The organism is Planococcus donghaensis MPA1U2, from assembly GCF_000189395.1.
Taxonomy (GTDB): Bacteria; Bacillota; Bacilli; order Bacillales_A; family Planococcaceae; genus Planococcus; species Planococcus donghaensis_B.
The window spans coordinates 1-57,671 of sequence record NZ_AEPB01000019.1 but is presented as its reverse complement, the minus strand read 5'-3'; the positions used below and the strand labels follow the sequence as shown (position 1 = coordinate 57,671).

General features: G+C 38.9%; 53 protein-coding genes, 1 tRNA gene and 1 other annotated feature. Of the genes, 14 read left to right on the top strand and 40 right to left on the bottom strand.

Annotated elements, in window-relative coordinates; translation table 11 throughout:
* Window positions 1-204: 204 nt before the first annotated feature.
* The 8 genes from GPDM_RS05560 to GPDM_RS05525 all read right to left on the bottom strand — a co-directional run bounded on the left by GPDM_RS05560 (window position 205) and on the right by GPDM_RS05525 (window position 12,082).
* Window positions 205-1,335 (bottom strand): anti-sigma-I factor RsgI family protein, encoded by a 1,131-nt coding sequence (locus GPDM_RS05560; protein WP_192806491.1) that lies wholly within the window; start codon window positions 1,333-1,335, stop codon window positions 205-207.
* A 167-nt stretch (window positions 1,336-1,502) separates the two neighbouring features.
* Window positions 1,503-2,321 carry an RNA polymerase sigma-I factor gene (gene sigI / locus GPDM_RS05555; RefSeq protein WP_008429800.1) on the bottom strand — a complete coding sequence of 273 codons (819 nt, stop codon included), beginning with the start codon at window positions 2,319-2,321 and terminating at the stop codon, window positions 1,503-1,505.
* A 141-nt stretch (window positions 2,322-2,462) separates the two neighbouring features.
* Entirely contained in the window at window positions 2,463-3,260 is a 798-nt protein-coding gene (locus GPDM_RS05550; RefSeq protein WP_008429799.1) for a TerC family protein, read from the bottom strand.
* A gap of 221 nt (window positions 3,261-3,481) precedes the next feature.
* Window positions 3,482-4,561: an SDR family oxidoreductase gene (locus GPDM_RS05545; RefSeq protein ID WP_008429798.1), complete on the bottom strand. Its 1,080-nt coding sequence runs from the start codon at window positions 4,559-4,561 to the stop codon at window positions 3,482-3,484.
* Between the two features lie 76 nt (window positions 4,562-4,637).
* Window positions 4,638-7,697, bottom strand: a complete 3,060-nt coding sequence (locus tag GPDM_RS05540) for an efflux RND transporter permease subunit (RefSeq protein WP_008429797.1) — start codon at window positions 7,695-7,697, stop codon at window positions 4,638-4,640.
* Between the two features lie 178 nt (window positions 7,698-7,875).
* Window positions 7,876-9,444: a peptide chain release factor 3 gene (locus GPDM_RS05535; protein ID WP_008429796.1), complete on the bottom strand. Its 1,569-nt coding sequence runs from the start codon at window positions 9,442-9,444 to the stop codon at window positions 7,876-7,878.
* Window positions 9,445-9,547: 103 nt separating this feature from the next.
* Window positions 9,548-11,008: a UDP-N-acetylmuramoyl-L-alanyl-D-glutamate--2,6-diaminopimelate ligase gene (locus tag GPDM_RS05530; protein WP_008429795.1), complete on the bottom strand. Its 1,461-nt coding sequence runs from the start codon at window positions 11,006-11,008 to the stop codon at window positions 9,548-9,550.
* A gap of 18 nt (window positions 11,009-11,026) precedes the next feature.
* Window positions 11,027-12,082, bottom strand: coding sequence for a M42 family metallopeptidase (locus GPDM_RS05525; RefSeq protein ID WP_192806490.1), 1,056 nt, complete (start codon window positions 12,080-12,082; stop codon window positions 11,027-11,029).
* A 197-nt stretch (window positions 12,083-12,279) separates the two neighbouring features.
* On the opposite strand from GPDM_RS05525, the gene GPDM_RS05520 reads away from it, so the two are divergent.
* A complete protein-coding gene (locus GPDM_RS05520) occupies window positions 12,280-13,848 on the top strand; it encodes a two-component system sensor histidine kinase NtrB (protein ID WP_008429793.1) in 1,569 nt (522 codons plus the stop codon).
* A 108-nt stretch (window positions 13,849-13,956) separates the two neighbouring features.
* On the opposite strand, the gene GPDM_RS05515 is transcribed toward GPDM_RS05520, so the two are convergent.
* Window positions 13,957-15,345, bottom strand: coding sequence for an aldehyde dehydrogenase (locus tag GPDM_RS05515; protein WP_008429792.1), 1,389 nt, complete (start codon window positions 15,343-15,345; stop codon window positions 13,957-13,959).
* A gap of 79 nt (window positions 15,346-15,424) precedes the next feature.
* Entirely contained in the window at window positions 15,425-16,351 is a 927-nt protein-coding gene (locus GPDM_RS05510; protein ID WP_008429791.1) for a Gfo/Idh/MocA family protein, read from the bottom strand.
* A 115-nt stretch (window positions 16,352-16,466) separates the two neighbouring features.
* Here GPDM_RS05510 and GPDM_RS16735 point away from each other — a divergent pair, with 115 nt between their 5' ends.
* From GPDM_RS16735 to GPDM_RS05500, 3 genes are all read left to right on the top strand, one after another.
* Window positions 16,467-16,610, top strand: a complete 144-nt coding sequence (locus GPDM_RS16735) for a hypothetical protein (protein WP_008429789.1) — start codon at window positions 16,467-16,469, stop codon at window positions 16,608-16,610.
* A gap of 147 nt (window positions 16,611-16,757) precedes the next feature.
* Window positions 16,758-17,486, top strand: a complete 729-nt coding sequence (locus tag GPDM_RS05505) for a thermonuclease family protein (RefSeq protein WP_008429787.1) — start codon at window positions 16,758-16,760, stop codon at window positions 17,484-17,486.
* 74 nt (window positions 17,487-17,560) lie between these two features.
* Window positions 17,561-17,632: transfer RNA gene (locus tag GPDM_RS05500), tRNA-Val, on the top strand.
* A gap of 235 nt (window positions 17,633-17,867) precedes the next feature.
* Here the strand turns inward: GPDM_RS05500 and GPDM_RS05495 are convergent.
* The 7 genes from GPDM_RS05495 to GPDM_RS05465 all read right to left on the bottom strand — a co-directional run bounded on the left by GPDM_RS05495 (window position 17,868) and on the right by GPDM_RS05465 (window position 24,929).
* Window positions 17,868-18,299, bottom strand: a complete 432-nt coding sequence (locus GPDM_RS05495; RefSeq protein WP_008429786.1) for a hypothetical protein — start codon at window positions 18,297-18,299, stop codon at window positions 17,868-17,870.
* A 301-nt stretch (window positions 18,300-18,600) separates the two neighbouring features.
* Window positions 18,601-18,963 (bottom strand): YolD-like family protein, encoded by a 363-nt coding sequence (locus tag GPDM_RS05490; protein WP_008429784.1) that lies wholly within the window; start codon window positions 18,961-18,963, stop codon window positions 18,601-18,603.
* A gap of 14 nt (window positions 18,964-18,977) precedes the next feature.
* A complete protein-coding gene (locus GPDM_RS05485; RefSeq protein WP_008429782.1) occupies window positions 18,978-20,237 on the bottom strand; it encodes a Y-family DNA polymerase in 1,260 nt (419 codons plus the stop codon).
* Between the two features lie 380 nt (window positions 20,238-20,617).
* Window positions 20,618-22,651, bottom strand: a complete 2,034-nt coding sequence (locus GPDM_RS05480) for a TRAP transporter permease (protein ID WP_008429781.1) — start codon at window positions 22,649-22,651, stop codon at window positions 20,618-20,620.
* Window positions 22,641-23,165 (bottom strand): DUF1850 domain-containing protein, encoded by a 525-nt coding sequence (locus tag GPDM_RS05475; RefSeq protein WP_008429778.1) that lies wholly within the window; start codon window positions 23,163-23,165, stop codon window positions 22,641-22,643. Before GPDM_RS05475 ends, GPDM_RS05480 begins: the two co-directional genes overlap by 11 nt.
* 78 nt (window positions 23,166-23,243) lie before the next feature.
* The gene (locus GPDM_RS05470; protein ID WP_008429776.1) at window positions 23,244-24,218 is read right to left on the bottom strand and encodes a TAXI family TRAP transporter solute-binding subunit; all 975 of its coding nucleotides are present in this window, start codon (window positions 24,216-24,218) and stop codon (window positions 23,244-23,246) included.
* Between the two features lie 126 nt (window positions 24,219-24,344).
* Complete coding sequence (locus tag GPDM_RS05465; RefSeq protein WP_008429774.1) at window positions 24,345-24,929, bottom strand: phosphatidylglycerophosphatase A family protein; 585 nt, start codon at window positions 24,927-24,929, stop codon at window positions 24,345-24,347.
* Between the two features lie 103 nt (window positions 24,930-25,032).
* Here GPDM_RS05465 and GPDM_RS05460 point away from each other — a divergent pair, with 103 nt between their 5' ends.
* From GPDM_RS05460 to GPDM_RS05450, 3 genes are all read left to right on the top strand, one after another.
* Entirely contained in the window at window positions 25,033-25,755 is a 723-nt protein-coding gene (locus GPDM_RS05460; protein WP_008429772.1) for an alpha/beta hydrolase, read from the top strand.
* A gap of 61 nt (window positions 25,756-25,816) precedes the next feature.
* Entirely contained in the window at window positions 25,817-26,335 is a 519-nt protein-coding gene (locus GPDM_RS05455; protein WP_008429769.1) for a YjcG family protein, read from the top strand.
* Complete coding sequence (locus GPDM_RS05450; RefSeq protein WP_008429768.1) at window positions 26,336-26,773, top strand: GNAT family N-acetyltransferase; 438 nt, start codon at window positions 26,336-26,338, stop codon at window positions 26,771-26,773. It abuts the gene before it with no gap.
* A 49-nt stretch (window positions 26,774-26,822) separates the two neighbouring features.
* Here GPDM_RS05450 and fabI read toward each other — a convergent pair whose 3' ends face one another.
* Entirely contained in the window at window positions 26,823-27,593 is a 771-nt protein-coding gene (fabI, locus tag GPDM_RS05445; RefSeq protein WP_008429766.1) for an enoyl-ACP reductase FabI, read from the bottom strand.
* Window positions 27,594-27,672: 79 nt separating this feature from the next.
* Window positions 27,673-29,043 (bottom strand): magnesium transporter, encoded by a 1,371-nt coding sequence (gene mgtE / locus GPDM_RS05440; protein ID WP_008429764.1) that lies wholly within the window; start codon window positions 29,041-29,043, stop codon window positions 27,673-27,675.
* 101 nt (window positions 29,044-29,144) lie between these two features.
* Here mgtE and prpE point away from each other — a divergent pair, with 101 nt between their 5' ends.
* Entirely contained in the window at window positions 29,145-29,882 is a 738-nt protein-coding gene (gene prpE / locus GPDM_RS05435; RefSeq protein ID WP_008429762.1) for a bis(5'-nucleosyl)-tetraphosphatase PrpE, read from the top strand.
* On the opposite strand, the gene GPDM_RS05430 is transcribed toward prpE, so the two are convergent.
* From GPDM_RS05430 to GPDM_RS05415, 4 genes are read right to left on the bottom strand one after another with little or no spacing between them, the layout of a single operon-like run.
* Complete coding sequence (locus GPDM_RS05430) at window positions 29,879-30,754, bottom strand: RluA family pseudouridine synthase (protein WP_008429760.1); 876 nt, start codon at window positions 30,752-30,754, stop codon at window positions 29,879-29,881. The two genes, prpE and GPDM_RS05430, sit on opposite strands and share 4 nt — an antisense overlap.
* A 5-nt stretch (window positions 30,755-30,759) precedes the next feature.
* Complete coding sequence (locus tag GPDM_RS05425) at window positions 30,760-31,566, bottom strand: NAD kinase (protein WP_008429758.1); 807 nt, start codon at window positions 31,564-31,566, stop codon at window positions 30,760-30,762.
* Window positions 31,563-32,240 (bottom strand): GTP diphosphokinase, encoded by a 678-nt coding sequence (gene yjbM / locus GPDM_RS05420; RefSeq protein ID WP_008429756.1) that lies wholly within the window; start codon window positions 32,238-32,240, stop codon window positions 31,563-31,565. Before yjbM ends, GPDM_RS05425 begins: the two co-directional genes overlap by 4 nt.
* Before the next feature lie 21 nt (window positions 32,241-32,261).
* Window positions 32,262-32,651: a UPF0738 family protein gene (locus tag GPDM_RS05415; RefSeq protein ID WP_008429754.1), complete on the bottom strand. Its 390-nt coding sequence runs from the start codon at window positions 32,649-32,651 to the stop codon at window positions 32,262-32,264.
* A 111-nt stretch (window positions 32,652-32,762) separates the two neighbouring features.
* Between GPDM_RS05415 and GPDM_RS05410 the strand changes: the two genes are divergently transcribed.
* The 3 genes from GPDM_RS05410 to GPDM_RS05400 all read left to right on the top strand — a co-directional run bounded on the left by GPDM_RS05410 (window position 32,763) and on the right by GPDM_RS05400 (window position 34,646).
* Window positions 32,763-33,353, top strand: a complete 591-nt coding sequence (locus tag GPDM_RS05410) for a CYTH domain-containing protein (RefSeq protein ID WP_008429752.1) — start codon at window positions 32,763-32,765, stop codon at window positions 33,351-33,353.
* A gap of 100 nt (window positions 33,354-33,453) precedes the next feature.
* Window positions 33,454-33,852 carry a globin domain-containing protein gene (locus GPDM_RS05405; protein WP_008429750.1) on the top strand — a complete coding sequence of 133 codons (399 nt, stop codon included), beginning with the start codon at window positions 33,454-33,456 and terminating at the stop codon, window positions 33,850-33,852.
* Window positions 33,849-34,646, top strand: a complete 798-nt coding sequence (locus GPDM_RS05400; protein ID WP_008429748.1) for a ClpXP adapter SpxH family protein — start codon at window positions 33,849-33,851, stop codon at window positions 34,644-34,646. Before GPDM_RS05405 ends, GPDM_RS05400 begins: the two co-directional genes overlap by 4 nt.
* Window positions 34,647-35,127: 481 nt before the next feature.
* On the opposite strand, the gene pepF is transcribed toward GPDM_RS05400, so the two are convergent.
* The 10 genes from pepF to GPDM_RS05350 all read right to left on the bottom strand — a co-directional run bounded on the left by pepF (window position 35,128) and on the right by GPDM_RS05350 (window position 47,079).
* Complete coding sequence (pepF, locus tag GPDM_RS05395) at window positions 35,128-36,936, bottom strand: oligoendopeptidase F (protein WP_008429745.1); 1,809 nt, start codon at window positions 36,934-36,936, stop codon at window positions 35,128-35,130.
* 45 nt (window positions 36,937-36,981) lie between these two features.
* Window positions 36,982-38,193 carry a competence protein CoiA gene (locus GPDM_RS05390; protein ID WP_237704139.1) on the bottom strand — a complete coding sequence of 404 codons (1,212 nt, stop codon included), beginning with the start codon at window positions 38,191-38,193 and terminating at the stop codon, window positions 36,982-36,984.
* Entirely contained in the window at window positions 38,159-38,815 is a 657-nt protein-coding gene (gene mecA / locus GPDM_RS05385; RefSeq protein ID WP_008429741.1) for an adaptor protein MecA, read from the bottom strand. The genes GPDM_RS05390 and mecA overlap by 35 nt, the downstream gene beginning before the upstream one ends.
* Before the next feature lie 243 nt (window positions 38,816-39,058).
* Window positions 39,059-39,454: a transcriptional regulator SpxA gene (gene spxA / locus GPDM_RS05380; protein WP_008429739.1), complete on the bottom strand. Its 396-nt coding sequence runs from the start codon at window positions 39,452-39,454 to the stop codon at window positions 39,059-39,061.
* Between the two features lie 373 nt (window positions 39,455-39,827).
* On the bottom strand, window positions 39,828-41,036 hold the full coding sequence (locus tag GPDM_RS05375; protein WP_008429738.1) for a putative glycoside hydrolase: 1,209 nt from the start codon (window positions 41,034-41,036) through the stop codon (window positions 39,828-39,830).
* Between the two features lie 190 nt (window positions 41,037-41,226).
* Window positions 41,227-42,165 (bottom strand): ABC transporter ATP-binding protein, encoded by a 939-nt coding sequence (locus tag GPDM_RS05370; protein WP_008429736.1) that lies wholly within the window; start codon window positions 42,163-42,165, stop codon window positions 41,227-41,229.
* Window positions 42,165-43,220, bottom strand: coding sequence for an ABC transporter ATP-binding protein (locus GPDM_RS05365; protein WP_008429734.1), 1,056 nt, complete (start codon window positions 43,218-43,220; stop codon window positions 42,165-42,167). Before GPDM_RS05365 ends, GPDM_RS05370 begins: the two co-directional genes overlap by 1 nt.
* Before the next feature lie 14 nt (window positions 43,221-43,234).
* On the bottom strand, window positions 43,235-44,263 hold the full coding sequence (gene opp3C, locus GPDM_RS05360) for an oligopeptide ABC transporter permease (protein WP_008429732.1): 1,029 nt from the start codon (window positions 44,261-44,263) through the stop codon (window positions 43,235-43,237).
* The gene (opp3b, locus tag GPDM_RS05355) at window positions 44,263-45,198 is read right to left on the bottom strand and encodes an oligopeptide ABC transporter permease (RefSeq protein ID WP_008429730.1); all 936 of its coding nucleotides are present in this window, start codon (window positions 45,196-45,198) and stop codon (window positions 44,263-44,265) included. Before opp3b ends, opp3C begins: the two co-directional genes overlap by 1 nt.
* Window positions 45,199-45,387: 189 nt before the next feature.
* Window positions 45,388-47,079, bottom strand: coding sequence for a peptide ABC transporter substrate-binding protein (locus GPDM_RS05350; RefSeq protein ID WP_008429728.1), 1,692 nt, complete (start codon window positions 47,077-47,079; stop codon window positions 45,388-45,390).
* A gap of 251 nt (window positions 47,080-47,330) precedes the next feature.
* Here GPDM_RS05350 and GPDM_RS05345 point away from each other — a divergent pair, with 251 nt between their 5' ends.
* Window positions 47,331-47,663, top strand: a complete 333-nt coding sequence (locus GPDM_RS05345) for a DUF3899 domain-containing protein (RefSeq protein WP_039862940.1) — start codon at window positions 47,331-47,333, stop codon at window positions 47,661-47,663.
* Between the two features lie 43 nt (window positions 47,664-47,706).
* Window positions 47,707-47,919, top strand: a binding site (T-box leader).
* A gap of 44 nt (window positions 47,920-47,963) precedes the next feature.
* Window positions 47,964-48,956 carry a tryptophan--tRNA ligase gene (trpS, locus tag GPDM_RS05340; RefSeq protein WP_008429725.1) on the top strand — a complete coding sequence of 331 codons (993 nt, stop codon included), beginning with the start codon at window positions 47,964-47,966 and terminating at the stop codon, window positions 48,954-48,956.
* A 44-nt stretch (window positions 48,957-49,000) separates the two neighbouring features.
* Here trpS and opp4A read toward each other — a convergent pair whose 3' ends face one another.
* From opp4A to GPDM_RS05305, 7 genes are all read right to left on the bottom strand, one after another.
* Window positions 49,001-50,815: an oligopeptide ABC transporter substrate-binding protein gene (gene opp4A, locus GPDM_RS05335; protein ID WP_008429723.1), complete on the bottom strand. Its 1,815-nt coding sequence runs from the start codon at window positions 50,813-50,815 to the stop codon at window positions 49,001-49,003.
* A 108-nt stretch (window positions 50,816-50,923) separates the two neighbouring features.
* Window positions 50,924-51,835, bottom strand: a complete 912-nt coding sequence (locus tag GPDM_RS05330) for an ABC transporter permease (protein ID WP_008429721.1) — start codon at window positions 51,833-51,835, stop codon at window positions 50,924-50,926.
* Window positions 51,836-51,860: 25 nt separating this feature from the next.
* Window positions 51,861-52,823, bottom strand: coding sequence for an oligopeptide ABC transporter permease (opp4B, locus tag GPDM_RS05325; RefSeq protein WP_008429720.1), 963 nt, complete (start codon window positions 52,821-52,823; stop codon window positions 51,861-51,863).
* 5 nt (window positions 52,824-52,828) lie between these two features.
* Window positions 52,829-53,764, bottom strand: a complete 936-nt coding sequence (locus GPDM_RS05320) for an ABC transporter ATP-binding protein (RefSeq protein WP_008429719.1) — start codon at window positions 53,762-53,764, stop codon at window positions 52,829-52,831.
* Window positions 53,751-54,767 carry an ABC transporter ATP-binding protein gene (locus GPDM_RS05315; RefSeq protein ID WP_008429717.1) on the bottom strand — a complete coding sequence of 339 codons (1,017 nt, stop codon included), beginning with the start codon at window positions 54,765-54,767 and terminating at the stop codon, window positions 53,751-53,753. The genes GPDM_RS05320 and GPDM_RS05315 overlap by 14 nt, the downstream gene beginning before the upstream one ends.
* A 306-nt stretch (window positions 54,768-55,073) precedes the next feature.
* Window positions 55,074-56,309 (bottom strand): beta-ketoacyl-ACP synthase II, encoded by a 1,236-nt coding sequence (gene fabF, locus GPDM_RS05310; RefSeq protein WP_008429715.1) that lies wholly within the window; start codon window positions 56,307-56,309, stop codon window positions 55,074-55,076.
* Between the two features lie 27 nt (window positions 56,310-56,336).
* Complete coding sequence (locus GPDM_RS05305; RefSeq protein WP_008429713.1) at window positions 56,337-57,269, bottom strand: beta-ketoacyl-ACP synthase III; 933 nt, start codon at window positions 57,267-57,269, stop codon at window positions 56,337-56,339.
* A 187-nt stretch (window positions 57,270-57,456) separates the two neighbouring features.
* Here GPDM_RS05305 and GPDM_RS05300 point away from each other — a divergent pair, with 187 nt between their 5' ends.
* On the top strand, window positions 57,457-57,642 hold the full coding sequence (locus GPDM_RS05300) for a YjzD family protein (protein ID WP_008429711.1): 186 nt from the start codon (window positions 57,457-57,459) through the stop codon (window positions 57,640-57,642).
* Window positions 57,643-57,671 lie beyond the last annotated feature (29 nt).

Below are 57,671 nucleotides of genomic sequence, written 5' to 3'. Positions count from 1 at the left end.
TCCCTTCAACGTTATACTCTCTCCTCATTCTATGAAAAGAATTGACAAAAAGAAAGAGAAATCGAAAATCTATTTATCATAGATTTTCGTTTTCTCTTTTTTATGCTTTATTAGAGACTTTTTATTGATAGATCTTAGCGTAAAATCCGCACTTTTTTTACTCTTTCGGTATTATCGAAACATTGTCGTTTACGCTATTTGTACCTACTTTTCTTCGCTTTTACTTTTTTGATTTTTTTCATCCTTTTTATCTTTAGTGTGCTTTTCTTCTTTGTTAGTTGATGGAATTTCTACAACAGAGTCATTTTTCAGCTTTTCTTTTTTTTCACCTTTGCTGTTTTTCTCTGTCTTAATCTCTATCTTTTTCTCTGTCTTAATCTCTATCTTTTTCTCTGTCTTAATCTCTATCTTTTTCTCTGTCTTTTTCTCTGTCTTTTTCTCTGTCTTTTTCTCTGTCTTTTTCTCTGTCTGCTTTTCTTTTTCCTCTATCTTTTCTTCTTGTTTCTCAGTTTCTTTTTCTTGTTTCTCTACTTTTATTTCTTCTTTCTTAAGGAGCTTGTCTTTTGGTTTCTCCTTTGTTGGTTCTACTTTTTTCTGTGGTGTTACTGACGGTGTATTTTCTGAATTGGTTGAGGACTCTTTTTTGTCATTCTTCTGTTTTGGTGTTTTTTGTTGCTGTTTTTCTTTTGGTAATTTATCCTCTTTCTTCTCTTTGGGAAGATTGGATGTTTCTTTAAGTTTTTGGGTCTTTTCTTTTGTTTTTTTCACGCTGTTCTTTTCTTTTGTAGTATTTTGTTCTTTCACTTGCAGTGCAGGAACTGGCAACTTTTCTTGCTCTAATAATTGTTCTTTAGGTTTCACCTGATTTTTTACTGTCACCGCTTTTTCAATCATTTGGCCAACAGGCACTTGCTCTTTTTTCGCATCCCGCCATTGTTCTTTTGTAGCTTGTTTCATTTGAATGGCCACTTGATCATTTTCAACTTCTAGAGAAAGCGCCAATATAACTTCTTTAATGGATGGGTCAACTATACTCTCTTCTTCTCCAACTGCGGTTATTGTGACATCTCTCGTTTGGTCCGTTACTGCCAACTCAAGCACGCGTTCTAAAACAGTAAGTAAGGAGTCATTCTTAAAGTCGCCTAACTGATGAATCAATTCATGACCATCGCTATTTAGTTCGCGCACCGATACCACTTTATAATCCTCGTCTATCCCAAGCTCAATCCCTGGATTAATTTGCACTTGAACATAGCCGTATGCTTCTTCAGTAGGGAATATTAATGCAGACATAAACAAAACAATTGCAGCAATAGCAGCTGTTACAGGAGCCATTGTTGGCAACATGCGAATAGCTGGCTTTTTTTCAACTGGATAAAACAGAGCTTCTTCTCCTTTTAAAGGATTTCCTACAGGAGCCCCTTTTACAAATTGACCATTCTTCATTAAAAATATAGAGCGATCTTTTTTTGATTTTATGCAAATTCCGGACTGTTTGCGCATCAGTTTAACCGCCCTTTCAAATAGTCTTTCAAGAAATACAAATCACTCATCTGCAATAAAGCCATTGCAATTATATACTTTCGATTGCGTTCAATTGTTTTACGAGACACCTTTACGAGCTTTTCAATATCTTTAATCGGCAATTTTTTCTTGTCGAGTAAATATTGTTTATACTCATCTGTTTCCGCTACTAACTGGGCGATTTGAATCGCAGTAATCCTTGCATCTACATGAGCAGGAGAAACTTTGACTAATATTTGGAACGACAAATCAAATTCCTGCAACATCTCTTCAAAACGCGTTATTTCTTCGCTTCTTTTTTGGTTTTCCTGTTCGCTACTATAAGCCATTTTTGCGGCATGGTCTGCGATGCCATTATGCTCTTCTGTTTCAGATGCCGGCATAAAATCATGGCTAAATTCATCGCGTCTGCTTTCTTTTCGAATAAAATCGATAATTCGTCTACGAATAACCATGTGAGCAAATGTTAAAAAAGATGCATTGTTCTGTTGGTCAAATTTATGGATAGCTTCATTAAATGCAGATAAGGCAACACTATATTCATCGTCATGATCATCGATAAATCGTTTGCATACTTGTGATGCTGTTTTTTTCATAAAAGGTGAGTAATGAAAAAGTAAATCGTGCAGCGCTTGCTCATCACCAGCTTGTACCTGTAACACCATTGTTTCAGCATCAGGTTTTTCAATTCGTCCAAATTTCCAGCCTAATGAAGCTAAAAGCACACCATTCACCCCTTTTTTAAAGTCACCACCTATTAGATTGTAACTTTGCACGGCAACATTTAAAAGAGGCATGTTTTTCTTTACCTACCATTATTCGCTTTTAATATAGTTCTTTTGTCCGTATCAGCTTATTTTATTTTTTCCCATAGAAAAAGGTGCATTGAATTGGATTCAATGCACCTTTTGTTCGATTCTACTTTTTCAAGTAGATCCTTATTTTGCCTCGTGTTCTTTCGCTTGTTCTTTGTTTTGCTTTACTCCTAAAATTCCACCTACAACAATAATTCCAAGCAATACAGACCAGAAGACCAGTGTCCACGGCGTAGAGTGCGGGAAGTCATGAGGCAAGATGCCAACATTTTCGTGAGATAAAGTCATAACCAATAACTTCACCCCGACCCATCCAACAATCACAAATGCTGCGGTTTCAAGTTGCGGGTATTTTTCAAGCAATTGTACAAATTTATGTGCTGCAAATCGCATGATGATAACACCGATTAAACCACCAGCTAACATAACCATAAACTGACCTGAGTTAATCCCACCGATATCATTCATACCAAACACATCTAAATGCGGCAATGTAACTGCTAAAGCTACAGCTGCTAACATTGAGTCGATCGCAAAAGCAATATCTGCTAATTCAACTTTCAAAACAGTCATCCAGAAGCCAGAACCTTTTTTCTTCGGCTTTTCGTCCATGCCTTCTAAACTTTCATCTGTGTCGCCTTTACGTTGATCATATATACTTTTAATCGAAATAAACAAGAGATATGCTGCACCAAGCGCTTGAATCTGCCAAATGTTAACGAGTAGCGTAATCATAAACAACGCTGCAAAACGGAAAACAAAAGCTCCTACTAATCCGTAAAATAACGCTTTTTTCTGTTGTGCTTTTGGTAAATGTTTAACCATTACCGCCATTACTACTGCATTATCTGCAGCCAGTAACCCTTCAAGTCCTACTAAAACGAGTAAGACCCAAGCATATTCCAATAATACTGCTTCCATTCTGCTTTCTCCTCCTGTTTTTTGCCAACAAAAAAGACCCTTGCCTAAATAAAGGCAAAGGTCTCGCTAAGCAAATTTCGTTTGCTATCACAACCGATGGCTACTAACCATGTATTGACGACTGTGAAATAGGTTTCCCTATAGCTACTCCCCCTTGACTGAAAGTCAAAGTGTATTGAGTTGTAATGTTAGTATAGCATCTTTTCAATTCATGTCATAGTTTAACGTATGGGGATTTGAAAGTTTTTGTCATTTTTATGTACATTGTAAAACTCCACCATCGCAGGCATTGTCTCTAAAAAATCGGCACACTGAATATTGCTGTTTTCTAGAAGGCGCTCTGCATTTTCTGTATCGAAATCTGCCGTCCACGTCAAATAATCCAAGGTTTCGATTTCCACACCCAATGCTTTTCTGATCGCACCAACTGATAAAGAAATTTGCGCTAAACGATGAGGCAGACGTCCTTTTGGCTGTTTCCCGGTCATTAACTGAACCATATTTCGATACACCTCTTCTATAGGGTGAGGATTGGGATCTGTTAAATGCACAGTTTGGCCAACTGCTGCATCTAATTTACTGAGGTACATCGCAGCCTCTAAAATATAATCAATCGGCACTACATTAATATAAGATGTCGACCGTCCAACAAACGGAATAAACGGCAAAATTTTAACCCGATCAATTAAATTCAGGAAAAAATAAGGTCCGTCAAATTTGATGGTTTTACCTGTAACTGAATGTCCCCGAACTATGCCTGGCCGGATAATGGTGATTGGCAGTGACTTTTTTAGTTCATCTACAAGCAGTTCTGCTTCAAACTTGGTTTCTTCATAGAAGTTTTTGAAAGCAACTGGTCGCTCTAATTCATTTTCGTAAATAATGCCTTCTCTATTACCTGCTACATAGGCCGTACTAAAATAAACATACCGCTTTACATTTTGTAAGTTTGAAACAAAATCATTAACGTGACGGGTTCCTTCCACATTTACTTTCCATGCGAGATCTCTTGGAACCGCCAAATCATAAATGGCTGCTAAATGCCAAATGGTCACTGTTTTTTCTTTAAGATATTCTTGGTCTGTGGTACTTATGGCTAATCCTGCCTGAGTAATATCGCCTTCGATCAACTTAATCGCACGACAATTGGTTTCTTTTTCGATCCGTCTAGCTTCTTTTTCTGCTTTTTCACGTTCGGATGGCAAAATAATGGCGGAAATCATTTCGTGTTGATGAGCATGTTTGAATATTAGCTGACTGGCAATAAACCCAGGAAATCCGGTAAACACGATTTCTTCCATAACTTCATCCCCTTTTTATTCATCATACTAAATTTTCTGGCAATATACAGCAAAAGAAAAAAGTAAACCCGAAGGCTTACTTTTTATTCATTCTTCTTGTTTGCCGATCCAATAAACTATAAACAATTGGAACCACATAAAGTGACAACAAAGTTGCACTAATCAGTCCACCAATTACTGTAATTCCCATTGGCTGATTGATTTCAGTGCCTTCTCCAATACCGATCGCTAAAGGCAATAATCCAAGGATGGTTGTTAAAGCTGTCATTAAAATTGGACGGCGGCGATCATGAACCGAAGTGACAATAGCATCATAAGAACCCATGCCATCTTCTTTCCGCTGATTAATGTAATCCACCAAGACAATCCCATTGTTTACAACTATACCGACTAGAACGAGCAACCCAATCACAGCGGTAATGCTGACTGGAGTTTGAGTAATAAATAACGCAATTGCTACACCAATCGCCATTAACGGGACAGTGAACATAATAACAAGTGGGTATTTAAAAGATTCAAATTGTGCAGCCATGGCAATATACACAAGCACAATTGCTAGTAAGACTGCCAAAGACATGTCATTAATGGAGTTATCGAGTAGTTCACGGTCTCCACCAAATGAAACTAATGTATTGTCATCTAAATTTAACGCCTCGAGTTCTGCATCTACTTGGTCAGACATATCACCAAGCGTAATACTCGATTGATGCTGCAAAGTAAACGATACACTATCTGCTTGATCTACTCGTTGAATACTAACAGGCCCTTGCGCGACTTCAATATCCGCCAATTCCTGAAGCTCAACAAATTCCCCCGCAGGTGTTCGAAGAGATAAAGTACGAAGCTTTTCAAGGCTGTTTCGTTCTCCTTCTTCATAAGCTACGTAGACACTGAGAACTTCATCATCTTCCGTCAATACTTGACTTGCTAAAACGCCTCGTGTGATGTTGTTAACTGCTTGAGCTATCTGAACCGGTGGTAAACCATATTCAGTTGCTGCTTCGCGATTAATTGTCATTTGAATTTCATCGATGGTTTCTTGACGGTCATTTGTAAGTTCTGTTACTTCTGGAAGTTTTATTAAAGCTTCTTCAATGTCAGCAACTGCTTTGTCTAGCCGTGAACGATTTGTATCCGTCACGGTAAATGACAAATTGTTTGGCGATGAACCTGCAGCTGTTTGCAAGTTAAAGCTAACTAATGCGCGATCTCCAACAGTTTCCCGAATTCGCGGCTGGACATCATCTACAAAGTCGAAAATGGAACGATCACGATCTGCCAAGCTTACTAATTTGACATATATTTCAGCAACGTTCGCTTGTGCAGAGCCTTGTGCTTGGCCTTGTTGCGTTGAACCTATCAAACTTACGTATACATCCACATCTTCTTCTTGTTTTAGTTCATCTTCTATCAAGTCGACTACTTCGTTAGTTGCTGTTCTAGAAGAACCATTTTCAAGTTCAACCGAAACGCTAACAAATCCTTCATCTGTAGCTGGTATAAACTCTGTTCCTACTTGCATTACACCAAAAGCGCCAACGATTAATAATACGAACGCTGTAAATAAAACTACAATGCGATTTCGTAGCGCCCAAATAACAGAGCCTTCAAAAGCTTTGACGCTTCTTGACGTGTCTTTTTGAACTTTTGGCTTACTCCCCGGTTTACCGAGCATTCTCGAAGCCATCATTGGAATAACAGTTAAGGCAACGGCTAAAGAAGCAAATAGACTAAACGATATCGTTAAGGCAAATTCAAAGAAAATCTCTCCGATTAACCCTGATATGAAAATAACCGGGATAAAAACAGCTACGGTCGTAAGCGTAGATGCGATAATCGCACCTGAAACTTCTTTTGCACCTTCCGATGCTGCTTTTTTAGCATTTTTGCCCATTGCTAAATGCCGCTCAATATTTTCAATAACGACGATAGCATTATCTACAAGCATACCGATTCCTAATGCTAATGCACCTAAGGTTAAAATATTTAAAGCAAAATCTGCAAAAAACATAAGAACAAACGTCACAATAACTGAATACGGAATCGCAACACCAATAATGATTGGACTTTTAATACCTCGTAAGAAATAGAAAAGAACAAGCATCGCAAAGATGCCACCCAAAACTAAAGTCTGGCCAATATTGCCAATGGCTAATTTGACATAATCACCTTGGTCAAATAAAATATCTGCTTTTACGCCTTCAAAACGATCTTCACTCAAAAGTTCATCAAGTCGCTTCTGAAAAGCATCTGAAACATCTGCTGTATTTGCTTGAGACTCTTGCAGAGCTGACAACAATACAGCAGGTTCTTCGTTCGTTCTTGTTTCACTACTACTTTGACGTTCACTAATTTCCACATTCGCAACATCATCAATTGTTATGTTGTCGCCTTCTAATGGATCAATCGTTAAAACTAAATTCCGGATTTCTTCTACACTTGTTAACGTACTGATGATACGTGTTGTTAAGTTACGACCATCTTCTGTTTCAATGGGTTCTCCTGGAAGGGAAATGTTGTTTGCCTGGATAAGTTGCACAACATCTGATTGTTGCAAGCCACGTTCTTCAAGTGCAGCTTGATCTAATTCAATTTGAATTTCTTCTATTAAAGAACCTGAAATGTTTACACTTGCAACTCCTTCTGTTTGACGGAGTTCTGTTTCCAATTCGTCTGCAATTACGCGGACGTCTGCATCTGGATTACTCGAACGCAAAGACAATTGCAAAATCGGGAATTGGGCTGGATCAAACTTTAAAAAGCGCGGATCATTTGAATCATCAGGTATCGGCGTTTGATCGATTCTTTGCGCAATATCTGGCTGAACATCATCGATATCTGTAGACCAGTCAAATTCCAAAAGGATAAAATTCGATCCTTCTTGGCTATTCGATTGAATCGATTTTATGCCTGGTAACGTTGCTAAATTCGCCTCTAATGGCTTAGTAATTTTTTCACTTACTTCTGTAGGACTAGCCCCTGGATAATTCGTTACCACTACACCTATTGGTGGATTTAGTTCTGGAATTAACGTAATCGGAATTCGTGTAAACGATACGATCCCTAGAATAATAACCAAAAACATGATGACGATGGTAAAGACAGGCCGTTTTATGGAAAAATCACTTATTTTCATTTTTTTCAAACCCTCTCTTTACTGTGTTCTTTAATCATAAGAAAAATTTCCTACAACCGCAAATTTAATAGAGCGTGTTCACTCTTCTGACACTTTTGGAAAAAAGAAAAAAACTGCAGACAGTTCGAATAAATCGAAGTTGTCTGCAGTTTAAATCTGCTTAAACAGGTATTCACTTCTATAAAAGACTATACAAACGAATGTCTGGATTCTTATCTTGGAACCAGCGTGTTGCAAACTCGTTCTCGAATAAGAATACATAGTTATCGAAACGATCGCGAACAAGCATTGAACGCCCGCTTGACATTGATTCTTTTACATCTTCTTCATTTTCAATCCAACGAGCGATTTTGTTGCCTACTGGCTCCATACGCACATCTACATTATATTCGTTTTTCATCCGGTGCTCGAATACTTCAAACTGAAGTTGACCGACTGCGCCAAGAATCACTTCTTCTAAATGCAATGTTTTGTAGTATTGAATGGCCCCTTCTTGTACCAATTGAAGAATCCCTTTATGAAAATGTTTTTGTTTCATGACGTTTTTGGCCGTTACTTTTACAAATAGTTCTGGCGTAAACTGTGGTAGACTCTCAAATTGGAATTTCTTCCCGCTTGTGATTGTATCTCCAATTTGATAATTCCCTACATCATGCAAACCGATGATGTCGCCCGCTACTGCTTCACTGACCATTTCACGATCATCCGCTAAAAACTGCGTAGTTTGGGACAATTTAATATTTTTCCCTGTACGCGCTAACGTTACGTTCATCCCACGCTCAAATTTACCCGATACGATACGAACAAAAGCGATACGATCGCGGTGAGCGGGATTCATATTGGCTTGAATTTTAAAGATAAATCCTGAAAATGGCATTTCCGTTGGATCAATGATTTCTTCCTCTTGCGTAATACGCGGTTGCGGTGGTGGCGCAAATTGCAAATACGTTTCAAGGAATGTTTCCACACCAAAATTAGCTAATGCACTACCGAAGAAAACAGGCGTCAATTCACCTTTTTTAACACGGTCAAATGAAAACTCATTCCCTGCTTCGTCCAACAAATCAATATCATCCATTGCTTGCGTGTAATAAGATGTTTTTTTCATTTCATGGTCTTCGATCAAGCGACCGTTTTCATCTAGGTCGAGGAAACGTTCCCCTTCTGAACGGAAAGGTTCAACACGTTTGTTAAAACGGTCATAAATTCCGAGAAATTCTTTCCCCATACCGATTGGCCAGTTCATAGCATATGATTGAATGCCAAGAACTTCTTCAAGTTCTTCCATTAATTCTAATGGTTCTTTCCCTTGACGGTCCATTTTGTTGATGAACGTAAAAATGGGTATACCGCGCATTTTACACACTTTAAATAGTTTAACAGTTTGTGCTTCAATCCCTTTAGCGACATCAATGATCATTACAGCGCTATCTACTGCCATTAAAGTACGGTACGTATCTTCACTGAAATCTTGGTGTCCAGGTGTATCTAAGATGTTGACACGATGACCATCATAGTCAAATTGCATAACGGAAGAAGTTACAGAAATTCCGCGTTGTTTTTCAATTTCCATCCAATCGGAAGTAGCGAACTTGCCACTTTTTTTCCCTTTTACTGTTCCGGCATCACGAATAGCTCCACCAAATAACAATAATTTTTCAGTTAACGTCGTTTTACCAGCATCCGGGTGGGAGATGATGGCGAAGGTTCTTCTATTTTGAATTTCATTCTTTAATTGGTCTGACATGTTTATACGCTCCTTTAATCTACTCTCTTCATATTAGAGAAGGGGACTGAAAAAAACAAGGATTTTAACAGCTACAGAAAAAAGAAGCCATTAAAGGCTCCTTTTACTGAAACTTTTTCAATGCTTGTTGTATCGCAATTTCTTTATCACTGTGTGGATATTTCGTATTCCCAATAATTTGGTAGTCTTCATGCCCTTTTCCAGCAAGAATGATGATGTCGCCAGCTTCTGCTTGCTCAACGGCATGCTCGACAGCTTTTGCACGATCACCAATACACGCGAAATTACTATGCGTCATCCCCACTTCTAAATCACCTAAAATACTGTCATACGCTTCATCACGCGGGTCATCTGTTGTTAAAACAACGTAATCAGCAATCGATGCTTTAGCAGCCATGATTGGACGTTTCGTTTTATCACGGTTGCCACCTGTTCCCACTAAGAAAATGATGCGGCTCTTTTTAAAATCTTGAACGGCATCAATTGCTTTTTCGATGGCATCAGGCGTATGAGCATAATCGATAAAAATCGATATAGGCGCTTCGACTTCAACTTTTTGCATACGTCCTTCTACCGGCGCAATTTTCGCAAGCGCCTTCAAGATTTCGTCAATTGTATATCCTTCTGCATACAAAGCTGCAATCGATGCCAATGCATTTGATACATTGAATTCACCCAAGAGCTTCATCGTTACAGGAAATTCACCTTCAACGCATGTCAACGTGAAGCTTGTACCCGTATGCATCAATTGAATGTTTTTTGCCTGAAACTGGGCATCGTTTTGAATGCCGTAAGTGTATACCGGATGAGGTGTCATTTTCGCGAGTTCTTTAGACCAAGGATCATCAGCGTTTAAGATTGCTTGCTTTTGATTGGCAAGATCTTGTCCAAGCTGTGAAAATAATAACGCTTTAGCATGTCCATACTCTTCCATCGTTCCATGGAAATCCAAATGATCGTGCGTCAAATTAGTGAATATAGCGGTATCAAATTCTACACCAGCTAGACGTCCTAAAACTAACCCGTGCGATGAAACTTCCATTGTCATATGCGAACAATCTTCATCTCGTGCACGTGCAATCATTTGTTGAGTTGTTAACACATCGTTTGTTGTATTTGCTGATGGATGCAATTGTCCATTTAAATTAAAACCAATTGTTCCCGTCAATGCTGACTTTTCGCCCAACTCCATTAACATTGAATGCAAAATACCTGCTACACTCGTCTTGCCATTTGTGCCAGTAACTCCAATCATATGCAAAAGCTTAGATGGATAATCGTAAAATTTAGCCGCTAAAAGTCCGAGTGTTCGCGAAGTACTTTCAACTTCTACTACCGTCGCATTGTCAATCGTCATTGGTTTTTCAGTAATAATTAGTGTTGCTCCTTGATTTGCTGCTTGTTGCGCAAAATCATGGCCGTCTACTGTATAGCCCTTGATACAAATAAAAGCTGAATTTGCTTTTATATCACGAGAGTCAATTGTTAAATGCTCAATATGTTCTGGCAATGGTCCTTTAACTTGTTTATAAGGAATTGACGCTAATAATTCTTTGCTGTTCATGAAATCCTCTCCTAACTCTTATGAAACCAATGGAGACAATACATATGCATGAAGCAATGCTGCCGCCGCTTTTAAGGAATCGATATGCGTACGTTCATACGAATGGGAAGCTTCAATTCCAGGACCAAACAAGGCGTGCTTAATATCATGCCCTGCACTAATCGCAGCTGATGCATCCGAACCGTAATATGGATAAATGTCTACTTTGTAGTCAATGGAATTCGTTTGCGCTAAAGCAATCAAGTGACGAGTCAAACCGTAATGATAAGGACCGCTGGAATCTTTTGCACAAATGGAAACTGTATATTCGTCTGATTCTTGTCCGTCTCCAATAGCGCCCATGTCAACGGCAATGTATTCCTGGGTTTCGAGTGGGATACTTGCGTTTCCACCGTAGCCAATTTCTTCATTATTGGAAATATAAAAATGAGTTGTATATGGCAATTGCTCTTTAGTTTCACTCAAATGTTTAACTAATTGAAGAACTAAAGCCGTGCTTGCTTTATCATCTAAATGACGGGATTTAATATATCCAGACGAAGTTGCTTCAAATCTTGGCTGAAACGAAACAAAATCTCCTACTTCGATTCCTAAATTACGTACGTCATCTTTAGAAAAAGCTTTCTCATCTAACCGTACTTCCATATTATCTGCACTGCGCTCCGCCGTACCTGCATCTTTATAAACGTGAACAGTCGTTTGATGCAACAAAATCGTTCCTGAAACTGTTGAGCCGTCCGCTTTATGTATTAGGCAATTTTCACCTTCAATAGCATTAAATTTAAAGCCGCCTACTAAAGACAATTTTAAACGACCGCTTGGTTTAATTTCTTTTACCATTGCACCAAGTGTATCGACATGCGCCGTTAATAGACGATGTTGCTCTTGGTTTTCTCCAGGGATCGTCGCAATTACAGCCCCTTTGTGAGTTGTTTTATATTCAACATTCCACTGTGTCAATAATGCACTGATTTTTGACATCACGTCCATTGTATATCCTGATGGGCTTGGAACTTCCACTAACTCTTTTAATAAATCGACCGTTTCGTTTTGATTCCATTGATAAGTCAACATTATCACTCCTCGATCTTATAATCATATCAAAATCATAGATGTTCGCACAGTCCTGACTTATAGTATTATAGTATAAGTTGAACTCAAAATTATATTTCTATGTGTTTTCGAACTAAACTTTTAATAAAAAACAGGCATTTACAACGAAACAAAACTTACTCGTTTAAATTCTATTGTTAAAAATACCGAGGTGTCTAATGGAAAGCAAGCTTATCAATCGTAAAAGAAGTCAATTATTTATCCATATATATGGAGCACTTAGCATTTTCCACTTTCTACTCAATCAAATCACAGATATAAACACAGCAGTCATTTCTCCATTTTTTGGAATTTCCACCTACTTGTTATTACAGCTGTTTATCACAAAAATGAATGAGCGTGCGTTGCAATACGCCATGCTTTTTGCTATGAATTTTTACATATTTATTTTGAATTTCGAATCTTCGGCTCCGATTACACTTATTTATTTTGTCGTCCCTATTATTATATGCGCATTGTATAACGAAACGAAACCGATTCTATATCTTGGACTCCTAACAGCTATTGAATTTGTACTTTTTCTTACTGTATATGATCGCTTTGTGCCAGGAGCTCCACTTTCTTATAATCAATTATCTATTGTCGTTTTCACATTAAGCATTTTTTTCCTCACTTTGCTTCACAGTCTCTACTTTAGTCGCTACTGGAAACAATTAGAGGCGAAAAATGCCTCAATGGAAAAAGCGTTATTGTCAAAAGAAGGTTATTTGCAGTTGTTTTTTGAAACTGCGAAAGATGCAATTGCCGTCTTCGATTCAGAAGAGAAAATTATCGCGGTTAATCCCGCTTTCGAAGAACTATATGGTTGGACTTCAGAAGAATGTATTGGGCAAAGCTTGCCCATCTATTCAGCTGAAAATACATTAGCAGTTAAAATGCGCACACAACAAGTTCAACAAGGAAAAAGCTATTCCTTATTAGAAACCGAAGATGTTCGAAAAGATGGCAGTCGTTTTCACGCACAAATTACATTATCTCCGATTTTCGATGATGCTGAAAAAGTAGTTGCGACTTCCATGATTTCACGTGACATTAGCTACCAAAAAGAATCCGAAAAACTAATGGTACAAACTGAAAAATTAAAGCTTGCCGGAGAAATCGCAGCTGGAGTCGCTCATGAAATTAGAAATCCGATGACCGTTATTTCTGGGTTTATCCAAATGATGCATCATGATCCGAAACACCGTTTTCCAGAGTATACCGAATTGATCCAATCAGAGTTAGACCGTATCAACTTAATCATCAGTGAATTTTTGGTCTTAGCTAAACCGCAAGCTGCAACATTAAAAGTCTTTAGTGTCCAAAAAGCATTGGATGACATTCTTCTATTATTTAGTTCAGAATTGAATATGAATGGTGTTACATTGGTTAAAGACTGGGAAAAAGATTTTCAACTTAACGGAGAAGAACATCACTTAAAACAAGTTTTCATTAACTTATTAAAAAATGCAGTCGAGTCGATGCAGGAGCCAGGAGAGGTTCGTGTTTCTTTAAAAGCTGAAGAAAATGACATGTTTTCTATCTCTTTTGAAGATACAGGTAAAGGCATTTCTGAAAAAGACTTAAATGAGATTTTCGAACCTTTTTTCACTACAAAAGCGAGCGGTACCGGATTAGGATTAATTGTTTCTCAAAAAATCATTCAAGAGCATAAAGGAAAACTCTCTATATCCAGCGCTAGAGGAATTGGCACTGTTGCTAAAATCCTTTTACAGCACACTAGTTAACCAAGAGAAAGAGAGCAGCCGCGTTGCTGCTCTCTTTCCTTTTTACTTTCATTCATTTTACATATACTGAACAATCTTTTTCTAGAGTAAAAACAATCCAAAGACCGATTATTTTAACACTGTTTTAATCCATTTCGCTTTGTTCTTATAAGGCGGAAACAATAGATTTGTCGACAATTTAGTAGATTTTTTCAAAATGGCTTTGGCATGTGTAAATGTTTCAAAGCTTGCTTTTCCATGATAAGAGCTCATTCCAGATGTACCCACTCCACCAAATGGCAAATACGCACTGCCTACATGAGAAACTGTATCGTTAATACAACCTCCACCAAATGGCAACTGATCTAAGAAAAATTGTGTAGCACGTTCGTTTTCTGAGAAGAAATATGCCGATAACGGTTTTGGTAATTTGCGAATTTGGTGTACTAATACCGGTAAATCGGTATAGCCAATAATCGGCAAAATCGGACCGAAAATTTCATCTTCCATTGACGGGCTATCCCAACCAATGCGATCGAGTAAAACCGGTTCGATATACAAATCCTCACGATCCATTGTGCCACCATAAACAATATGATTGCTTTCTTTTCGGACTATTTCTGCTAACCGGTCAAAATGTTGCGTGTTAACAATGCGACCATAATCAGGACTTTTTTGTGCATCTTTGCCATAGAAATTTTGTATTGTTTTCGTTAATTGTTTTATAAATTCGTCTTTAATCGACTCATGTACACAAATATAGTCAGGAGCTACACAAGTTTGTCCCGTATTCATCAATTTGCCCCATGCGATTCGTTTTACAGCCAAATCAATATCTGCCGTTTGATCTACTATCGCCGGACTCTTACCACCAAGTTCTAATGTAATCGGTGTTAATCGTTCAGATGCTGCTTTCATAATGACTTTCCCTACATTGACGCTACCTGTAAAGAAAATATAATCGAACGAAGCATGGATCAACGCTGTTACTTCTTCTCGTTCGCCTTCAACGACACGAATATAGTAAGAAGGAAATGCTTCTTCAATGATGTTTCGGATAACTTTCGCTACGTGCGGCGTGGCTTCAGATGGTTTGACGATGGCACAATTCCCACCTATAATCGCGCCAATTAATGGCTCCATCACTAGTTGAAATGGATAATTAAAAGGTCCAATAACTAAAACAGAACCATAAGGCTCGCGAATAACAAAGCTCTTTGATGGCTGTAGATGAAGCGGGGTTTTAACAGACTCTGGCTTCATCCAACCTTCTAGATTTTTCGCCATATGGCCAATGCTATCGAGAACAAATCCGACTTCTGTTGCATAAGCTTCGAACTCACTCTTTCCTAAGTCTTTCTGTAAGGCATCAATAACATCTGCTTCATACGCTTGTATAACACTTTTTAGCCGGTCCAATTGCTCGATGCGGAAACTTGCTGGTTTTGTGTCCCCTGTATAATAATAATTCCGTTGCTCTTCAATCATGCGTTCTACATCCGTCGCAGTAAAATTCATTATTCAACCTCCTCTAGGTTTCTATATTATACCCATCGCGATAACTCATACGCTAAACTAATGACTTCAATCTATACTTCTATTCAGCCAATAAATGATCGATATAGCGTTGAACAATTAATCCTTCTTCAAAACTGACTAACAACGTCGATTGGTCGTTCATTTCATCAAAAAGCGAAGGAACTTCTTCAAAGTTGCCAATCAATTGGCGGTCTTCACCTTTTACCGACTCGTAAAGGGTTGTCCAATTCTCTAACGTTAGCACACCTTTGTCTCCGTATACTTTAAACTGCAATAACTCTTTTTGACCGATGTTGCTAATTCCCGTCAATAGAAAAGGAATTTGTTTTTCAGTTAGTCCATGCGCAATCATCCCTGTTTCACATTTATCTGCTTGTTCAGGATAAGTAATGTGATGAGAAGTAAAGGATAGTTCACCAAACAACCGATTCATTAACTGAAAATAATGGGGGAAGACTTCACGAACAAATCCTCCTTGATTTCTCGAACCAATCCACGAATTTTGCTGCCACAGTCTTGGCCAGTCCGGGAAGAAAGTTTGAAGTTCAATGCGAAAAATTTCCCCAATGTGTCCGGTTTTAATACGCTTAGACATTTCGCGAATGACCGGTTTATACATTAACGGAAAGTGCATAGCCGTTTGTACACGATTGTTTAGCACAGACTCCACCATGGACTCGCCGCCCTCGACATTATGAGCTAACGGTTTTTCACACAATATATTAATTCCTGCACTCGCTGCCAGCTCCGCAATTTCTGCATGAAACGCGGGAGGTGTCGCAATATAAACCCAATTTATATCCGAATGAAGAACATCTTCGATAGATTTTGCCATCGGAATTCCATAAGTTTGGCTAATTTCTGTAAGTCGTTCAGTGTGTTCATCGTAGACGATTTTTATTTCTACGCGGCTTTCTTCTTGTTGCAGTTGCTTTATAACACGTTCTCCTATAATTCCCGCTCCAATAATACCAATTGAAATCATCCACTATCTCTCCTTTAAAGCTTTTCGGCTTTTTCACAATGTTTGTTTATTAGTGTAACCTTTAGGGGTATAGAATAGTCAAACAATACCATTACAATTTCGAGGAGGAACTTGTATGAATGAACAGGCAAAATGGTGGGAACCTATTTTCACAGGTGAATTAGAAGTCGGAGTCAATAAGGAAAAGTTAGAAAACGTAACTGAGGAATCTCTTCTGTATTACACGGAAACCCAAGTACCTTCGGAGTCTGCACTTTAATTGATGATGTTAATCCAACTTTATCACTTCCGTACATAGCGACGCCTTTTCAATCAATAGTTGAAAGAGGCGTTTTATTATGCAACAGAGTCGATTGCCAGGCTAGTCGATTGTTCGTATAATAAAAGAACGAAAGCAGGGGTTGCAATGAAACTAAAAATCATATTACTAGCTTTGTTTTTTTTATCAGGCTGCGGAATGGTCGATTCCATTGATACACCCAACACAACCGATCAAATAGATGTGGAAGTAACACAAGTCATTGACGGCGATACCATTAAAATTATGTATGAAGGCAAAGAAGTAACTGTTCGTTATTTATTGATGGATACACCGGAAACCAATCACCCGCGCTTAGGCGAACAACCGCTTGGCAAAGATGCCACGGAAGAAAACAAACGAATTATTGAATCGGGTGATGTCTCTATCGAATTTGATGTCGGTGACCGCTTTGACGATTATGACCGATTGCTCGCTTATATTTATGTTGATGGCGAAAGTGTTCAAGAACAAATGATTAGATCCGGTCTAGCTAGAGTCGCTTATGTCTTTCCACCCAACACGCGTTACCTTGAACAATTTGAACAAGCCGAACAAATCGCTAAAGAAAACAAAGTTGGCATTTGGCAATACGAAAATTATTCAACTGACCGCGGATTCAATGCAGATGCTTACGGACAAGAACCAGCTGCCAACACATCCCCTTCTTCTGGACAACAAAAGGACGAATGCGATATTAAAGGCAATATTAACCGCAATGGCAATAAAATCTATCATTTGCCAAGTGATTCTTCCTACGAACAAACCAATCCAGAAGAATGGTTTTGCTCTGAACAAGATGCACAGGATGCAGGCTTTAGGGGCGTTGGACAATAGGCTATCTTTTCTATTTTTACTAGTATTGACTTTTTCTATGGACGAGCTATAATTAAATTTGTCCTGGAAATTGAGGTCTGTTAGCTCAGCGGGAGAGCACTTCGTTGACATCGAAGGGGTCACTGGTTCGATCCCAGTACAGACCATTGGTTATTATGTTGTACTTTGCTCGTTTTTCGAGTGAAATACGAAACTCCTCATTCTGTAAAGTTCAGAGTGAGGAGTTTTTTTATGTCTATTTTTTCAGCAAAAGACGAGCGTTACTAATAAAATGATTTAACTTTTCTTGGATTTGGAAAATAACTCGAATTTTTCTCACTTTCAGTGACGACACCACATTGCAGCTGGGGGCAAAGAAAATGTGCACATAGAATCGACGACTTATTCTGATGAATAATGCTTTTCTACTACAGAAAAAATTTCCTTAATAGTTTCTTCCTCATCTTTTTCTAACCTGTGAAATTTAAAGGCAATAGACTCGGCTGAAGTATTTATAGCTGGCCCTATATTTTTATCGCGCCGAAATGTTGTGACCTTTTCTAGATTTGCTCTCAAATAATCTGCAAGATTGCTTCTCTTAAACCGAAGACTCACTTTATCGGGTTCTTTTTCTAAATGTTTATTACTTCCTTCATATTGAATAGCTCCAATATAGCGTTTCCCTAACCTTAAAGACTCTTCATTCTCAAAAAGTTGTAATGTTTCTTTGGCATTTGCCCAATGAACATATAGACCAGCTGCTTCTGCTTGCCTTTGGATATAGTGAAACAGAGGGGTTACTTTAAAGTTCTTTCCTTCAACCGAATTAATCATATACCTTCCTCCTTATTGTGTATTTATTATACTCAATGTCAGATTACTGGTTCGCTAATTAATAGTCAATAAATAATCTTAATTTTCAGAATAAATCAGGAGGTGAATTTATTAAAGATAACTTCTAGTTTTGAAATTTAAAGAACACTCTTTTTCTCGCCTACTAAAAATGAGTTTAAACTACATCTCCACTCTCTTACTTTCTCGTAAAAGTGAGCTAAGAAGCTATTGATTGAGACTTGCGTTACCGGAGTATCTTTGCTCTAAACCGCAACGCCTTGAATATTGTAGTTATAGCTTGCTACTCAATTATCACAATCGAAACGACTCGATCTATCGGTAGCCTCTGTCTTTTCTCGCCCTCTCTAAACACAATTATGCGGTTTCTTGCATCAATGCCTTCAATCGTCCCTCTGTACTCATAAATCACACCTTCTGTCCAACTTTGAATCACCACTTCACATTGACGCTTTAACGCAATATCCATCTCCTCTTGTAATACCTGTAAATCATCTTCCGTCAATTCAGGCTTTGCTACTAGCTCGTCTTTTGCATACCATTCCCGAATCATTTCGACATGCTCTGGCAACATTAACGCTGTCCACTTAATACGCCCGCGATCTTTAACGTCACCTACGACTTTTAAATATTTATTGTGTTTCACTCGCCCCACCCCCTTTATTCTTTGTTGTGTCCTCCAATTAATTTTGTTCGTGCGATGGCCGTGCCTGCTTGCGTAGCAGATATGCCACGGTAGATGGCTGAATAGCCATACCGTTTTCGAATCGTGTCCATCGCTTCTCCGAGCTGTCTGTTTTCAAATTTCTTTTCATCAAAGAGACTCAGCTGCATAGATGACTCTTCTTCTAAATTGCTGATGGCTAGTGAAATTTGGCGAACCGGTTTGTGTTGAAAATGTTCGCGGAAAAGACTTTGACAGACGCGATACATCTCCATGGTGTCATTTGTTGCTTCGTCAATAGAGCGAGAACGAGAAAATCCGCCTCCAAAAGCTGTTTTACTATAAGCGATACTCAAATGGATGGTTCGTCCTGCTCGCCGAGCTTGTCGTGTTCGCATTGCAACGTCTTCACACATTTCCAAAATAATCGTCATGATGTCTTGTTCTTCTATGTAATCTCTATACAAAATTTGGCCTTTGCCATAGCTAATCTGCCCTTCGACTAATGGGGACCCCATATCCGAAAGGTCAATGCCATTTGCATGTTGATAAAGCTGATTGCCCATAATCCCAAATTGTTTTTCCAAAACAGCTACGTCAGTACACGCCAAATCTCCTACAGAAAAAATCCCCATACTGTTTAAGGTTTTCTCTGTTCGAGATCCAATTCCCCACATTCGACTTAATGGTTGTACCGGCCATAATTTTTTCGGTACATCACGATAACTCCAGTAAGCAAAACCTGTATTTTTCCCTTCTAAATCTAATGCTAATTTCGCCAGTAACATATTGGGTCCCCCACCAACTGAAGATGGCAGTTTAAAAGAATCTAATAATTCCTGCTGAATGCGGCGCATAGTAGATTCTGGCGGACCCCACAATTTTTCAGTCCCTGTCAGTTCAATGAAACTTTCATCCACACTGTAAATATGAATCGATTCTTTTGGTACATAACTTGCCAATAGTTCGGTGATGCTCATAGATTTTTGTAAGTACAACTTCATTTTCGGTTCTACTAATAAAATGTCTTGATGATTTGGAATTTCAAACAGCCGGGTACCTGTCCTGACACCAAAACGTTTTTTCATCATTGGCGATGCTGCTAGTACCACACTGCCTTTTCGTTCCTGATTTCCGACAACTGCAAGACAAACTTCTAGAGGGTCTAGTCCAAGCTCAACCGCTGAAACACTCGCGTAAAAGCCGCACATATCGATGCAGAAGATAGAAGCTTCCGGTAGTTCTTGCTTCTTCATCATACTCACCTCTCAAAAGGGAACGTTTGTTCTTATTTTATACCACGATTTACCTACCGGCAATCCTTTTTGAAAAATAAAAAATCTGGAGCATTCGAAATCATGGATTTTTTTCTCTATTCGCCGAAATTTCTAACAACTTTACATTTCTTTATGAACAAGATATGATGAATTTAGTAACAAGTTCGACATCCATCGTTCTTATGAGATTTCAACAATCAGTAAGAATTATTGGGTGCCAAACCCACTGCAAGCTTTAGGAACAAAGTTTGCTTTGAAAAAGTCATCGCCTTCGGGTGATGGCTTTTTTCGTGTTTACAATAAATATGAATAAACGCAAAAAAACCGGTCAGGCATCAGCCCGACCGGTTCTCTTTCTTTTATGCTTGTGCTGTTTTACTAGGTTTTTTATCGCGTGCCATCCATTGGATACCAAACAAGATAACAAACAATACCGCTCCAATAATATCAGTCATGCCTTCTGGATAAATTAAAGCCAGTCCAGTTGCAAATGTGATAATACGCTCGAACCAGTTGAGCTTACGATACCAATACCCGATCAATCCGGCTCCAATTGCAACCATACCGGATAATGCGGTAATCAATACCCAAATTAATTCTGGCCAAGTTGTATCAATCATCAATAATGATGGTGATAAAACGAACATATACGGAATGATAAAGGCTGCTGCTGCTAATTTAGCTGCAATAAAACCGGTCCGTATCGGCTCGCCACCTGAGATACCTGACGCAGCAAATGCGGCAAGTGCAACAGGTGGTGTGATGTCGGCAATAATACCAAAATAGAAAACAAACAAATGGGCAGATAATGCAACTACAAGTGGCACCGCTGCTCCAACAGGCTCATCTAACATCAACAGCGTAATAATAGCAGGTGCTGCGATTGTAGACGTAATAACGTAGTTGGCTGTTGTTGGCGATCCCATACCTAGGACAATCGCTGCTAACATCGTGAAGAATAAAGTTAACAAGACATTACCGCCTGACGCTGAAACCAATCCATTCGCCAAACTTAAACCAAGTCCAGTTTTCACGACAACCCCAACAATAATCCCAGCTGCTGCTGTTGCTGCTGCTACCGCTAATGCCGTTCTTGCACCATCAACTAAAGCTAAAATCATGTCTTTAAAGTTCAAGCGCGTTTCTTTATTAAAAGCACTTACAAATATGGTGAGTAAAATCCCGTAAAGTGCCGCTTGCATTGTTGGCACACCGATCAATAAAAAGACGATGATCGCAAGAATTGGCGTCAGTAAGTAGATTTTCTTCAATACTTCTTTACGATCCGGCATTTCTTCTGGGGAAAGCCCTTTCAAGCCAATGCGTTTTGCTTCAAAGTGGGTCATGATCCAAACACCTGTGAAATACAAAAGCGCTGGTATCGTTGCCGCTTTGGCAATTTCCCAATAAGTCACGCCTCCGATAAATTCTACCATCAAGAAGGCTGCGGCTCCCATGATTGGTGGCATTAATTGTCCACCTGTAGAGGCTGCTGCTTCTACCCCTCCGGCAAATTCTTTCTTATAACCTAACTTTTTCATCATCGGAATTGTGTAAGAACCTGAAGTTACAACGTTAGCAACCGAGCTTCCAGAAATCGTCCCTTGCAGGGCACTTGAGAAAATCGCTACTTTTGCTGGTCCCCCAACTAAATTCCCGGCTAATGATACGGCCAAATCATTAAAATATTGGCCTACTCCTGTTTTGACTAAAAATGATCCAAATAACAAGAAGGTGAATATAAACGTAGCCGAAACGCCGATTGGTGTTCCAAGCACACCATCTGTTGTGTAGAACATCAATTGAACAAGTGATTCTAAATCCTGTCCTCTATGACGCAAGAACCCTGGGAAGTAAGGTCCAAAAAAGGCATAAGTCAAAAACAAACTAGCAATAATGGTAATCGGCATGCCGACTGCTCGCCTTGTCGCTTCTAATGTTAGAAGGACCGCTAAAATCCCGACAATTAAATCTAATTCAGTCACACGTCCAAGACGGAATACTAAATCGTCATACATGATTGGCCAATAAGCAGCTACGCCAACTGATAATAATGCCAGAATATAATCATACCAAGCAACTTTATGACGAGCTCCTTTACGTTTACGAGCTGGGAATAACAGGAAAATTAAGGATAAGGCAAATCCTAAGTGAATCGACCGCTGAATATACGCGGTATACTGGCCGAAAATGGCAGTATAGAGCTGGAACAAGGAAAAAGCTAATAATCCAAAAAAGACCACATGTTTAATCATTCCGCTTAAATCCCGCGTATTGGATTCAGGATCGTATTTCTGTAAAATTTCCTTTTGTTTTTCTTCTGAGATGTAAGACTCGTCCTCTGGCGGAAGTTTCTGCTGCGTGTGTTCTTCTGGAGGCAACTTATCGCTCATCAATTCTCACTCCTTTTCTTAGTTGAAACAGGGATACGTTTTCTACTCGAAACGTATATGACTCTCCTCGTTCAAGCGTTTTTTTTAAATCCATCTGGTGTCCTTTGGTTTTGAATGACAAGTCAGCATCTACATCCCCCACAAATAAGCGGAACTCCGGAATTTTTCTTGTCATATTTTTAATAAAGTATTTACCATCCTTTTCGACAAAGGTTTCCCCTTCTCCTGCATTTGAAGGCATTCCAATATTAAAATCTTCGTATTCAAGCTCTGTCATCATCAACTGATCGTTTCCTGTTATTTTGTAGCTTTCAATAACTTCTGATAAGTGAATCGAATGGGTATATATGATTTGAAAAAACCGGCTTTCTACCGGTACATATGCCGCAATGTCTTCAGTCTCATTATCGATAAACACATAATATTTTTTGGAAGGGGTGAATGCGATTAAGGAGCTAATTAAGATGAGGACAATCACTAAAAGAAGGAATTTATGTATCCGGGTAAACCGCATATTCTATTCTCCTCCATCTAAAAAAATAAATAACTGACGAAAAGCTAGCGCTTTGCCGTCAGTTACTCGCTCATTCAATTAATTTACTTCGTCAAAATACTTTTGTGCGCCAGGATGAATGTCAATGCCGATTCCATCAAGAGCTGTTTCTGACTTGATGAATTCTGCTTTTGCATGCTGGATTTGATCTGTGTTTTCATAGATTGCTTTTGTGATGTTGTAAACAAGATCTTCTGAAAGATCGTTTTGTACAACTAACATCGCTAGAACTGAAACAGTCGGAACTTCTTCAGTTAATCCATAAATACCAGACGGTACAGTATCATGTGCATAGTAAGGGTATTTCTCGATCAATTCATCAGCTTTGTCCTTTTCTACAGGGACAATCACTACGTCTGAAGTAGCTCCAAGACTTTCAACTGCGCCTGTTGGAGTACCAGCAGTGATGAAGGCTGCATCAATTTGACCTGACTGCAAGCTTTCTTGTGACTCACCAAAGTCAAGGTTTTGTGCATCGATATCGTCCATAGTCATACCATGGATTTCTAACAATTGTTCAGCGTTAATATAAGTTCCTGAACCAGGAGCACCAACTGAGATTTTCTTACCTGACAAATCATCAAATGAAGCAATTCCTGAACTTGAAGTTGTTACTAATTGAATTGTTTCTGGATAAAGTGCACCGATAGCAGAAACTGTATCGATTACTTCGCCTTCAAACATATTCGATCCTTCAGATGCATAAAATGCCGTATCTGTTTGAACAAATGCAATTTGTGCATCTCCGTCAGCAAGTGCTGTCATGTTCGCAGCAGATGCTTGTGAAACTTCAGCAGTCGTATCCAAGCCAGTTTCTGTTTCAATGATGTTTGCCATTGCGCCACCTAGTGGATAATACGTACCTGTTGTTCCGCCAGTTAGAATGCTAAGGAATTCTGGATCTGATGAACCTCCGCCTTCGCCTTCTGTAGCTTCGTCATCGCCGCAACCTGCTAAAAATACAGAGCCTGCAAGTGTTACTGCAGCAAATAAACCAAATTTCTTGTTTAACATAAAGTGACCTCCCTTTTCTCGAATAATTTTCTATGTTTCATTTTTAATAATACCATTCCTTTCTGGCTGGTTTCAATGCATTTCGCAATTACAACCGCTTACAGAAAGAACATTTAGAATACTTCTTTACGTCTCTGCACCTTCAACATGTGTTTCTGGTGTCGTCTCTTCTGGAGCAAGATCTTCAAACGTCCTACCTTGCTCTTCAAGATCGCGGGTCCGGTGGGCAATACGCGCTGATGCACAAGCAGCAATACTCGCGACTAAATCATCTAAGAACGTGTGAACATGGCCGCCAATTTTTGTATCTAGTTCATGAATAATACCAGTTTTATTTTTATCCAAATGACCGAATGTTGTAACTGCAATACTGCCATAAGTTAACACCGCACCTAATCCGATCATTTCATCAACGCCGAACAACCCTTCATCTGACCCGATAATTTGCTGAAGCGGACGGGATAATTTCCCTTGTTCTGCTAGTTCGTCGAGTTCGATTCCCACTAATAGGGCGTGTTGCATTTCACGTTTGCGTAAAACACTTTCAACTGATTCCAAACAATGTTCGATTTTAAGCCCTTCATTGTAAGGGAGTTGCATATCCAAAACGATTTTGGCTATGTCTTCATTTGTTACGCCTCTTCTTTCTAATGCTTCATGTGTCGCTTTTCTAACGTCGTCAGAATGAACTTGGAACTTCGCGCCATCCATGTCAAAAACCCCTTCCCTCTAATTATTGGTGTTCTCTTTCCATTATACCTTGAACATTCATTATGGTACAATTTTCTTATAAAACACTAGAGGAGGCATACAAATGACTACTGGAAAGGTAGAGGACTTATCCATCTACAGCAAGGAACTTCAAGAAGACATGCAATTGCTCGTCTATCTTCCTGCCAATTTTTCGCCCTTATATAAATATACGCTGGTCATCGCTTCTGATGGAAAAGATTATTTTCAATTAGGACGAATTCCTCGAGTCGTCGATGAGTTACTCGAAAAGCGGGAAATTGAAAATATTATTGTCGTCGGTGTTCCATACAAGAGTGTAGAAGACCGCAATAAAAAATACGAGCCCACTGGTGAACAGCACAGTGCTTACCTACGTTTTCTAGCACATGAACTGGCACCTTTCCTAGATGAAAAGTATCCAACCTACCAAGTCGGTATGGGGCGTGCTTTAATCGGAGACTCCTTAGCTGCAACTGCATCTTTGATGGCGGCTTTAAAATACCCAAATATTTTTGGGCGTGTGATTCTTCAATCGCCGAAAGTTGGCGAAGAAATGCTCACTGCGATAGAAGCTTTTAAATCGGCTAACTCGTTTACGGTTTATCATGTTATCGGAAAAGAAGAAACAGCTGTAAAACTAGGGTCTGGCGGAACTGCAGATTTTCTCGAACCAAATCGCCAATTAAATAATTTAATGAAAAATAAAGGGTTTTCGGTCTTTTATGAAGAATTTGAAGGAGACCACACTTGGAAGCATTGGCAGCCCGATTTAAAACGTGCCCTTATTCAAAACTTCGGCATGTAAAGGCTTATAATGTTCCGAGACTTAAAAAAAGATGGTTATTACAGACAAGGAGGTCGTTTAGATGAAATATGGAGTAGCAGCTTTTCCTTCAAAAAAATTACAAGACATCGCCAATTCATATCGCAAACGTTATGACCCACATTATGAATTGATTACCCCTCACATGACATTAAAAGAGCCATTTGAGGTAGATGCAGCAGATGTTAAGGCAATGGCGGCAGAAATGCAAAACATTGCGAAGCGCCATAAACCTTTTAAATTACATGCAACGCGCGTTAGTACCTTTTCTCCAGTCAACACTACTTTGTACTTTAAAGTAGAGCCGAACGAAGAGATTGAGGCTTTGCACGCAGATCTGCATTCTGACTTTTTCGGTGGAATGCCAAAACATTCATTTGTACCTCATATCACCATCGGACAAAAATTGTCTGATACCGAGCATGCAGACGTTTATGGTCAATTGAAAATGGCTGGTATCGATCACGAAGAAATTATTGATCGGATGCATTTGCTTTATCAATTGGAAGATGGTTCATGGACAGTATACGAAACATTCCGTTTAACGGGAGATGATCAATAAGTGTTTAAAGTGAAAATAGCTGAAAATCAATTGGAAAAAGAACAAGCTTTTGATGTTCGCAGAAAAGTGTTCGTAGAAGAGCAACGTGTCCCGCTTCATATTGAGATGGATGAACACGATGACGATGCGATTCATTTTGTCGCTTATCAACTTGAACAACCAATTGCTGCCGGCCGTATTCGCGAAGTAGAAGTCGGTCTTGGAAAAGTAGAACGTGTTTGCGTTCTTCCTGAATATCGTGGACAGCATATTGGAATCATGATGATGAACGGCATGGAGGAGTATGCGCAGTCTAACGGCATTTTCAGACTCAAATTGAATGCACAGACTCATGCGCTTGCCTTTTATGAAAAACTCGGCTACGAAGTCACCTCAGATGAATTTATGGATGCCGGTATTCCCCATAAATCGATGGAAAAAGCCGTAACAGTCGAATAACATGAAAACAGCTCAACCGATATAAATCGGTTGAGCTGTTTTTTCGTTTTTATAAAATATGGAACCCGCTATCCACGTGGATGGTTTCGCCTGTAATTCCACGAGACATATCACTGAACAAGAATGCGGCTGTATCGCCCACTTCTTCAGGAGTTGTATTGCGGCGTAATGGTGCTTTTTCTTCAATTTCGTGCAAGATTGAATTGAAATCACTCACACCTTTTGAAGACAATGTGCGAATCGGACCTGAAGAAATCGCGTTAACTCGAATATTGTGTTTCCCAAGATCTGCCGCTAAATAACGAACCGACATTTCAAGAGAAGCTTTTGCAACACCCATAACGTTATAGTTTGGCATTACACGCTCGCCGCCAATGTATGTCAATGCAACGATGCTGCCGCCTTCTGCCATTAACGGTTTTGCATTTTTCGCAATGTTCGTTAACGAATACGCACTAATATTATGGGCTAATAAAAAGCCATCGCGTGACGTATCTGAGAAATCGCCAGCTAATTCTTCGCCTTTTGCAAATGCGATACAATGTGCCAGTCCGTGAATCGTTCCTACTTCTTCTTTAATTGTTGTAAAGCATGTAGCAACCGCTTCATCATTTGTAACATCGCAAGGCAAGATCAGTTCATGATTGCCGTCTAGTGTCGCAACTAAATCCCGTACGGACTTTTCAAAACGCTCTCCTGCGTATGTAAAAATTAAGTTTGCTCCTGATTGATCTAACGAACGAGCGATCCCCCAAGCGATGCTCCGTTTGTTTGCTACTCCCATAATGACAAAAGTCTTTCCTTTTAATGATATTGACATGTCCATTCCTCCTGCGTCTGTTGTTATTACCTGGTACTAATAATACCTCATAAAAAAGAAAAGTGCAATTTGCACTTTTCTAAAGACGACTTAAAAATGTCGTAGCTAAACCTAGATAAATTAAAATCGAAATAATATCGTTTAACGTTGTGATAAAAGGTCCAGATGCGACTGCTGGGTCAATCTTCATCCGGTGAATGACTAACGGAATAAACGAGCCCGCTAACGTTGCAACAAAAATAGAACTCATAACAGCAGTTCCAACAAGCATCCCAATAAGTAACTCGCCTTTCCAAAAGTAAACCAATCCTACGACTACGACTCCACAAACAATACCGGTAATAAGACCAGTACCTGCTTCGCGGAACAATAGTTTCATTTTACTTTCTTCTTCAATGTCCCCTGTCGCAATTCCCCGAACCGCTACTGCCAACGCTTGTGTCCCGCTATTCCCTGCCATACCCGCAATAAGTGGGATAAAAACAGCTAGTAATGCAACTTGGTCTAAAGTTGCTTCAAACATGCCCATTAAGTTTGCTGTCAGCATTCCTAAAAACGTCAGCAAAATCAACCAAGGCAACCGTTTTTTCGCAGCAGTTAACGAACTTTTATCAAATGTATCCATATCGGATACAGCTGCAAGTTTCGAGTAATCATCGGAAGCTTCCTCTTCTAATACATCGATAATATCATCGACCGTAATAATCCCTAGCAAATGCTGTTGGAAATCAACAACGGGTAAAGCTAGAAAATCATAATCTTTAATCATACGGGCAACTTCTTCTTGGTCTTCACTTACCGAAACACTAACCACTCGTTCGTTCATAATGGAGCTGATCAACGTATCTTCTTCTGCAAGAATTAAATCCCGCAACGTGACAATACCTGACAGTTTCTTTTCATCATCTACAACAAACACGTAATAGATGGTTTCAGCGTTTGGTGCAGCATTTCGAAGAATATTCATCGCCGAACGAACTGTTGAATTTTTTGGAATTGCCACAAATTCTGTCGTCATGATTGATCCAGCCGTGTATTCCTCATAATGAAGTAAATCTTTAATTTGACGTGCTGATTCTTTGTCCATAATGGTTAAATAACTCGCAACTTGCTCTTTATTTAACTCGTTTAAAACATCAACTGCATCATCTGTATACATGTACGACAGCAAATCTGCAGCATAACGAGCATCCATTTCTCGGAACAAATCTTCGTAATCATCATCGTCTAATTCAATTGCTTCAAACAAATCTGCCATCTCTTTAGGAGAGAGATACTGATACAGCAATTGCCTTGTTTCGGAATCTGCTTTTTCATAAAAACTTGCTTGGTCGTATGGATGGTGTGATAGAAATTCTTCACGGAAATCTTTGACGTCTCCGCGTATAAGCAATTCAGCAAACAAAGCTTCGTTTAACTCTTCATCACGTACTACTTTTTCGTCCATCATGTATACTCCCTCCTTTCGAAGATCTTCTAGGCTTGCTATAGTAGTCTATACGTTACACCAGTGTTATGTATAGTAAATTTTTAAACAAAGAGGTGTGTAGGATGAAATTTGATATTATCGGGGATATTCACGGTTGTTACCAGGAGTTACTGTTACTCATTGAACAATTAGGCTACAAGCAACAAGGGGCCATTTTTGTTCATCCTGAAAACAGAAAACTCGCTTTTGTCGGCGATGCCATGGACCGTGGCCCTGAATCATTAAATGTGTTGCGCTTGTTGTTTGCGTTGCAAGACGAAAACAGCCTTTATTATTCGCCAGGAAATCATTGCAATAAACTGTACCGTTTTTTCAAAGGACATCCTGTTCAATTAGCTCACGGTCTAGAAATGACCGTAGCGGAATGGGAACAGTTGCCTTCTTTAGAAAAACAGCAATTTAAAAAACGCTATCTCCAGTTTTATGAACAACTTCCGCATTATCAACAGTTTGACAACGATTTAATCATTGCTCACGCTGGCTTGAAAGCCGAAATGATTGGCAAACCATTGAGCAGAGGCATCGCAGTATTTGTATTATATGGTGATATAACCGGGAAATTCCATTCTGATGGACGACCTGTTCGTCGCAACTGGGCTAAATCTTATAAAGGGCATAAATGGGTCGTATATGGTCATACACCCACGGAAAAGCCTTATTTTAACAACAACACCGTTAATATTGATACGGGTTGTGTTTTCGGCGGTGCGCTCAGTGCTTTTCGTTTTCCCGAAAAAAAGACCGTTTCCGTTCCTTCTCTACAACCGTATCAACCTGATCGTTTTTACAAGTACGATTAAAGCAAAGATTGCATATCGTCATTTAATGCCGAATGAAAAAATAGCGGCTTTCCTGAAACCGGATGAATCAATTCAAGCTCCGTACAATGCAACGCTTGACGGTTCACTAAATCTCGTTTGCCTCCATACAAGTCATCTCCAACTAAAGGATGACCGATATGAGCCAAATGAACGCGAATTTGATGTGTTCTTCCTGTATTTAATTGCAAGCTAACATGCGCATAGCCTTGCAAATTTTCGAGCACACGAACTTCGGTTTCAGCAAATTGGCCATCTTCACGCACTTCCCGCTCGATAATGCTTGTATTTTTTCGTCCAATTGGAGCCGTTATCGTAAATTCAGTTTTATCAATTTGTCCGTGAACTAGCGCCTCATACCGTCGCTTCATCTTTTTCTCTTGCTGCTGCTGAGAAATCATATGATGAATGTGGCGGTTTTTCGCAATGCACACAAGTCCAGAAGTATCACGATCGAGTCGAGTTGCAATATGCAAAGTCGAAGGAATTCCATGGTCATTAAAATGTTTCGCTACAATATTGGCCAAGCTACCAAATGGATGTTCACGAGATGGAATGGTATTTTGCAACGGTGGCTTTTCTACGATCAGCAACACTTCATCTTCGTAAACAATTTCCAAGTCACCATCTTCTGCAAGTAACCCTTTGCCATGTTCTTCATTCGGAAAAATAACGGTTACAGCATCTCCTTTTTCTAGGACATGCCTAACCGTTACTTCCTGACCATTAACTAAAATCTGTCCCCCGCTATATTTGACAGAAGCTAGCGTTCGTTTAGAGATGCCCCAAGCGCCTAACGCCTCACGAAGCATCCCTGGTTGCTCAGCGGTATAGGTTAATTGAAAAGGTTTCATCGTGTTCACTCTGAACTCTCGCTGTCGATAAAGGAATCATGAACGCGTTGCCAGAATGGAAATGATCGGAAACGGGCAAATCGCACTTTTTCGTCAGCCACTCTGTATTCAATTGATTTCACATCTTTATGAAGCAATTGCAAATGATCAACCGTTACCATAAAGTCAGGAGCTTTAACTGGTCGCAATGCACATCTATGATGGGCAGGCAACACTAATGGCGATCCCACTGTTCGAAAAACCCGGTTATTAATCGATGCCATTTCTGTTAACTGCATAGCTTGCAAAGATGGATGAATAATGGCTCCGCCTAATGCTTTGTTATAAGCTGTACTCCCTGAAGGAGTCGACATGCACAATCCATCTCCTCTAAAACGTTCAAAATGACTTTCGTTTAAAAAGACATCCATTACCAATGTAACGTCTGGCGATTTGACAGTAGATTCATTTAAAGCCAAATACACAGCAGGATCATCTAAGTTTTGATAGTGAATACTCACTTCTAACAATGGGTATTCGATCACTTCATATTCTTTTTTAGCAATAGACAAAACTAATTTTTCGATTTCGATTGGTTTCCAATCGGCATAAAACCCAAGGTGGCCTGTATGTATTCCCACAAAGGCTACATCCGCTAGTTTCTCACTGTATTTATGGAAAGCGTGTAGCAAGGTTCCGTCCCCACCAATTGACAACACAACGTCTGGCGATTCCTCATTCCACTCCATGCCAAAATCCTCTAGATAATCCTTTGCAGTGGCCATCAATTCATTGGATAATTTGTCTGTTCTCGATATGATATGAAATTTCATCGTTCTGCTCGACCTCCCTCTCTATCGTTTCGAAAATGCGTTCCAGGTGAGTCTTTAAACTCAGTGAAATAAGCTTGTGCTTCTTGTATTTCATCCCGTATTTGCGACATTTCTTCGTCTAACTGGAATGCCGCTTCTGCTGCACGTTGCAGTCGGTTTTTTATCTCTTCTGGAAAAACACCTTTATATTTGTAATTCAAGGAATGCTCAATTGAAGCCCAAAAATTCATCGCTAATGTGCGTATTTGGATTTCGGCTAAAATCAATTGCTCGCCATTAATCGTTTGAACTGGATATTCCACAATGACATGATACGAGCGATAGCCACTTTGTTTCTCATTCGAAATATAATCTTTTTCTTCGATAATCCGCAAATCTTTTCGTTGTCTTAACAAGCCAACGACAGTCTCAATATCCCCGACAAACTGACACATCATTCGAATCCCAGCAATGTCTTGTAACTGATGAGCCAATTTCTCAGAAGGTTCAAATGGAATGCCTTTTTCTAATGTTTTATCGTAAATACTAGCTAAAGGTTTAACGCGTCCCGTAACAAACTCAATTGGCGAATTTGTATTTTCATTTTCGAATTGACTGCGCATTCCTTTAAATTTCACTTTTAATTCGTCCACTGCTTCTTTATATGGCGCTAAAAAACGATTCCATTGACCCATCTCAAGTCCTCCTCACTACTATTAAGATCGTGAAGCAAGTGCCTCATGAAATGTTTGCTCTACAGCAGTACGGAACTTTTCACCGTAATTGTCGTTGCCTTCTATATTGTCCACAAGCATCAATAATTCCTCGTGAAACTCTGCGAGTGGCATAATTTGTTTACCCCATATTAAAAGCGGAACATTTTTCAATTCTAGCGCTTTCGTCATCGCTGTCCATGTATGTATAGCAAACTGAACATATATATAATCTGTTCCTGTATCCAACAAGTAAACAAACGCTTGGTTATCGGAATCTGTAAGCATTTGACCAGATGCCTCAAGTGCTTCTGCAGGTTCAGTTTCTTCGATGATAAACTCGATTTCATTTCCATTGATTACAGTTTCTTTTACTGCCACAAATTTATGCAAATCAAACCTTCCTTTCTGGCTTCTTAATAATGATATTTTACCACAGCTCTGTCATTCGTTGCAGTTTGCGCTAAACTATCCGATAATGAAATTACTAGAGAGGTGCTTCCAATGACAAAAGAGCTTGAAATTGAATTTAAAAACATGCTAACCCAACAAGAATATAGCCGTTTGCTAGAAGATTTTGCCGAATTCCATAATGGTCCGATCACTCAACACAATCATTATTTTGATACAGCTGATTTCCAACTAAAAAAGCAGCTCAGCGCACTTCGTATTCGCCATAAAAACGAGCGATTTGAATGTACATTAAAAACTCCTGCTCCTGTTGGTCATTATGAAATCACGGATCAGTTGACTAAAGAACAGGCGCAACGCATGCTTGCATTAACCAGCTTTGACGCAACTGAAGTGGCAGAAGCTCTTCAAACCTTAGATGTCTCGCCTGCACAGTTAAATCTGATTGGAACATTAACCACTCATCGCGTCGAATTTGATTTTCTTGATGGCTTATTGGTAATTGATCACTCTGAATACAACGGACACGAAGACTTTGAATTGGAATTTGAAGTTTCTGATGAAGAAATTGGGCGTCATCAATTTTCAAACTTCTTAAAAGAGCAAGAAATTCCAGAACGTCCAGCACATAAAAAAATAGCACGTTTTATGAATTCTGCTTTGAATTCTACTAAAGACGAATAATTTCTTATCCTATTTTTCCCATGTCCTCAATCGATTTGTTTGAGATATTCGGGATCCGTTGGTAGAATGTATTTACAGCTAAAGCAAAGGAGACACGATGATGACTGGAAAACCGATTATTCCGTACGATGAGATTGGTGCGGAAACATTATCACAGTTAGTCGACGCATTTTATGCTCGCGTAGCGGCACATCCAAAGCTGCAGCCTATTTTTCCAAATGACCTTTCAGAAACCGCCCGTAAACAAAAACAATTTTTAACTCAATATCTAGGTGGACCGAATATTTATTCAGAAGAACATGGTCATCCAAGACTCAGAGCAAGACATAACCCGTTCGCCATCACACCTGCTAGAGCTCAGGCTTGGTTAGAGTGTATGAGTGAAGCAATGGATGAAGTGGGACTAAGCGGGAAATTCCGTGAAACCTTATACAACCGACTCGTTTTAACTGCCCATCACATGGTCAATGAGTCTGATAGTGAGGAGGAATTGGAGTGAGCAACTTAGATTTGGTCGAAGAAGTTCACGAACCTGTGAATACTTTTAAACCAATGGAATTATACGTCTTTGTCGACCCCTTAAACCCAGAATGTTGGGAGTTGCAAGGAGTCATCCGGAAATTACAAATCGAATATGGCCATTATTTTTCTATGCGAATTGTGTTAAGCACACAATTATTCAATTTAAATAAAAACATTTTATCTGCAAACATTGACACTGAAAACTTGACGCATCCTGTGTTGCCTTCTGTAGCCATCAAAGCAGCGGAACTTCAAGGAAAACGTTCTGGCAACCGTTTCTTGCATAAATTACAAGAGCATTTATTCCTTCAATCAAAAGATGTATCTTCTTATAGCGTTTTGTTGGAAATTGCTAAAGAAGCAGAACTTGATCAAGAAGAGTTTAAATCGGACTTCCATTCTGTACATACCGCAAAAGCGTTCCAATGCGATTTACAGATTACCCGTGAAATGGAGATCAACGAAGTGCCGAGCATTGTCTTTTTTAATGAATGCATTGAAGACGAAGGTGTAAAAGTATCTGGACTTTATTCATACGATGTATACCAAACAATTTTACAGGAGATGATGGGAGAAGAAAGCTTGAATCGTCAAACCCCGCCTCCTTTAGATGATCTTTTCACTAAATATACGACGATGGCCACAAGAGAAATTGCTTCTATATATAACATTTCTGAACAAACGGCAGAATGTGAACTAAAAAAACAAGTACTGCAACAAAAACTAGAACGCATCTCCATGCCAAAAGAAACTTTATGGAAAGTAAAATAACCTGACTCCCTTTTTGGGAGCCAGGTTATTTTTTTATTGTGTCTAAATGTGTTCAAATTGGATTTCGACAGTATTTCTTGGATTTGGACAGTATTTTGTGTGATTTGGACAGTATTTTGTGTGATTTGGACAGTATTTGCCCGATTTGGACAGTATTCAATCACAAACCGACAGTATATCCAATAATTAGGATGCATTTAAGAAAAAGTGAAAGGCGCCTTCCACGTCCGGAAGGCGCCTTTCTATATTACACAAAGGGGATGGGAGAAATGTTCACGCTCAAACAAAGGGGTGTATGTTTGTATGTGATTTATTTCACAACATAATCTTATCACGGAATAATAGTTAAATCAATAATTCACAAGGAGTTTCACAAATTTGTCATAATTACCAATACCCCCTTTTATAGCGGATGGTATATTGTTATTTTTGTATAGCAAAAAGAAGCGACCTTATGAGGGTTGCTTCTTTTTTCAACACTTTATTTATTTAATAAAAGTTTTTCAAGTTCGTTCAGTTTTTGCTCAAATACCATGCACGCTTCTTCGATTGCTTTTGACTGCGTCATGTCAACACCCGCTTTTTTCAACACTTCAATTGGGTAATCCGAGCTTCCTGCTTTCAAAAATTCGTTAATGTAGCGATCGACTGCAGGTTGTCCTTCTTCAAGGATTCCTTTGCTAAGTGCTGTCGCGGCACTGAATCCTGTAGCATATTGGAAGACGTAATAATTATAGTAGAAGTGTGGGATACGCGCCCACTCCATACCAATTTCTTCATCGGACACAACATCTGGTCCGTAATATTTTTGGTTTAATTCATAATAAACTTCTGTTAACCGGTCTGCTGTTAACGCTTCGCCATCTTGGTCCATTTTGTGAATCAAGTGTTCAAACTCTGCAAACATTGTTTGACGGAACACTGTTCCACGGAAGCCATCAAGCCAGTGGTTTAATAAGTAAATACGCTCTTGGTCGTCGTCAGTAGACTTTACCATATACTCATTTAATAATGCTTCATTTGTTGTCGAAGCTACTTCCGCAACAAAAATTGAGTAATCACCATACACGTATGGCTGGTTTTTGCGTGTGTAATAACTATGAACGCTATGACCAAATTCATGTGCCAATGTATACAAATTGTCGACATTGTCTTGCCAGTTCATCAAAATATACGGGTTGGTACCATATGCGCCTGATGAATAAGCTCCACTGCGCTTACCTTTGTTTTCTTTAACATCTACCCAGCGATTGTCGATACCTTCTTTAACAATCCCTACGTATTCTTCCCCTAAAGCTTCAAGACCATTAAGCATGACGCCTGTCGCTTTTTCATAAGGCATTTCCATTTTTACTTCTTTCACTAATGGCGTGTGCAAATCCCACATATGCACTTTATCCAGTCCAAGCACTTCTTTACGTAAAGCTGAATAGCGATGCAATAGATGAAGATTATTATTAACGGTTTCTACCAAATTGTCATATACCGCTTCTGGAATATGATCTTCCGCTAAAGCCGCTTGACGTGCCGATTCAAATTTGCGAATTCGTGCACTGACATTATCTTTTTTGATGTTTCCTGACAGAGTAGAAGCAAAAGTATTGCGGAATTTGCCGTATGTTGCATAAATAGCTTTAAACGCATCTTCACGTACACGGCGATCTTTTCCTTCAAGAAAACGAATATAATTGCCATGTGTAATTTGTACTTTTTCCCCTGACTCATCTTCAATTTCCGGAAACTCAAGATCGGCATTGTTTAACATGCCGAACGTTTCTGAAGATGCGCGGCTTACTTCAGACATTTGTGCTAGCAAAGATTCTTGCTCTGCTGGCAAAACATGCGGACGCATTGAATTCAATTCTTCAAGAGCTTGCTTGTATAAGCTCAAACCTTCATGTTTCTCTACATAATCATTTAGTACAGATTCTTCAATCGCCAAAATTTCCGGTGTCATAAATGACAACCCCGCTGATACTTTAGCGAACAATGATTTAATCCGACTATCTAATGCTTGATATTTAGAATTAGTTGTATCTTGGTCGTAACGCATATGCGAATACGTATAAAGACGTCTTAAGCGCTCTGTCAATTCATCTCGGTAAACCATTCCTTTGTATAGCGCTTCGGCACTTTCATGCAGCGTTCCTTGAAATGACTCTGCCTTGTTGCTAAGAGCCGACACTTCTGCAAACTCTTTTTCCCAAAGTTCATCGGATTCAAATATATCCTCTAATTTCCACGTCAATTCTGTTGGAACTTCTTCTCTTGTTAATACTTTCTCAGCCATTTAATTTCCTCCTCTATCCCGTTCTTTCGGGAAACGAACTACATCTTATTTTCTCAATTTTCTCACGTTTTTGCAATAGATATCATAGCAAATATCCAAAATATTGGAATTATCGATAGTGTCGTTTTTGTATTTTAAATAAAGCGCAATATAATCCTCTGCAAGAGTAATTGCTTGCTGCTCTTTTTTGGTATCGTTTAAAGCTAACCTACCTGAATAGATCAATCGCCTAATGCTTACACCTCTCATATGAGCTTCTACAACTTGCAATTGCCATAGAACTGCAGGCTGCTTAAAACATTCCGCACCTAGTAACGGGATGCCAAATAAGTCAGGCACATTTGTAACGTCTAAACGCAACTCATAACACAAGCGACAATATAGATTTCCAACTCGATTGCCTGCATATAATTGACTGTGAATGTATTGTTTTTTTACATGATAAAAAATGCCTATTACACGTTTAAATTCTTCTTTTGATAATGGCTTTGGCAATGCAAACGGGAAAATTTGTTTTGTTGCCGAAAGCGATTTGGTTTTTCCTACCCACCTACTTGAACTGACGTAAAACAAATTCGAATAATAATAAAACCGATTATCCAATGGGCAAAATAATAAGATGTACGGAAGTTGACCAGCGTATTGCATCATAGCCACTTCATGTACCTTAAGATGTAATAGTCCTATTCCTTCAAGACAAGGCTCTTTTAAACCCTTTAACCAAATAGGAGATATACTGAGTTGTTGATAACCTTTAGAGCGTTGTAGTAGCTGCGAAACAGGTAGCGGGCTACATTGAAACTCAACGGCATACCGTTCGTCGATTAATAAATCTGCTCGTTGACGAATTTCCGATAAGTATTTTTCTAATTCAGCTTTGAAGTTTAACTGGTGGAAGAATTGGTAAAGAAGAAGCTTTCCATGTAGATGTAAAGAGGATTCTGGTTCGCTGAAATGTTGGCAGTCTGAAAGAGTTTTGTGTGCAAAATGAGGAATATTGATTTCTCCAATTTTCAAAAGCAATGGAGCATGACAAGTGGGACAGAAAAATTTTTCGCGCAGACGAATTTCTAGCAATTCCTTTCGCGAGTACTCCCCAGTTAAATAAAACAACTGTTGGCGTGTCGTTGTTGCGACTAATATACAAATCACTCTCCTTTTTTCCAGTTTATGAAAAATAAAGCATTTTGGCAATAAAAAAAGATCTCCTATAAAGGAGATCTTAGCCAAAATAATGAAGGATATTTGCGAGTGCATCTTCTTCAAAAACAGGTTTCCCATATTCTTCAAGTCGATGTATCGTCACGGGAGATGAACGCAAGTACTCAGAGATAATGCTGACATTATTTTTAATGTCTTCTTCTGAGTGAAGTACTTCATCAAAACTCGTATGCAAGTAGTATTTATTTTCGAAATGGTACACTGAAGACTCAATTGGCACGTAAATTAAGCGGCGTGCAATGGGTAGCAATTCTTCCACTTCTGAAAAAACAAATGTATATTCAAGTTTCTTAACTTCCGGTTCGTCGAAGACAGGTTCGAATTCATCAAATTCCGGTGTCTCCGTGTCTTCACTTGCAAACATTTTACGGCGTTCTTCTATATCATCGGGCAAGTCAAGTTTTTGCCCATCTTTTGTTAGTTGAGCGCGTGTCACGGTAACCTCAAGACCTTTTTCCATTGCTTGGACTTGGATCCACAGCGGACCTTCCATTACGAAATCGGCTTCTTCGTTTACTTCATCCATCATTTCCCAAAAAAGCTCTTCACTTTTATCTCTGTTAAACCAGATTTCGTCACGGCTAAACCCTCGCTCTTCAACGTCGAGATAGGAAATGTAAAATTTAACTGTGTTATCGTTTATGCGTTCTATTTCCATTTTACACCTCTCCTTTACGGTTTGGACTAAGAGAACATTACTCAGAGCCGTGCTATGTTACTTCTAACTAGTATAACTTTATTTATAACTAAAGAAAAAGTTTATGCCTATTATCTTACTCAATTGCAAGTACATAGAGTTTAATGTACTTAACTGATAAATGCAACTAATTTAATATAAAGAAAAGCTGCCCGAGATCTCTTATGAAATACCATAAAGACCGGACAGCTCGTGTGATTATTGTTAGTTTACCATTCGCTGAGCTTCTAGCAACTGATAAGCTCTAACTTTACGCGGTAGGAATCGACGAATCTCATCCTCATTGTACCCGACCTGTAGACGTTTCTCATCCATAATAATCGGACGGCGAAGCAATCCAGGGTGTTCTTGAATCAGCTCATATAAACGCTGAAGTGGTAAACTTTCAACATCTACATTCAATTTTTGGAATATTTTAGAACGTGTAGAGATAATTTCATCTGTACCGTCTTCAGTCATACGTAAAATTTCTTTGATTTCACTAATTGTAAGTGGCTCAGAGAAAATATTGCGTTCTGTATATGGAATGTCGTGTTCCTCAAGCCAAGCTTTTGCTTTTCTGCAAGATGTGCAGCTCGGAGAAGTAAATAGTGTAACCATCATAGTGGAGCACTTCCTTTCGGATTCATGAAAATTTAATGTAATTCATTTTCCAATTTAGAATCATTATAGTTTAGAGGCTCTACATTCATTATACAACGGATGTAGTTGATTTAATAGTGTATCTTTATAAAAATTTTAATTTACAAGCTTTTTGTCACAATTTGACTATATATTCATTATATATTTACTGCTACATAATAAATTTACCCCATTTAAAGCTGTCGCAAACTTCCAAACTATACTTTTTTATTCTCATTTACAAATTCTTTTTGAAAATATGTTCTACACTTATATACTACGTTTGAAAAACATAAAAGTTTCGTAATAACGAAACTTTTATAAAGAAATACTCATTGTGTTTATAAAGAGATCAAGGTGTATAGTCTACGCCTTTTGAATAAGAGTTTCCTGCGTTCCAAAGAAGAAATTCTTCTATCCCTTGCTCATTTAAAGCTTTAATCTGCGCTTCTACTTCCTCTTTTCCATACCGCTTGTAATTGCCTGCCCCTAAATAACTTGCTGTAAAATCTTGTAGCCAAGGTCTTGAAACAGGTGGATTTTCTAATGCGCTTAAAACTTCATTTTCTACTTTTGCATATTCACTTACCAATTGATAAGGTTCTAGATCTGGCTTAGCAATACCAAAATACGACGTCCAATGACTTGGATAAATCATCGATGAAATAACATCTACATTTTCCGAGATTTTCGAGAAATTTTGACCAATGCCAGGGGCTTCTGGCAATGTCGCAGCATAGCCAAATATATCAACCGATACTTCTACTCCATAAGGTTCTAATTGCTCTTTTGCGTACGCAACAAAGTCTGTTACCGCTTCTACTCTTCTTTGTACAGAGTCAGCCTTAGAATCCTCATATTCACCAAATGAGTAGTTTAAATCATCTGCCCGTCGTTCAAATCCTTCTGGAAAGCGGACATAATCAAACTGAACTTCTTTAAAACCTAGCTTTGCTGCTTCAATGGCAATTTGCACATTGTAATCCCAAACTTCCTTAAGAAACGGATTTACAAATGAGTCACCGCGGTTATTCTTCCATACTTGATCTCCGTCCATAAAGGTCAAGTCATGTCGACTTTCCGCTAACACGGTATCTTTAAATACAACGACGCGTGCGATCGGATAGATCTCTTTTTCTTCTAACTTTTCTAACATTCCTCTTGGATCCTTTATCAGTCTTTGACCAATCTCTAGTTCTGCTAACGAAGAACCTTCTTCAGGTATGTATGTTAAATGACCTAAATCTTCTTTTATATCAATTACCATGGTGTTTAAGTCTGTTGTCTCTACAAGATTGATTAGCGAATCGAATCGTTCTCCTCCAGCAGAATGAGCTGTAACGAAAATGCCTCGAACGGCATCAGGATAAGTAAATTCAAGTCCTGAATCAAACTTAAATAAACCAGATGATGCTAGCACTTGTGAATCAAGTTGGACGGTGTGGTAAGTTCGTGGCGTAAAGTCTGGCGTTGTATCTTGTTCAGCTGCATGAACGTTTCCTGTATTTGCTAAACCAATACTTACTGCACAAATAGCTAACCATTTCCAGGTTGTGGTCATTTTCATCACTCCTTTTTTACTTTAGCATTTGAAATTATTGTCGTACTATTATGGATTAAAAATCCAGTTGTTTTGCGATATCCATTGTTCTTCCATTCTATCATTTTTCTGACTACTTAAAGTAAACTAATTGCTCCAAAACAAAATATATTCAAAACAAAAAAACGATGCCCCAAAGGACATCGTTTTTTTATTTAGTTACTGCAGCTGCTTTGATTGACTCAAGTTCACGCTCTGAACATTGAACAAAATGTCCAGGGCTGATTTCTCTCATTCGAACATCGTCAGCTTTTGTGTATTCATGAACAGCAGGATCGTATGATTTACGAACCCGGTTGCGCTCATAGTTTGGATCTGGAAGTGGAATCGCAGACAACAATGATTGCGTATATGGATGCAATGGGTTGTTGTATAACTCTTCTGCAGGTGCTAATTCTACTAATTTACCAAAGTACATAACTCCGATACGATCAGAAATGTATTTAACCATCGATAAATCATGTGCGATAAATAGGAATGTTAATCCTTTTTCAACTTGAAGTTCTTTCAATAAGTTTACGACCTGTGCTTGAATCGAAACATCTAGTGCAGAGATTGGCTCATCGGCAATGATGAAATCAGGATCTACTGCTAAAGCACGAGCAATTCCAAGGCGTTGACGTTGCCCACCTGAGAATTCATGTGGATAACGGTTCGCATGCTCTTTGTTTAATCCAACAGTTTCTAACAAATCATAAACCATCTTTTTACGCTCTGTTTGATCTTTTGCTAAGCCATGGATATCAATGCCTTCTGCAATAATATCCATAACTTTCATGCGCTGATTTAGAGATGCATAAGGATCTTGGAAGATCATCTGCATTTTACGATTGAATTTTTTCAAATCTTGTTTCGATTTTTTCCCATGAACATTTTCACCTTCATAGAATACATCACCGTCAGTAGCATCGTATAAACGAATAATTGAACGACCCGTTGTAGATTTCCCACAACCAGATTCGCCAACTAAACCTAAAGTTTCTCCTCTGTAAATATCGAAGCTAATATCATCTACTGCGCGGACTTCATTTGCCTTACCGATATTGAAATATTGTTTCAGGTTTTTAATTTCGAGTAATTTCTCAGCCATTACACCGCGCCCCCTTCATAATATCTGCTTCCTGGGAATTTCTTCATGCGCTCAATAACCGTCAATGGCGGTTCTACTTGAGGTGCATCTGGATGCAATAACCATGTTGCAGCCGAGTGTGTCTCACTAACTTTAAAGAATGGAGGATTTTGCTCCATATCAATTTTTAGTGCATATTCACTGCGAAGTGCAAAAGCATCTCCTTTTGGTGGATCCAATAAATCAGGAGGTGTTCCAGGAATTGCATACAATTTTGCATCTTCCGTATCTAACGAAGGCATTGAACTTAATAAGCCCCAAGTATAAGGATGTTGCGGATTGTAAAATACTTCATCAACTGTTCCAATTTCAACAATTTTGCCGCCGTACATAACCGCTACACGATCTGCAACGTTCGCCACTACACCAAGATCATGCGTAATGAAAATAATAGAAGTATCGATTTTTTTCTGCAAGTCTTTCATTAATTCAAGAATTTGTGCTTGAATCGTAACATCAAGTGCAGTTGTAGGTTCATCTGCGATTAAAATCTTTGGATTACAAGCTAATGAGATAGCAATTACAATACGTTGACGCTGACCACCCGAGAATTGGTGTGGGTATTGCTTCATACGCAATTCAGGCTTTGGCATACCAACTAAACGCAACAAGTCAATCGCTACTTTTTTCGCTTCAGTTTTGCTGATTTTTTGGTGCTTTAATAATGGCTCTGTTAATTGGCGACCAATTGGCATTGTCGGGTTCAAAGAAGTCATTGGATCTTGGAAAATCATCGAAATTTCTTTTCCGCGAATTTTTTGCATTTCTTTGTCGCTCAACTTTGTCAAATCACGACCACCAAATAAAATTTCACCATTTTTAAATTCTGCTGATTGTTCTGGCAGCAAACGCATAATGGATTTTGTCGTAACAGATTTTCCTGATCCCGACTCTCCAACGATTGCTAAAGTTTCACCTTTATTTAAATCAAAGTTAACCCCGCGTATCGCTTTAACTTCCCCAGCTTGGGTGTTAAAGGAAAGTTCAAGGTCTTTTACTTGTAAAATTTTCTCCATTTTAACTTTCCTCCTTAATCTTTCATCTTCGGATCGAGGGCATCACGAAGTCCATCACCAATCAAGTTAAATGCAATCATGATTAAACTCAACAAAATGGCCGGGAACGCTAAAATATGTGGCGCAAATTGAATTAATGCATACCCATCGTTAATCAACGTTCCAAGTGATGCATCTGGTGCTTGAAGCCCCAGTCCGATAAAGCTTAAAAAAGCCTCGAAGAAAATAGCACTTGGAATCGTAAACATCGTATTGATGATGATTACGCCTAAAACGTTCGGCATTAAATGCTTCCAAATAATACGGCTATCACTAGCTCCTAGTGTACGCGCTGCCAAAACGAATTCTTGGCTCTTGTATTTAAGAACTTGGCCACGAACAACTCGGGACATTCCAGTCCAACCCGTGATGGTCAAGGCAATAATGATGGCCAGTATCCCTGGGTCCATGATTAAGATAAAGAGAATAACTACTACTAAGTTTGGAATACCCGTTAAAATTTCAACGATACGTTGCATAATATCATCGACGCGCCCACCAAAGTAACCCGAAACGCCTCCATAAATTACTCCAATCAGCATGTCGATAGCAGCTGCTACAAAGGCAATAAATAAGGACACTTGAGTTCCTTTCCAAACACGAGAAAACATATCGCGTCCAAGGCCATCCGTTCCAAACCAATAATTAACTTCAACATTTTTCAGTTCATATAAGTCAACTTTTTCTCCACCCAACGTACCAACACCATTAAGAATTCCTAACTTTTCAATACCAGGAACTTTTGGCGGTAAGTTTGCGTGAGTAATCGTTTGAGCATTTGGCTCGTAAGGACTGATAACTGGTCCTAAAAATGACATAATTACGATTAGCCCAAATAAAATTAAGCTAAGCAAAGCACCTTTATTTTTACGAATACGATACCAAGCATCCTGCCAAAAGCTAACACTCGGCTTTGTAATACGCTCCGCTTGTTTAGCATCCAACGTAATTCGTTCAAACGAACCTTTTGGCAGTTCTGGGATTTTATCAAATTTCTGAGTCATTAATTTTTACCTCCTGAAAGACGGATACGGGGATCAATGACACCATACAAAATATCTACTAGCAAGATAATCACAATTAGGAATACCGAGAAGAAGATAGTAGTTCCCATGATGATGGCAAAGTCATTTACCATAATCGATTTAACAAATTGTTCCCCGATACCAGGTATTGCGAAAATTTGTTCGACAACTAGTGATCCTGTAAGAATCGCTACAGCCATTGGCCCTAATACCGTGATTAATGGAATTAATGCGTTACGGAACGCATGTTTGAACGCAATTTCAGAGCCACTCGCACCTTTAGCTTTTGCTAACGTGATATAGTCTGACCCAAGAACTTCAATCATTTCAGTACGGATAAAACGTGCTGCTGTAGCAAGCGGGAACATTGCTAATGCAACAGATGGTAGAACACTAGACATAAAACCATCTTTCCATAAAGCTACAGGGAACAAGTCCCATTTTAAACCGAACCAATACTGCAGTAATGATGCGAAAACGAAAGAAGGAATCGATATTCCGACAATCGCAACAAATGTACTCGTATAGTCAATCCAAGTGTTTTGCCTTAAAGCAGCAATCATTCCTAAAAGAATTCCTAAAACGGTACCTAATACCATTCCTTGGAAACCTATTTGAGCTGAAGGACCCATTCGGCTTAAAATGACATCTGTAACGTCCGCACCTTTAAATTGGTTAATGGAAATCCCTAAATCACCTTGTACTAAACCAAACATATAATCGAAATACTGAACTGGAAGCGGTTTATCCAATCCGTATCTTGCTTCAACAACTGCCCTTTGTTCTGGAGATAATTTATCTGCGGAAGCGACGGGGGAACCTGGTAAAATTTTCATTAAGAAAAAAGTAAATGTAGCAATCAATGCTAGAGTGATCACCATATAAATTAAACGCTTGCCTATATACTTCGCCATAGTGCACCTCCAAAAATAATTCTATTAAACAAGTCTAGCCTATCGGACTTTGTACTTGCAACATTCATGAGTTAGCAGAAAATGGTCAATTTTCGGTTAATTCCTTGGCATTAGAAAAGAGAGTATATCAATCTAAATATGCGATATACTCTCTTTCTATTTTGTTTTTACAGTAGCGGGATTAAATTATTATTTGCCCGAAATGTATGCCCACTTGTAAGAGAAGTCTCCACCGAATGGGTGTTTGATAATGTCATTTACATATGGTTGTTGAAGAGCCATAGCTCCGCGCTGATAAATTGGTGCGATTGCAGCATCGTCAGCTAAAAGAATTTTCTCAGCTTTCGCCATTGCTTCCCAACGTCCAGCTGCATCTGTTGCTAATTCGCCTTTAGCTGATTCAACTAAAGCATCATACTCTGAGTTCGAGTAAGACATTTTGTTTTGAGCAGATCCAGTAACAAACAAGTCGATGAATGTCATAGGATCCTGGTAATCAGGTCCCCATCCAGCAGTTTGGATGTCATAGTCCTGAGCTTCGTCAAGTTCTAAACGAACTCCGAAAGGTACAGCTTTAAGGTTGATAGTTAAACCTTCAAGGTTAGTTTCAAGTTGATCTTTCAAATATGCATCCATGTTTTTAGCAGTTTCAGTGTCGCCACCTAAGATTTCAAGTGTAACTTCTTCCACTCCTAATTCTTCAAGACCCATAGCCCAATGCTCTGCAGCTTCTTCTGCGTTAAATTCAATTAGGTCTCCATTAACATCACGGAAATCAGCATTGTTTTCATCAAAAGAAAACTCAGTTGGCACTAAGTAGTTAGCTGGTAGTGAACCGTTAGCTAATACTACGTCTACTAGATCTTGCTTGTTGAACCCTTGTGCAATTGCTTTACGGATGTGTACGTTTTCAAGAGCATTTTTCTCGCCTTTACGCTCTTGGTTAAGTTTGAAGTAGAAAAGAGTTGGTTCTAGGTCAGTTACTAAGTTTTCGTCATTTGCATATTGTCTTGCAAATTCACCAGCTAAGCCAGCGCGATCTTTTTCACCAGAGTTGTAAAGGTTAACTGCAGTAGCAGGTTCTTTTACAACGTCCCAGTTGATTGTTTCAAGTTTAACTGTTTCAGCATCCCAGTACTCTGGGTTTTTCTGCATTTTCCAAGTTAAACCAGTTCCGTCCCAATCAGTTAACGTGAATGGTCCGTTGAAGATTAAGTTATCAGAGTTAGAAGCGTAAGCATCGCCTTTTTCAGAAATGAAAGCTTCGTTCTGTGGGTAGAAAGTTGGGAAAGACATTAATGACATAAAGTAAGGTACTGGACGCTCTAATTGAACTTCTAGAGTGTTATCGTCTACAGCTGTAACTGCCAATTCAGTCGGTTCCATTTCTCCTGCAGCAATTTCAGTAGCATTTACAATCGAACCAGCCATCATGTAAGCTCCGTATGGAGAACCTGTAGCAGGATCAATTGAACGTTGCCAAGAGTAAACAAAATCGTTAGCAGTAACTGGAGTACCATCTGACCAGTTAGAATCACGTAATTTGAACGTGTAAGTTAATCCATCTTCGCTGACAGTAGGTTCACCATCTGCTAGTGCTGGTTCAGCAACATTTTCTTTGTTTAAGCGGAATAGACCTTCGTTAACATTATTGAAAATGTTAAACGCAACTGCATCTTCAGCTAAAGAAATATCCATAGTTGGAATTTCAGCGCTCTCCATTAAGTTAAGAACTTGTTCTGCATCTGGTTCCCCAGCCGTTTCGTTTCCGTCTGTTTTGTCAGTTCCAGTTTCTTTTTCATCGTCGCCACCACATGCAGCTAGAAAAGCACTTAAAACTAGTACTAGGCTTAATAGCCAAAAAATCTTACTGTTCTTCACTAAATTGACCCCCTCGAATTTTCTGAAAAATTGGTACACTGCTAATTATACATAATATTTTTTTCTTGTACAGAACTTTTTTGCTAATTTTTACACTCTTGTAACAATTGCGTTACATTAACATTACAGAAAGTCGCGAGAATGTTGGATTTGTAAGCGTTTCCGGCGTCTACGATGATTATATATTTTTTTGATTTTTTTTTGATTTTCTTCTACAATTGATAAGAATTGAGGTGCACACGTTGAAAAAAATGATTTTTTCATTATTAATTATTCAAATGTTAATCTTCCTTACTACAATTTTGCGAACAGATGAACTCACCTTATTATCCTACATTAACAACTCATTTGTTTATGGTGGAATTTTACTTTTTTTAGGTTTGTGGGTTTTTGTTATCCGCACAGGAGTTTTTGACATATTTACGATCAGTATGAGAAAAGCTTTCAAAATGAAGTCTACTATAGAAGATGATGAAATGCGCCCCCCTTCTGAAGCACTGGGTTTCTCTAGTTCGTATTTACTTATTATTGGTACCATAACGTTACTGATAATGTTGATTTGTTTAGCGATTTATAGCATCTAATATTGCTTAAGAAATCGTTTATGTATTATAATAATACTATATAAAACGGGCAATGATAAAGAAGAGTAAATGCAGTTCCTTCTATAATAGAGAGTCTGTGGTTGGTGAAAACAGATGGAGTGCTGCATTGAATGGACTTTGGAGCTGAATTGGTGAACGTACAGTAGCCGATTCCGTGTTCTTCACGTTACGAAGAAGAGTGGCCGGTGACGGCAACTAGGGTGGTACCGCGGAAAACACATCATTCGTCCCTTTTTTTAGGGATGTGTGCTGTGTTTTTTAATTTGAGGAGGAATAAGGATGAAGAAGAAAATTTTTTCAGGCGTTCAGCCTACCGGTACGGTAACACTCGGAAATTACATAGGTGCTTTCAAGCAATTTACCGAATTACAAGATGAATATGATTGTATTTTTTGCATCGTCGATCAACATGCTATCACGATGCCTCAAGATCGATTGGAACTACGCAAAAATATTAAGGCATTAGCTGCACTTTATCTAGCTGTTGGAATCGATCCAGAAAAAGTAACTTTGTTTATTCAGTCAGAAGTTCCGGCACACGCACAAGCCGGATGGATGCTGCAATGCGTTTCGACCATCGGTGAACTTGAACGCATGACACAATACAAAGATAAATCCGCTAAAAATACTTCTGTCTTAGCAGGGCTATTAACGTACCCACCTTTAATGGCAGGCGATATTCTATTGTATCAAACAGACATTGTGCCGGTTGGTGATGACCAGAAGCAACATATTGAACTGACACGTGATTTAGCAGAACGTTTTAACCGAAAATACAATGACATCTTTACGATTCCTGACATCCGCATTCCTAAAAATGGTGCGCGAATTATGTCTCTTCAAGACCCTACCAAGAAAATGAGCAAATCTGATCCGAACAAAAAAGCAATTATTACGTTGCTAGATGACTTGAAAACCATCGAAAAGAAAATCAAGAGCGCTGTAACTGATTCTGAAGGAATCGTTCGTTATGATCCAGTTAATAAGCCTGGAGTAGCCAATCTTTTGACAATCGAAGCCGCATTGACTGGTGAAAGTATCGATAGCTTAGTTTCAAAATACGAAGGTTCGGGCTATGGTGACTTTAAGTCTTCGGTAGCACAAGCGGTTACTCAGCATTTAGCGCCTATTCAAGAGCGTTATAAGGCATTACTAGATTCTGAAGAGTTAGATGTCATTTTAGATGCAGGAGCTGAAAAAGCGAATTTCCTAGCAAATAAAACACTTAAGAAAATGGAAAATGCAATGGGTCTTGGCCGAAAAAGAAAGTAAAAAAAGGAGCTGTGATTTTCACAGCTCCTTTTCTATTTGGATTATTATTCTGCAGTAACCGGTGAATCTTGGCTTACAGCAAGGTCAGACAAGTAAATTTCAGTTCCATCACCAATCGCATAATTTAATACACGGTCGTTAACAGGACTCAATACAGCACGGTATAAGGTTGGGAATACCGGCACTTCATCAACCATCAACTGCTGCCATTCGTCGTAAACGTCTTGACGGAACGCCAGGTCAAACGCTTCTTCAGAACGCCCTTCTTTTAATAAACGTTCGTTTTCTTCATTTTCCCAGCGTGGGAAATTGTATAAAGCTTCTGCTCCGTAAAGTCCTGAAGGATCTACATCAATTCCAACACCCCATGCTGCTTGGTAAACATCAACATCAGGGTTGTCTTCCCCGCCGTTACCAACACGATCGTAAAATGTGTTAAATTCAAGCATTTCTAAGTTCACTTTCAAGCCAACTGCTTCCCAAGACTGGACATAATATTGTGCTAAAGGTTCAGCAGTATCCCCACCTGTCATCGAAATAAAGTTAATTTCTAATGGGTTGCCTTCCGGATCTTCTCGGATTCCATCACCATCTGTATCTGCATAGCCAGCGTCATCCAATAGTGTTTTCGCTACTTCTGGGTCATACGCTCTTCCTTCATTTGAATCATCATGGAATTCAGGATGTGACGGCGGAATCAATGTTGTTGCATTCCAGCGTAATCCATTATAGAAACGTTCGCCAACCGCTGTATTATCTACAGCATGCCACATTGCTTTACGAAGTTCTACATCGCCCATTTTCGCGTCTGGATTAGGTTGAACGCGATTATTCTCTGCGTCCCACGTCCCGAGTTTAAAGCCGATATACGTATAAGCACGGTCTACTGCACCTAAAAATTCCACATTAGACATGTCAGCATTATCAGGGAATTGATCCACTGGGAATTCACTGATCAAGTCTACTCCACCTGTTTCAAGCTCTTGAACTACTGTAGAGCTGCTGATGACTTTAATTGTGACGCCATCGAGGTTTGGTTCACCGCGCCAGTAGTCTTCGTTTTTCGTAAGTGTTACAGATTCTCCTGGAACAATGCTTTCTACTTTAAATGGACCAAAACCAATTGGGTTTTCACGTACTTCTGGAGAAGAAGAAATATCCGCTACTGCCATATCCCCAAAAATATGCTTAGCTAATGGGTAAGACCAAATGCTTCCTGTTAAAAGTGATGGTGTTGATTCGATATACGTGATTTTCAACGTTTTTTCATCGACTACTTCGATACCAGAAATTGTATCCGCTTTACCGCTATTGTATTCTTCCATACCTTCAATGTTTGTGAAATCTGAATTGTAACGAGGACCGTCATATTCAGGGTTACCAATTACTTCATGAGCAAACAACCAATCTTCTGCAGTGACAGGTTCGCCGTCATGCCAATTAACATTGTCGCCAATTTTAAACGTAAATGTGCGTCCATCTTCAGAAACTTCGTATGTTGCAGCTCCATCATTTGTGTACACATAGTTTTCGTCCCAAGTTAACAAACCTTCATCAAACCAGTTTAAAATTTCTGCATCTGGTGCGCCAGAATAAAAGTTCCAGTTTAATGTTCCTTCAAATACTGTATCCGATACTAAACCAAATGTAATGTTGCCACCATCGATGGCTTCGCCTTCGTTTGTCTTTACATTGCTAAAGTCTTCAATTGAATACAGTCCATCATCTTTTTGTTCTTGTTTTCCGTCTGAGTCTTTTTTTCCACCGCTATCTTTAGTGGCTTCATCGTCACCGCTACACGCTGCTAATAGCAATGCTAAAGACAAGATCAATACTTTAGACTTGTTATTCTTCCCCATTCTCTGTTTCCCCCTCTAGAGTTAAATATAATAATTGCTGTTTGCACACTTCAAAATAATATTTCATAACAGTAGCCAGACTTTGATCCCCCTTCTTCCCCTATATTGTTACCCTCTTCGCTGCCGGGCATCGGTAGCGCGTTTTAAAGCTTGCCCGACGTTATTTATACTAAGCATCAATACTAATATGAGAATTGATGCAGGTAACCAAATCCACCATCTTAACTCCAAAGTTTGAGGATTACGTGCATAACTAATCAAGGTTCCTAAACTTGGTGTCGATTCAGGAAAACCAAATCCTAAAAAGGATAGGCCAGATTCAATGCCAATGTTAGCTGCTAAATTTAATGTCATTGTAACAATGATAATTGAACTTAAATTAGGAAGCACTTGGAAAAACATAATTTTGAAATTGGATGTACCCAATGTTTTGGATGCTTTTACATAATCCAATTCTTTTTCCTGTAATGCTTTAGAGCGTATGAGACGGGCGATTCCCATCCATAAGAACGCTGTCATAATTAAGGAAAATGACACAATGCTGTAACCAGGGACGGCTGTAACAAATGCAATAACAATCATCAAAGTCGGTAACACCATAAAAAAATCAACAAAACGCATAAAGATATTATCGACAGTGCCTCCGTAATATCCAGAAACAAGTCCAATCAATATACCAATAATCCCTGTCAGCAAAGTGATCAAAATACCGATAGCTAAAGAATTACGTGTTCCTATGATTAATTGCCCAAATATATCACGCCCGCCGTAATCAGTACCTAACCAATACATGGAAGATGGCGCTTCATAAAGTGCAAACAAATCAACTTTGATGATGTCATCTTGGTCGAGAATAATTGATGTGCCAAACACACCCACAATGATGAGAAATAAGAACAATAATGATACAAATGCAACTTTGTCCCGTATTAATTCTCTTAGTAATATACTAAATCCAGATGGGCTTTTACCGAGATCCACATCAGGAATTTGTGTTCCACTGTCTTTATCAAGTCTCATATTTACACCTCAAAATTATCATTTATTATTTAATTCGAATGCGTGGATCTACCAAACTTAAGATGATATCGGATAATAACGCTCCAATGATTGCTGCTAGTCCAAATAATAGAACAAGTGCGGTCATAACGCTGTAATCCCGCAAGCTGATTGAAGACAGAAATAATTCGCCCATTCCGGGGTAGCCAAAAATATTCTCAATGAATATGGTTCCGCCGATCAACCCTGTTATTTCGTAACCAAAAAAAGCGGCAATTGGGAGTAAAGAGTTCCGAAGAACATGACGATTATAAACGCGTGATTCGGATGCGCCTTTAGCTCGAGCTGTTACGATAAAATCTTTTTGTTTTGTATCAATGATCTCACTTCTTAAATACTGAACTGTCGAAACAGTCGTGATTAGTGCCATCGATAATGCAGGTAATAATAAATGATTTACTTTGCTGATAAAATATTCGAATGTTCCAGGTGTTGTTCCTGGTGTGACACTACCGCTTGTCGGGAACCAACCTAACTGGAAGCCGAAAACAAACAACATTACTAAAGCGAAAATAAACAAAGGTGCTGCAAATCCAATATACGTATAACCCGTAATTGCACGATCTAGCCAAGTATCGTTAAAGCGGCCACTAATAATTCCTAAAGGAATAGCGATTAAATACGTTAATATCAATGTCGCTAAAGAAAGCCATAATGTATTGATCATTCGCGCGCCAATTAAATCAGATACTGGCATTTTAAAGCGGAATGACTGTCCAAAGTCACCTTGAATGACACCTTTAATCCAGTCAATATACTGTACATACCAAGGGTTATTTAATCCAAGACGTTCTCTCATAGCTTCGATTGTAGCCGGATCAATACTCGGGTCAATTAATCCAGTTAATGCATCCCCCGGCATTGCTTGAGCTAAAATAAATACTAAAAGACTTAAGACAATAATTTGCGGGATAGTAATAAGTGTTCTGCGTACTATTAGTTTCCACATACCATTTAAACTCCCTCTCCCAAAGCTACTTGATGAGTAGCCGATATAGATTTTAAGGAGAAAGGCAAACCTTCTTCATCAAAAAAGTCTTTTTCCAGTCTGTCGTATTCAGACTTAACCAATTTGCGATTAGCGTAATGCTTTTCTCGGTTGCGCGGATCACTGTCTGGAATTGCCGCGATTAAACGTTTCGTATAAATATGTTGTGGATTTGTAAAAATCTCCTCAGCGGTGCCATGCTCAACATAACGACCTTTGTACATTATGCCGATATGGTCGCACATGTGACGAATAATTCCTAAATCATGACTAATGAATAAATACGTTAAATTTAGTTCTTTTTGGATTTCACGCATAAAATTCAATACTTGAGCTTGAACAGATACGTCTAAAGCTGATACAGGTTCATCTGCAATGATTAATTTCGGCTTTAATGCAATTGCCCGGGCAATACCGATACGTTGTCGCTGTCCGCCAGAAAATTCATGCGGATATTTATATATTGCCTCTGGACTAAGACCTACTAATTCCATTAGCTCTTGAACGCGTATTCGCTCATCTTTTGCTGAAAGCTTTTCATAATTACGAAGCGGTTCAGCTACAATATCTATTACTCTTTTTTTAGGATTTAACGATGAAAATGGATCTTGAAAAATCATCTGTATATCTTTTCGCACATCGATATACTCTTTTCTGCTCACAGAGGCCAAGTCTCTGCCTTCAAATAGGACTTTTCCTGAAGTAATATCGTTTAAGCCGATAATGGCGCGTCCTGTTGTTGTTTTTCCAGATCCAGACTCTCCAACTAGTCCATACGTTTGACCTTGTTCAATCGAAAATGAAACGCCATCCACCGCGCGAACATGATCTTTCACTGTCTGAAAAACACCGCCACGAATAGGAAAGTGGACTTTCAGGTTTTCAACTTCAATTAGCGACATAATTGCGCTCCTCCTTGGCTTGTTCTGGGAAATAAAAGTCTTTATAGCATGTGCAACGCACAAAATGACCGTGACTTATTTCGTGAAGTTCCGGGGAAGCTTCATGTGCTGAGTCTTCAATCCATGGAATACGACTTGCAAATCGGCATCCTGTTCTCGGTAATTTTTGAAGAGATGGTACGACCCCTTGAATAACATGAAGATCTGATTTCACCTCTGCCAATGTCGGAATCGAATTTAATAGCGAGCGTGTATATGGATGTTGCGGGTTTTCCATCAATGTATAAATGTCTGCAATTTCTACGATTTGTCCCGCATACATCACCGCTACTCGGTCAGCCATCTCAGCGACTACTCCTAAATCATGTGTAATTAGAATAATGCCGGCATGCATGGTATCTTTCAGTTCTTTTATTAAGTCTAGAATTTGCGACTGAATCGTTACATCTAATGCAGTAGTCGGTTCGTCAGCAATCAAAAGTTCAGGTTGGTTTGAAATGGCCATCGCAATGACAATACGTTGCCGCATCCCACCCGATAGTTCATGCGGATATTGATAATAGGTTTTTTCAGGACGTGGAATACCAACTTGGTTCAGCAGGTTAATCACTTGTTTTTTTCGTAAACTTTTAGAAGTTTTAGGATTGTGAAGGAAAATCGCTTCATCAATTTGCGCACCTACAACCATAAGAGGGTTGAGTGCAGAAAGCGCATCTTGAAAAATCATTCCCATTTCACTACCGCGCAATTGCTTCATGTAATTCGCGTTTGCATTTACTAAATTAGTGCCTTTGTAGTTAATTTCCCCTTCAATTTTGGCTCTTGTATGAAGCCCCATGATAGAAAATGCAAATGCGCTTTTTCCAGAACCCGATTCTCCAACGATTGCCAACACTTCGTTTTTTCTAACATTCAACGAAACGTCATCAACCGCTGCATAATAATCATCTTTGATTCTAAAAGACGTTTTTAAATTTTTGATTTCAAGCAAAACATCATTCACAATGATCCTCCTTAAAATAAAGCGTTTTGTTTTGACTTACCTGTTTTGTATTCTTATATCCAAACAAGTTGAATTTTCAGTTATACTAGGATACAAAAACACTTTTCTAGTCGACTCCAAAGCTTTTTAATGCTATTGTACATGTATCGATATTTCATTATATTTAGAATAGCATAACAATTTAAAGAATAGACAGTTTTTTTCAATTTTCTATAAAATTTTGGTTATTTTACCTGTTGCTTTACTTATTAAAAAAAAATGGCATCGTGCAATAACTATTGCACGATGCCATTTTGGTTAAAGTTATTAAATTTTCTTGAATACAAGTGAAGCGTTATGTCCACCAAATCCAAGGGAGTTGCTCATTGCAAAATCAAAGTCCGCTTTACGTGCTTCATTTGGAACATAGTCCAAGTCGCATTGTTCGTCAGGCGTTTCGTAATTTGTTGTTGGCGGCATAATGCCTTCTTGTAATGCTAATGCTGTGAAAATCGCTTCAACTCCACCAGCTGCACCAAGTAAATGACCTGTCATAGATTTTGTTGAGCTCATGCCTAGTTTATATGCATGTTCTCCAAATACTGTTTTCACAGCCATTGTTTCGTATAAATCGTTATAAGCTGTACTTGTGCCATGCGCATTAATATAACCAATGTCTGTCGTCTCTATTCCAGCATCTGCTATTGCTTGCGCCATAGCACGCGCGGCACCTTCTCCACCTTCTGCAGGTGCAGTAATATGATACGCATCACCAGTTGATCCATAACCAATAATTTCTGCATAAATTTTAGCACCACGTGCTTTTGCAAATTCGTATTCTTCTAGAATTACAATACCAGCACCCTCTGCAATAACAAAACCATCACGATTTTTATCAAATGGTCGAGAAGCTGTAGCTGCATCCGTATTTGTCGACAATGCTGTGTTTGCTGTAAAGCCAGCTACAGACAATTGGGTAATTGGGGCTTCTGCTCCACCTGAAATCATGGCATCAGCATCTCCACGCTGAATCACTTTAAATGCATCCCCTATTGAGTTTGTACCTGAAGCACAAGCTGTAACCGAACATGAATTAATCGCTTTAGCACCAAAGTAAATTGATACTTGGCCAGAAGCCATATCTGGAATGATCATCGGGATTAAGAAAGGACTAATACGTCGTACACCACGCGTATTAAGTACGTTCATTTGGTTTTCAATTGTTTCCATTCCACCAATACCGGATCCGATCCAAACTCCTGTACGCAATGCAGTTTTTTCATCCAATTCGAGATTGGCATCTTTCATAGCCATAATCGAAGCAGCAAGCGCATAATGTGTAAAGCGATCCATTTTACGTGCTTCTTTCTTCTCCACATATTCTTCTATTGAAAAATCGTTTACTTCAGCCGCAACTTTTGCAGAGAATAAATCCGAATCTAATCTAGTTAATGGACCAATTCCGGATTTACCGTTTTTGATCGCTTCCCATGTTGTTTCAATATTATTGCCTAAAGGCGTAACTGCGCCAATGCCTGTAATAACTACTCGGCGATTTTCCATTCTATCTTCTTCCTTTCGCATAGCTAATTATTTGCCCCACTTCATTGCAATCGCGCCCCATGTTAAACCGCCGCCAAATCCGACCATGACGATGACGTCGTCGTCTTTGATACGACCCTCTTCTAGGTCTTCGATGAGAGAAATTGGAATAGATGCCGCTGAAGTGTTGCCATATTTATGAATCGTTTTCGACATTTTTTCAATTGGTAGACCTAGACGTTCTCTAGATGCTTCCATTATACGAATATTTGCTTGATGCGGAATAAGAAAATCGACGTCTTCTTTTTGCAATCCAGCTTTTTCGATAACATTTATAGCTGACTCACCCATTTGACGTACCGCGAATTTAAAAACTTCACGACCATTCATAACGAGATACTCATCTTGGTAAAGATGCTTGCCACCGCGTCCATCCGCTCCAAGTTCAAACGATAATATACCGCGTCCTTCTGAGACTTTACCAATTATTGCAGCTCCTGCACCGTCTCCAAAAAGAACGGCTGTGTTGCGGTCTTCCCAATTGGTGATTTTTGATAGTTTTTCCACACCAACGACAAGAACATATTTATAAACATCAGATTCGATAAATTGTTTAGCTGTAACAACTCCGTACATGAACCCTGCACATGCTGCTGAAACATCCATAGCCGCTGCATTAACTGCTCCAATTTCCTGCTGAATCACACAAGCCACTGACGGAAAAGGCTGGTCAGGAGTAACTGTTGCCACTAGGATTAAACCGATATCAGCTGGATCAATACCCGCATCTTTAATCGCTTTTTTTGCCGCTTCACGTGCCATATCAGAAGTGTCTTGTTCATCTTTTGCAATTCGGCGTTCTTCTATGCCTGTCATTGTACGGATCCATTCGTCGTTCGTATCCATGCGCTGCTCTAATTGAAAATTTGTCAATTTATCTTCTGGTAGACATCTGCCCATACCGATTATTCCAGCATTCATTATATATCCCTCATTTCAATTATCATCATATATTAGTACCTGGTGTTAATAATACGCCATCTACTATTCAATTTCAACTAACTGACATATTTACGACAAAATATCTTCATTCTTTATAATCTTTCTTTCTGTCTGTTAAGGCTTGTGCTATGATTAAGCTAGATATTCTATGTAGAGGTGAAACTAGATGCAATATATTGGAACGTTTTTATGGTCATTCTTATTAATTTCATTGGTCAACTATGTGGTAAGTGCCGTTCAGAATGTACATTTCGACTTTATGATGGGCGTTTACATTTCAATCGGAGTTTCAATTTTAATCTTTGTAATCGCAGCTGTTATTCCGAACGAACCAACTCCAGAAAAACATTAATAAAAAAGAAGCGTAAGCCGGAAATCCGG

Coding starts and splice junctions, on each gene's coding strand:
- GPDM_RS05560 (WP_192806491.1), bottom strand. CDS start 1,335: ATGGCTCCTGTAACAGCTGCTATTGCTGCAATTGTTTTGTTTATGTCT.
- sigI (WP_008429800.1), bottom strand. CDS start 2,321: ATGCCTCTTTTAAATGTTGCCGTGCAAAGTTACAATCTAATAGGTGGT.
- GPDM_RS05550 (WP_008429799.1), bottom strand. CDS start 3,260: ATGGAAGCAGTATTATTGGAATATGCTTGGGTCTTACTCGTTTTAGTA.
- GPDM_RS05545 (WP_008429798.1), bottom strand. CDS start 4,561: ATGGAAGAAATCGTGTTTACCGGATTTCCTGGGTTTATTGCCAGTCAG.
- GPDM_RS05540 (WP_008429797.1), bottom strand. CDS start 7,697: ATGAAAATAAGTGATTTTTCCATAAAACGGCCTGTCTTTACCATCGTC.
- GPDM_RS05535 (WP_008429796.1), bottom strand. CDS start 9,444: ATGTCAGACCAATTAAAGAATGAAATTCAAAATAGAAGAACCTTCGCC.
- GPDM_RS05530 (WP_008429795.1), bottom strand. CDS start 11,008: ATGAACAGCAAAGAATTATTAGCGTCAATTCCTTATAAACAAGTTAAA.
- GPDM_RS05525 (WP_192806490.1), bottom strand. CDS start 12,082: ATGTTGACTTATCAATGGAATCAAAACGAAACGGTCGATTTATTAAAA.
- GPDM_RS05520 (WP_008429793.1), top strand. CDS start 12,280: ATGGAAAGCAAGCTTATCAATCGTAAAAGAAGTCAATTATTTATCCAT.
- GPDM_RS05515 (WP_008429792.1), bottom strand. CDS start 15,345: ATGAATTTTACTGCGACGGATGTAGAACGCATGATTGAAGAGCAACGG.
- GPDM_RS05510 (WP_008429791.1), bottom strand. CDS start 16,351: ATGATTTCAATTGGTATTATTGGAGCGGGAATTATAGGAGAACGTGTT.
- GPDM_RS16735 (WP_008429789.1), top strand. CDS start 16,467: ATGAATGAACAGGCAAAATGGTGGGAACCTATTTTCACAGGTGAATTA.
- GPDM_RS05505 (WP_008429787.1), top strand. CDS start 16,758: ATGAAACTAAAAATCATATTACTAGCTTTGTTTTTTTTATCAGGCTGC.
- GPDM_RS05495 (WP_008429786.1), bottom strand. CDS start 18,299: ATGATTAATTCGGTTGAAGGAAAGAACTTTAAAGTAACCCCTCTGTTT.
- GPDM_RS05485 (WP_008429782.1), bottom strand. CDS start 20,237: ATGAAGAAGCAAGAACTACCGGAAGCTTCTATCTTCTGCATCGATATG.
- GPDM_RS05480 (WP_008429781.1), bottom strand. CDS start 22,651: ATGAGCGATAAGTTGCCTCCAGAAGAACACACGCAGCAGAAACTTCCG.
- GPDM_RS05475 (WP_008429778.1), bottom strand. CDS start 23,165: ATGCGGTTTACCCGGATACATAAATTCCTTCTTTTAGTGATTGTCCTC.
- GPDM_RS05470 (WP_008429776.1), bottom strand. CDS start 24,218: ATGTTAAACAAGAAATTTGGTTTATTTGCTGCAGTAACACTTGCAGGC.
- GPDM_RS05465 (WP_008429774.1), bottom strand. CDS start 24,929: ATGGATGGCGCGAAGTTCCAAGTTCATTCTGACGACGTTAGAAAAGCG.
- GPDM_RS05460 (WP_008429772.1), top strand. CDS start 25,033: ATGACTACTGGAAAGGTAGAGGACTTATCCATCTACAGCAAGGAACTT.
- GPDM_RS05455 (WP_008429769.1), top strand. CDS start 25,817: ATGAAATATGGAGTAGCAGCTTTTCCTTCAAAAAAATTACAAGACATC.
- fabI (WP_008429766.1), bottom strand. CDS start 27,593: ATGTCAATATCATTAAAAGGAAAGACTTTTGTCATTATGGGAGTAGCA.
- mgtE (WP_008429764.1), bottom strand. CDS start 29,043: ATGATGGACGAAAAAGTAGTACGTGATGAAGAGTTAAACGAAGCTTTG.
- prpE (WP_008429762.1), top strand. CDS start 29,145: ATGAAATTTGATATTATCGGGGATATTCACGGTTGTTACCAGGAGTTA.
- GPDM_RS05430 (WP_008429760.1), bottom strand. CDS start 30,754: ATGAAACCTTTTCAATTAACCTATACCGCTGAGCAACCAGGGATGCTT.
- GPDM_RS05425 (WP_008429758.1), bottom strand. CDS start 31,566: ATGAAATTTCATATCATATCGAGAACAGACAAATTATCCAATGAATTG.
- yjbM (WP_008429756.1), bottom strand. CDS start 32,240: ATGGGTCAATGGAATCGTTTTTTAGCGCCATATAAAGAAGCAGTGGAC.
- GPDM_RS05410 (WP_008429752.1), top strand. CDS start 32,763: ATGACAAAAGAGCTTGAAATTGAATTTAAAAACATGCTAACCCAACAA.
- GPDM_RS05405 (WP_008429750.1), top strand. CDS start 33,454: ATGACTGGAAAACCGATTATTCCGTACGATGAGATTGGTGCGGAAACA.
- pepF (WP_008429745.1), bottom strand. CDS start 36,936: ATGGCTGAGAAAGTATTAACAAGAGAAGAAGTTCCAACAGAATTGACG.
- GPDM_RS05390 (WP_237704139.1), bottom strand. CDS start 38,193: ATGCACTCGCAAATATCCTTCATTATTTTGGCTAAGATCTCCTTTATA.
- mecA (WP_008429741.1), bottom strand. CDS start 38,815: ATGGAAATAGAACGCATAAACGATAACACAGTTAAATTTTACATTTCC.
- spxA (WP_008429739.1), bottom strand. CDS start 39,454: ATGGTTACACTATTTACTTCTCCGAGCTGCACATCTTGCAGAAAAGCA.
- GPDM_RS05375 (WP_008429738.1), bottom strand. CDS start 41,036: ATGACCACAACCTGGAAATGGTTAGCTATTTGTGCAGTAAGTATTGGT.
- GPDM_RS05370 (WP_008429736.1), bottom strand. CDS start 42,165: ATGGCTGAGAAATTACTCGAAATTAAAAACCTGAAACAATATTTCAAT.
- GPDM_RS05365 (WP_008429734.1), bottom strand. CDS start 43,220: ATGGAGAAAATTTTACAAGTAAAAGACCTTGAACTTTCCTTTAACACC.
- opp3C (WP_008429732.1), bottom strand. CDS start 44,263: ATGACTCAGAAATTTGATAAAATCCCAGAACTGCCAAAAGGTTCGTTT.
- opp3b (WP_008429730.1), bottom strand. CDS start 45,198: ATGGCGAAGTATATAGGCAAGCGTTTAATTTATATGGTGATCACTCTA.
- GPDM_RS05345 (WP_039862940.1), top strand. CDS start 47,331: ATGATTTTTTCATTATTAATTATTCAAATGTTAATCTTCCTTACTACA.
- trpS (WP_008429725.1), top strand. CDS start 47,964: ATGAAGAAGAAAATTTTTTCAGGCGTTCAGCCTACCGGTACGGTAACA.
- opp4A (WP_008429723.1), bottom strand. CDS start 50,815: ATGGGGAAGAATAACAAGTCTAAAGTATTGATCTTGTCTTTAGCATTG.
- GPDM_RS05330 (WP_008429721.1), bottom strand. CDS start 51,835: ATGAGACTTGATAAAGACAGTGGAACACAAATTCCTGATGTGGATCTC.
- opp4B (WP_008429720.1), bottom strand. CDS start 52,823: ATGTGGAAACTAATAGTACGCAGAACACTTATTACTATCCCGCAAATT.
- GPDM_RS05320 (WP_008429719.1), bottom strand. CDS start 53,764: ATGTCGCTAATTGAAGTTGAAAACCTGAAAGTCCACTTTCCTATTCGT.
- fabF (WP_008429715.1), bottom strand. CDS start 56,309: ATGGAAAATCGCCGAGTAGTTATTACAGGCATTGGCGCAGTTACGCCT.
- GPDM_RS05305 (WP_008429713.1), bottom strand. CDS start 57,269: ATGAATGCTGGAATAATCGGTATGGGCAGATGTCTACCAGAAGATAAA.
- GPDM_RS05300 (WP_008429711.1), top strand. CDS start 57,457: ATGCAATATATTGGAACGTTTTTATGGTCATTCTTATTAATTTCATTG.